Source organism: Janthinobacterium sp. 344, from assembly GCF_900112025.1.
GTDB lineage: Bacteria > Pseudomonadota > Gammaproteobacteria > Burkholderiales > Burkholderiaceae_D > Janthinobacterium.
Genome location: NZ_FOKL01000012.1, coordinates 57,672 through 114,553, shown reverse-complemented (window position 1 = coordinate 114,553; position 56,882 = coordinate 57,672). Strand labels below are relative to the sequence as shown.

Annotated in this window: 52 protein-coding genes (2 of these 52 cut by a window edge); 24 read left to right on the top strand and 28 right to left on the bottom strand. The window is 63.0% G+C overall.

Translation table 11 applies throughout. The features are described from left to right. On the bottom strand, nt 1–587 hold the start of the coding sequence (locus BM193_RS25250; protein WP_092832550.1) for a CoA-acylating methylmalonate-semialdehyde dehydrogenase. The gene continues 922 nt to the left of window position 1, outside the view; 587 of the gene's 1,509 nt are visible here — the first part of the coding sequence; it begins with the start codon at nt 585–587; its stop codon lies off the left edge, out of view. Nucleotides 588–745: 158 nt separating this feature from the next. On the opposite strand from BM193_RS25250, the gene BM193_RS25245 reads away from it, so the two are divergent. Next, complete coding sequence (locus BM193_RS25245; RefSeq protein ID WP_092802835.1) at nt 746–2,131, top strand: short-chain fatty acyl-CoA regulator family protein; 1,386 nt, start codon at nt 746–748, stop codon at nt 2,129–2,131. Here BM193_RS25245 and BM193_RS25240 read toward each other — a convergent pair. The 7 genes from BM193_RS25240 to BM193_RS25210 are packed head-to-tail and all read right to left on the bottom strand — an operon-like array spanning nt 2,128 to nt 9,044. Then, the gene (locus BM193_RS25240) at nt 2,128–3,189 is read right to left on the bottom strand and encodes an adenosine deaminase family protein (protein ID WP_092802838.1); all 1,062 of its coding nucleotides are present in this window, start codon (nt 3,187–3,189) and stop codon (nt 2,128–2,130) included. The genes BM193_RS25245 and BM193_RS25240 overlap by 4 nt on opposite strands. 25 nt (nt 3,190–3,214) lie before the next feature. Further along, the gene (locus BM193_RS25235) at nt 3,215–4,159 is read right to left on the bottom strand and encodes a nucleoside hydrolase (RefSeq protein ID WP_254786414.1); all 945 of its coding nucleotides are present in this window, start codon (nt 4,157–4,159) and stop codon (nt 3,215–3,217) included. 18 nt (nt 4,160–4,177) lie between these two features. After that, complete coding sequence (locus BM193_RS25230) at nt 4,178–5,209, bottom strand: ABC transporter ATP-binding protein (protein WP_092802842.1); 1,032 nt, start codon at nt 5,207–5,209, stop codon at nt 4,178–4,180. Nucleotides 5,210–5,222: 13 nt separating this feature from the next. Beyond that, nucleotides 5,223–6,002, bottom strand: coding sequence for an ABC transporter permease (locus tag BM193_RS25225; protein WP_092802845.1), 780 nt, complete (start codon nt 6,000–6,002; stop codon nt 5,223–5,225). Next, on the bottom strand, nt 5,999–6,838 hold the full coding sequence (locus BM193_RS25220) for an ABC transporter permease (RefSeq protein ID WP_092802848.1): 840 nt from the start codon (nt 6,836–6,838) through the stop codon (nt 5,999–6,001). The genes BM193_RS25225 and BM193_RS25220 overlap by 4 nt, the downstream gene beginning before the upstream one ends. Before the next feature lie 21 nt (nt 6,839–6,859). Then, nucleotides 6,860–7,882: an ABC transporter substrate-binding protein gene (locus tag BM193_RS25215; RefSeq protein WP_254786413.1), complete on the bottom strand. Its 1,023-nt coding sequence runs from the start codon at nt 7,880–7,882 to the stop codon at nt 6,860–6,862. A 58-nt stretch (nt 7,883–7,940) separates the two neighbouring features. Then, complete coding sequence (locus BM193_RS25210; protein ID WP_092802851.1) at nt 7,941–9,044, bottom strand: porin; 1,104 nt, start codon at nt 9,042–9,044, stop codon at nt 7,941–7,943. 240 nt (nt 9,045–9,284) lie between these two features. Between BM193_RS25210 and BM193_RS25205 the strand changes: the two genes are divergently transcribed. Continuing rightward, entirely contained in the window at nt 9,285–10,202 is a 918-nt protein-coding gene (locus BM193_RS25205; RefSeq protein ID WP_092802855.1) for a LysR family transcriptional regulator, read from the top strand. 86 nt (nt 10,203–10,288) lie between these two features. Here the strand turns inward: BM193_RS25205 and rsmA are convergent, their stop codons facing one another. From rsmA to BM193_RS25185, 4 genes are all read right to left on the bottom strand, one after another. Beyond that, nucleotides 10,289–11,068: a 16S rRNA (adenine(1518)-N(6)/adenine(1519)-N(6))-dimethyltransferase RsmA gene (gene rsmA, locus BM193_RS25200; RefSeq protein ID WP_092802858.1), complete on the bottom strand. Its 780-nt coding sequence runs from the start codon at nt 11,066–11,068 to the stop codon at nt 10,289–10,291. Between the two features lie 51 nt (nt 11,069–11,119). Continuing rightward, nucleotides 11,120–12,169, bottom strand: a complete 1,050-nt coding sequence (pdxA, locus tag BM193_RS25195) for a 4-hydroxythreonine-4-phosphate dehydrogenase PdxA (RefSeq protein ID WP_092802861.1) — start codon at nt 12,167–12,169, stop codon at nt 11,120–11,122. A gap of 19 nt (nt 12,170–12,188) precedes the next feature. Continuing rightward, complete coding sequence (locus BM193_RS25190) at nt 12,189–13,607, bottom strand: peptidylprolyl isomerase (RefSeq protein ID WP_254786412.1); 1,419 nt, start codon at nt 13,605–13,607, stop codon at nt 12,189–12,191. A gap of 103 nt (nt 13,608–13,710) precedes the next feature. Further along, nucleotides 13,711–15,960 (bottom strand): LPS-assembly protein LptD, encoded by a 2,250-nt coding sequence (locus BM193_RS25185; RefSeq protein ID WP_092802867.1) that lies wholly within the window; start codon nt 15,958–15,960, stop codon nt 13,711–13,713. Between the two features lie 99 nt (nt 15,961–16,059). On the opposite strand from BM193_RS25185, the gene BM193_RS25180 reads away from it, so the two are divergent. From BM193_RS25180 to BM193_RS25160, 5 genes are all read left to right on the top strand, one after another. Beyond that, nucleotides 16,060–17,127 (top strand): aminoglycoside phosphotransferase family protein, encoded by a 1,068-nt coding sequence (locus tag BM193_RS25180; protein WP_092802870.1) that lies wholly within the window; start codon nt 16,060–16,062, stop codon nt 17,125–17,127. 197 nt (nt 17,128–17,324) lie between these two features. Then, nucleotides 17,325–18,044, top strand: coding sequence for an N-acetylmuramate alpha-1-phosphate uridylyltransferase MurU (gene murU, locus BM193_RS25175; RefSeq protein ID WP_092802873.1), 720 nt, complete (start codon nt 17,325–17,327; stop codon nt 18,042–18,044). Continuing rightward, complete coding sequence (locus tag BM193_RS25170; protein WP_175533422.1) at nt 18,044–19,366, top strand: aminopeptidase P N-terminal domain-containing protein; 1,323 nt, start codon at nt 18,044–18,046, stop codon at nt 19,364–19,366. The genes murU and BM193_RS25170 overlap by 1 nt, the downstream gene beginning before the upstream one ends. Before the next feature lie 9 nt (nt 19,367–19,375). Further along, entirely contained in the window at nt 19,376–20,518 is a 1,143-nt protein-coding gene (locus tag BM193_RS25165; protein ID WP_092802879.1) for an FAD-dependent monooxygenase, read from the top strand. 110 nt (nt 20,519–20,628) lie between these two features. Continuing rightward, nucleotides 20,629–21,573, top strand: a complete 945-nt coding sequence (locus tag BM193_RS25160; RefSeq protein ID WP_092802882.1) for a GGDEF domain-containing protein — start codon at nt 20,629–20,631, stop codon at nt 21,571–21,573. A gap of 51 nt (nt 21,574–21,624) precedes the next feature. Here BM193_RS25160 and BM193_RS25155 read toward each other — a convergent pair whose 3' ends face one another. Genes BM193_RS25155 through BM193_RS25145 form a run of 3 tightly spaced genes read right to left on the bottom strand, consistent with a single transcriptional unit; the run spans nt 21,625 to nt 24,539 of the window. Then, complete coding sequence (locus BM193_RS25155) at nt 21,625–23,079, bottom strand: NAD(P)(+) transhydrogenase (Re/Si-specific) subunit beta (protein WP_092803094.1); 1,455 nt, start codon at nt 23,077–23,079, stop codon at nt 21,625–21,627. A gap of 8 nt (nt 23,080–23,087) precedes the next feature. Beyond that, nucleotides 23,088–23,402, bottom strand: coding sequence for an NAD(P) transhydrogenase subunit alpha part 2 (locus BM193_RS25150; RefSeq protein ID WP_034745644.1), 315 nt, complete (start codon nt 23,400–23,402; stop codon nt 23,088–23,090). 24 nt (nt 23,403–23,426) lie between these two features. Continuing rightward, the gene (locus BM193_RS25145) at nt 23,427–24,539 is read right to left on the bottom strand and encodes a Re/Si-specific NAD(P)(+) transhydrogenase subunit alpha (RefSeq protein ID WP_092802885.1); all 1,113 of its coding nucleotides are present in this window, start codon (nt 24,537–24,539) and stop codon (nt 23,427–23,429) included. Nucleotides 24,540–24,951: 412 nt separating this feature from the next. On the opposite strand from BM193_RS25145, the gene BM193_RS25140 reads away from it, so the two are divergent. Together BM193_RS25140 and mnmA are read left to right on the top strand one after the other, a co-directional pair. Continuing rightward, nucleotides 24,952–25,431 (top strand): NUDIX hydrolase, encoded by a 480-nt coding sequence (locus BM193_RS25140; protein ID WP_034745637.1) that lies wholly within the window; start codon nt 24,952–24,954, stop codon nt 25,429–25,431. A gap of 28 nt (nt 25,432–25,459) precedes the next feature. After that, nucleotides 25,460–26,581, top strand: a complete 1,122-nt coding sequence (gene mnmA, locus BM193_RS25135; RefSeq protein WP_092802888.1) for a tRNA 2-thiouridine(34) synthase MnmA — start codon at nt 25,460–25,462, stop codon at nt 26,579–26,581. On the opposite strand, the gene BM193_RS25130 is transcribed toward mnmA, so the two are convergent. The 3 genes from BM193_RS25130 to BM193_RS25120 form a co-directional block, all read right to left on the bottom strand. Further along, a complete protein-coding gene (locus BM193_RS25130; protein WP_092803097.1) occupies nt 26,578–26,985 on the bottom strand; it encodes a response regulator in 408 nt (135 codons plus the stop codon). The two genes, mnmA and BM193_RS25130, sit on opposite strands and share 4 nt — an antisense overlap. A 46-nt stretch (nt 26,986–27,031) precedes the next feature. Continuing rightward, nucleotides 27,032–27,805 (bottom strand): 5'-3' exonuclease, encoded by a 774-nt coding sequence (locus BM193_RS25125; protein WP_070220600.1) that lies wholly within the window; start codon nt 27,803–27,805, stop codon nt 27,032–27,034. 71 nt (nt 27,806–27,876) lie between these two features. Beyond that, nucleotides 27,877–28,548 carry a glutathione S-transferase gene (locus BM193_RS25120; protein WP_092802891.1) on the bottom strand — a complete coding sequence of 224 codons (672 nt, stop codon included), beginning with the start codon at nt 28,546–28,548 and terminating at the stop codon, nt 27,877–27,879. A gap of 163 nt (nt 28,549–28,711) precedes the next feature. Between BM193_RS25120 and BM193_RS25115 the strand changes: the two genes are divergently transcribed. From BM193_RS25115 to nagZ, 4 genes are all read left to right on the top strand, one after another. Further along, nucleotides 28,712–29,764 (top strand): YjgN family protein, encoded by a 1,053-nt coding sequence (locus tag BM193_RS25115; protein ID WP_254786411.1) that lies wholly within the window; start codon nt 28,712–28,714, stop codon nt 29,762–29,764. Between the two features lies 1 nt (nt 29,765). Beyond that, nucleotides 29,766–30,776, top strand: a complete 1,011-nt coding sequence (locus BM193_RS25110; RefSeq protein ID WP_092802894.1) for a M48 family metallopeptidase — start codon at nt 29,766–29,768, stop codon at nt 30,774–30,776. Nucleotides 30,777–30,999: 223 nt separating this feature from the next. Beyond that, nucleotides 31,000–32,610 carry an FMN-binding glutamate synthase family protein gene (locus BM193_RS25105; RefSeq protein ID WP_092802897.1) on the top strand — a complete coding sequence of 537 codons (1,611 nt, stop codon included), beginning with the start codon at nt 31,000–31,002 and terminating at the stop codon, nt 32,608–32,610. A 189-nt stretch (nt 32,611–32,799) separates the two neighbouring features. Continuing rightward, nucleotides 32,800–34,341, top strand: coding sequence for a beta-N-acetylhexosaminidase (nagZ, locus tag BM193_RS25100; RefSeq protein WP_092802900.1), 1,542 nt, complete (start codon nt 32,800–32,802; stop codon nt 34,339–34,341). A gap of 47 nt (nt 34,342–34,388) precedes the next feature. Here nagZ and BM193_RS28905 read toward each other — a convergent pair whose 3' ends face one another. The 4 genes from BM193_RS28905 to BM193_RS25085 form a co-directional block, all read right to left on the bottom strand. Further along, nucleotides 34,389–34,550 (bottom strand): hypothetical protein, encoded by a 162-nt coding sequence (locus BM193_RS28905; RefSeq protein WP_175533414.1) that lies wholly within the window; start codon nt 34,548–34,550, stop codon nt 34,389–34,391. Nucleotides 34,551–34,614: 64 nt separating this feature from the next. Further along, nucleotides 34,615–34,896 carry a hypothetical protein gene (locus BM193_RS25095; protein WP_092802903.1) on the bottom strand — a complete coding sequence of 94 codons (282 nt, stop codon included), beginning with the start codon at nt 34,894–34,896 and terminating at the stop codon, nt 34,615–34,617. Between the two features lie 9 nt (nt 34,897–34,905). Further along, nucleotides 34,906–36,807 carry a ferrous iron transporter B gene (locus BM193_RS25090; protein WP_092803103.1) on the bottom strand — a complete coding sequence of 634 codons (1,902 nt, stop codon included), beginning with the start codon at nt 36,805–36,807 and terminating at the stop codon, nt 34,906–34,908. 2 nt (nt 36,808–36,809) lie between these two features. Next, nucleotides 36,810–37,094 (bottom strand): FeoA family protein, encoded by a 285-nt coding sequence (locus BM193_RS25085; RefSeq protein ID WP_092802906.1) that lies wholly within the window; start codon nt 37,092–37,094, stop codon nt 36,810–36,812. 424 nt (nt 37,095–37,518) lie between these two features. On the opposite strand from BM193_RS25085, the gene BM193_RS25080 reads away from it, so the two are divergent. Then, complete coding sequence (locus tag BM193_RS25080; protein ID WP_092802909.1) at nt 37,519–37,734, top strand: (2Fe-2S)-binding protein; 216 nt, start codon at nt 37,519–37,521, stop codon at nt 37,732–37,734. 17 nt (nt 37,735–37,751) lie between these two features. After that, a complete protein-coding gene (locus BM193_RS25075) occupies nt 37,752–38,453 on the top strand; it encodes an energy transducer TonB (protein WP_092803106.1) in 702 nt (233 codons plus the stop codon). A gap of 249 nt (nt 38,454–38,702) precedes the next feature. On the opposite strand, the gene BM193_RS25070 is transcribed toward BM193_RS25075, so the two are convergent. Further along, nucleotides 38,703–39,383 carry a Fe2+-dependent dioxygenase gene (locus BM193_RS25070; protein WP_092802912.1) on the bottom strand — a complete coding sequence of 227 codons (681 nt, stop codon included), beginning with the start codon at nt 39,381–39,383 and terminating at the stop codon, nt 38,703–38,705. 415 nt (nt 39,384–39,798) lie between these two features. Between BM193_RS25070 and bfr the strand changes: the two genes are divergently transcribed. Further along, nucleotides 39,799–40,275: a bacterioferritin gene (gene bfr, locus BM193_RS25065; protein ID WP_092802915.1), complete on the top strand. Its 477-nt coding sequence runs from the start codon at nt 39,799–39,801 to the stop codon at nt 40,273–40,275. A 180-nt stretch (nt 40,276–40,455) separates the two neighbouring features. Here bfr and BM193_RS25060 read toward each other — a convergent pair whose 3' ends face one another. Next, a complete protein-coding gene (locus BM193_RS25060) occupies nt 40,456–41,070 on the bottom strand; it encodes a glutathione S-transferase N-terminal domain-containing protein (RefSeq protein ID WP_092802918.1) in 615 nt (204 codons plus the stop codon). Between the two features lie 267 nt (nt 41,071–41,337). Here BM193_RS25060 and purB point away from each other — a divergent pair, with 267 nt between their 5' ends. The 6 genes from purB (at nt 41,338) to BM193_RS25030 (ending at nt 47,798) form a co-directional block, all read left to right on the top strand. After that, nucleotides 41,338–42,717: an adenylosuccinate lyase gene (gene purB, locus BM193_RS25055; protein WP_092802921.1), complete on the top strand. Its 1,380-nt coding sequence runs from the start codon at nt 41,338–41,340 to the stop codon at nt 42,715–42,717. 192 nt (nt 42,718–42,909) lie between these two features. Beyond that, nucleotides 42,910–43,434, top strand: a complete 525-nt coding sequence (locus BM193_RS25050; protein ID WP_092802924.1) for a cytochrome b — start codon at nt 42,910–42,912, stop codon at nt 43,432–43,434. 197 nt (nt 43,435–43,631) lie between these two features. Beyond that, the gene (locus BM193_RS25045) at nt 43,632–44,186 is read left to right on the top strand and encodes a YceI family protein (RefSeq protein WP_092802927.1); all 555 of its coding nucleotides are present in this window, start codon (nt 43,632–43,634) and stop codon (nt 44,184–44,186) included. Nucleotides 44,187–44,325: 139 nt separating this feature from the next. Then, nucleotides 44,326–44,901, top strand: a complete 576-nt coding sequence (locus tag BM193_RS25040; RefSeq protein WP_092802930.1) for a YceI family protein — start codon at nt 44,326–44,328, stop codon at nt 44,899–44,901. 166 nt (nt 44,902–45,067) lie between these two features. Beyond that, entirely contained in the window at nt 45,068–45,337 is a 270-nt protein-coding gene (locus BM193_RS25035) for a GlsB/YeaQ/YmgE family stress response membrane protein (RefSeq protein WP_092802933.1), read from the top strand. A gap of 307 nt (nt 45,338–45,644) precedes the next feature. Continuing rightward, the gene (locus tag BM193_RS25030; protein WP_092802936.1) at nt 45,645–47,798 is read left to right on the top strand and encodes a S46 family peptidase; all 2,154 of its coding nucleotides are present in this window, start codon (nt 45,645–45,647) and stop codon (nt 47,796–47,798) included. 92 nt (nt 47,799–47,890) lie between these two features. Here BM193_RS25030 and BM193_RS25025 read toward each other — a convergent pair whose 3' ends face one another. After that, on the bottom strand, nt 47,891–48,460 hold the full coding sequence (locus BM193_RS25025; protein ID WP_092802939.1) for a hypothetical protein: 570 nt from the start codon (nt 48,458–48,460) through the stop codon (nt 47,891–47,893). 149 nt (nt 48,461–48,609) lie between these two features. On the opposite strand from BM193_RS25025, the gene BM193_RS25020 reads away from it, so the two are divergent. Continuing rightward, nucleotides 48,610–50,298 (top strand): M14 family zinc carboxypeptidase, encoded by a 1,689-nt coding sequence (locus BM193_RS25020; protein WP_092802943.1) that lies wholly within the window; start codon nt 48,610–48,612, stop codon nt 50,296–50,298. Nucleotides 50,299–50,388: 90 nt separating this feature from the next. Further along, on the top strand, nt 50,389–52,539 hold the full coding sequence (locus BM193_RS25015; protein ID WP_092802947.1) for an FUSC family protein: 2,151 nt from the start codon (nt 50,389–50,391) through the stop codon (nt 52,537–52,539). A gap of 10 nt (nt 52,540–52,549) precedes the next feature. On the opposite strand, the gene BM193_RS25010 is transcribed toward BM193_RS25015, so the two are convergent. The 3 genes from BM193_RS25010 to BM193_RS25000 form a co-directional block, all read right to left on the bottom strand. Next, nucleotides 52,550–54,499, bottom strand: a complete 1,950-nt coding sequence (locus BM193_RS25010) for a S9 family peptidase (protein WP_254786410.1) — start codon at nt 54,497–54,499, stop codon at nt 52,550–52,552. A gap of 67 nt (nt 54,500–54,566) precedes the next feature. After that, complete coding sequence (locus BM193_RS25005) at nt 54,567–56,039, bottom strand: amino acid permease (RefSeq protein WP_092802950.1); 1,473 nt, start codon at nt 56,037–56,039, stop codon at nt 54,567–54,569. 295 nt (nt 56,040–56,334) lie between these two features. Continuing rightward, nucleotides 56,335–56,882, bottom strand: partial view of an amino acid permease gene (locus tag BM193_RS25000; RefSeq protein ID WP_092802953.1) — the 3' portion only. It continues 883 nt past the right edge of the window; the window shows 548 of its 1,431 coding nt (coding positions 884–1,431); its start codon lies off the right edge, out of view — the gene reads right to left on this strand; the stop codon is at nt 56,335–56,337.

The following is a 56,882-nucleotide window of genomic DNA, read 5'->3' as shown; positions in this document are numbered from 1 at the left end:
AAGGCCAGACGCACGAGTTTTTCCGTCACCAGCGGATCCTGCTCCGAGGGTTTCAGCACGAAGGTATTGCCGCAGGCAATCGCCATCGGGAACATCCACAGGGGGATCATGGCGGGGAAGTTGAACGGGGTAATGCCGGCGCACACGCCCAGCGGCTGCATCACGCTGTAGGTATCGACGCCGCCGGCCACGTTTTGCGCGTATTCGCCCATTTGCAGGGTACCGATATTGGCGGCGTGCTCCACCACTTCCAGGCCACGGAAGACGTCGCCTTCCGCGTCGAGCAGGGTCTTGCCCTGTTCCATGGTGAGGGTGGCGGCCAGGTCGGCCATGTTTTCACGGATCAGCTGCTGCAGCTTGAGGAAGATGCGCGCGCGCGCGCCGATCGGTGTCTTGCGCCAGGTTTTGAAGGCGCGCTGGGCCGAGGCGATGGCCGCGTTGACTTCGTCCGGCGTGGCGAACGGCACCTTGGCCAGGACTTCCTGCGTGGCGGGGTTGACGACATCGCGCCAGACGGTGGTCCGGGATTCGACCCACTCGCCGTTGATCAACAGTGGAACGGTAGGGATGGCAGTTTGCGTGGTCACTCGGTGTCTCCTGGTTTGAGGTATAGGTCTGTTTGCATTATTCGCACAATACGGGCCGCGAACAAGGCGTGAAAATGCGAGATAATGCAAAGACGAATCTGTTAATCTGCAAAGATTGTAAATTTGCAGACTCCACAAACCAGGGAAGAATAAACGCGATGGCTAAGGTTTTCATGGGCGTGCGCCTGCAGCGCCTGCGCGAGGAACGGCGCATGACGCAAGTGGCGCTGGCCAAGTCCCTGGGCATTTCGCCCAGCTATTTGAACCAGATGGAGCGCAATCAGCGCCCGCTGACGGTGCCGATCCTGCTGCGCATCGGCACGGTGCTGGGCGTCGATCCGCAAATCTTTTCCGAACACGACAGCGCCAGCCTGGTGGCCGACGTGCGCGACGTGTTCGGCGAATTGCCCGACGCGCCGCCCACCTCGATGGCGGAATTGAAAATGCTGGTGGAAAACATGCCGGAACTGGCGCGCTCGATTTTGCTGCTGCAGCGGCGCTACCGCGTGATGGCGGAACGGGCTGACACTTTGGCCGCGCGCCTCGACGACGGCAGCCGCGGCGCCAGCTCGGCGGCCCCGTCCACGGACGAGGAAGTGCGCGAATACCTGAACCGGCGGCAAAATTACATCGATGAGCTGGACCGGGCGGCGGAAAGCGTGGCGGGCGAATTCGATCCCTCCCTGCGCACGCTCGATGCGCTGCAAGGCCGGCTGCTGGAGCGCCACGGCATCCAGGTGGCGCTGTCCGACGGCGACGCGGGCATGGTGCGCAAGCACCGCTACGACGCGCAACAGCACATCCTGTGGCTGCCCGACACCCTGACGGGCGGCCAGCGCGCCTTCCAGATGGCGGCGCAAATCAGCCTGCTCGAACACAGCGACTTGATCGACGCGCTGGTGCTGGCGGCGGGCTTGTCCGGCGCGGCTGCGCAAACCAGCGCGCGCCTGGCATTCTCGAACTACTTTGCCGGCGCCCTCTTGATGCCCTACCAGCGCTTTTTGCAGGCGGCGGAAACGCGCGCCTACGATATCGAGCGCCTGGCGCACCAGTTTGGCGTGGGCTTCGAGGCCGTATGCCACCGCCTGAGCACCATGCAGCGCCCCGATGCGGCGGGCTTGCCATTCTTCTTCGTGCGCGTCGACCGCGCGGGCAATGTCTCGAAGCGCCAGTCGGCCACGGATTTTCACTTTTCCCGGGTGGGCGGCACCTGCCCGCTGTGGATCGTCTACGACGCCTTCAGCCATCCGGGCCAGGTGCTCACGCAAGTGGCCAGCATGCCCGATGGCTGTACCTATCTATGGATCGCGCGCCAGGTCAGCACGGCGTCGCCGGGATTCCGCGCGCCCGGCAAGACCTTTGCCGTGGCGCTGGGCTGCGACATCTCGCAGGCGCACCGGCTGATCTATTCGAAGGGACTCGATCTGCACGACCCGTCCAGCGCCACGCCGATCGGCACGGGCTGCAAGGTGTGCGAGCGCCAAAGCTGCCCGCAGCGGGCGTTTCCCTCGCTGCTGCTGACAGTGCCGCCAGTTTCGGCTTAGGAGGCGTCGACGACGCGGGCGCGCAACGCGTCGAATTCGCGCGTAAATTCGGCGCGCCAGTCGCGCCGCGTGGATTCATCGATCCAGGCCGCATCGAGGCCATTCAACATGAAGCCGCGCATGTCGTCCAGGCCGAAACCGAACTCGCGCATCATCATCCAGGCGCCTGTCGGCGTCACGTGGTGCAGGGTCGGATCATCCGTGTTCGGATGCAGTTTCAGGCCCAGCTTGGCCATGGCGCGGATCGGGTGATCGAGGGCCCAGCGCTCGGGCGCCAGCGTGCGCAGGTAATACGAATTGGTGGGCACCACGGTAAATACCAGGCCCCGCTCCACGCAGCGCTGCGCCAATTGCGGATTGTCGACGATCGTGTAGCCATGGTCGACCCGGTCCACCTGCAATTGCTCGATGGCCGTCTCGACGTTCATCCACGGCATGCCGAATTCGCCCGCATGCGCCGTGCACTTGAAACCGGCTTCGCGCGCGGCGCGGTAGGCGTCGATGAACAGCTCGGGCGGACGGTCGTTTTCGCGGTAGTCGATGCCGATGCCGATGACTTCCGGCGCGCGGTGCGCCTTCATCCATTCCACCATCTGCACGGCTTCGGCGGGACTCGCTTCGCGGTCGATGCTGGGAATCAGGCGGCCGATCACGCCGAAATCGCGCTGCGCATCGCGAATGGCGGCGACGATGGCATCCTGCGCCGAGTCATAGCGGATGCCCGAGACGCGCACCGTGCCGGTCGGATTCCAGAAGAATTCCGCATAGCGCACGCCGTGGCCATGCGCGTCTTCCAGGTATTCATACGCCAGGCAATACAGGTCCGTGGGCGAGACGATCAGGTGCGCGTCGAGCGCGCGCAGCACGCGTAGCACGCCGACGGGCTTGTCGCCGCGCGTATAGAACGCGTCGATTTCTTCCGCGGTGACGACGTTGCCCGTCTTCGCGGCCAGGCTGCGGAAGGTTTGCTGGCGCACCGTGCCAAACAGGTGGCAATGCAGCTCCACCTTCGGCATGGCGCGTAAAAACTGTTCGATGCTCAGGGGTGACATAGACATGAAGCTCGTTTCGTGTAGGAGTGGATCAGGCGAGAATGCCGGTCAGGCGGCGCATCAGCAGCGCGATGGCGGCAGGGCCATCGGCCAGCATCGCCACCTGGGTATTGACGGGCGCGCGGCGCGACACGCGGAATTCGCACACCGTCATGCCGCGCGTCAGTTCGCCCTTCAATTCGACGGCCACGTGGGCGCTCTGGAACTGGAACAGCTGCGGCGCTTCCAGGTACAGGGCCACCACCGGGTCGTACATGGGCATGGGCACGGAGCCGTCGGCGCTGCGGATGCGCACATACGCTTCCAGGTAGCCGGCCAGACGCTGCGCGCGCGGCGTGCCGATGGCGCGCAGCTGCCGCACTTCCGCGTTTGTCACCAGCAGCTGGCGGCACAGGTTCAAGCCGAACATGCGCAGCGGGATGCCGGCCTGGAAGACCTGGGCGGCCGCTTCCGGGTCGGCGTAGATATTGAATTCCGCCGCCGCCGTATGGTTACCCTGGTCGGTCGAGCCGCCCATCAAAATAATTTCGACGATTTTCTCGGCGATGTCGGGCGCGCGGGCCAAGGCGGTCGCCAGGTTGGTCATCGGCGCAATCGCCATGATGGTGATCTGGCCGGGATGCGCCCGCACGGCGGCGATCAGCGCATCGACGGCGTGGCCGGCGGCGTCACTGGCCGCACCCGGTGGCAGGATGTCGCCTGTCGTCGGCATGCCGCTGTCGCCGAGGATGCACTGCGCCGTTTCGATGACGCCGGCCAGCGGTTCTTCGCAGCCGCGGTAGATGGGTACCGTCAAGCCGTCATGGGCCTTGATGCGCAAGGCATTGTCGTAGGTGATGTCGACGGGCGCATTGCCCGCCACCACGCTCACGCCCAGCCACTCGATATCGGGATTGCTGCCCAACAGCAGCATCGTCAGCCAGTCATCGAAACCGGGATCGGTATCGAGCCAGATTTTTTTCAGGGCTTGGTCCATGATGGTTTCCAGTCGAGGTTAGGCGGCCAGGCACAGGGCGCTGTCGGCCGGCAGCACGAACGAGACGGCCGTGCCTTCGCGCCAGGTGGCGCCGCCGGCCGCGCAGATGCCCTTGACCTGGCCCAGCGGCGTTTGCAGCAGGTATTCGACGGTGTCGCCCAGGAAGCCGCGCGCCAGCACGGTGCCCGGGTACTGGCCCGCCGCGTCGTCGGCGGCGCAGACGCGCACCTTGTCGGGGCGCCAGCCCAGCACCGTGGTGCCGGCGCTCACCGGCGCCGTGTACGGCAGGTTGGCGCCCGCGTGCCGCAGCGCACCGTCGCGGTAGTCGAACAGGTTCTCGAAGCCCATGAAGTTGGCGACGAAGCGCGTCGACGGCGTGTTGAAGACGGCTTCCGGCGCGGCCAGTTGCTCGATGCGCCCGCCGTTCATGACGACGATGCGGTCGGACAGGGCCAGCGCTTCTTCCTGGTCGTGCGTCACGTACAGCATGGTGATGCCCAGTTCGCGCTGGATGCGGCGCAGTTCGGCGCGCATCTGCACGCGCAGCTTGGCGTCCAGGTTCGACAGCGGCTCGTCGAGCAGCAGCAGGGCCGGTTCGACGACGATGGCGCGCGCCAGCGCCACGCGCTGCTGCTGGCCACCGGACATCTGCGCCGGCAAACGGGTTTCAAAACCCGTCAGGCCCACGGCGGCGATCACGGCTTCCACTTTCGTTTTCAGCAGGGCCGGCGCGACCTTGCGCAGGCGCAGGCCGAAGGCGATGTTGTCGTACACGTTCAGGTGCGGGAACAGCGCGTACGACTGGAAGACCATGCCGATATTGCGTTTATTCGGCGCCAGCTTGCCGATTTCGCGGCCATCCAGAACGATGCGGCCCGACTGCAGCGGCATCAGGCCGGCGATCGCGCGCATGGTGGTGGTCTTGCCGCAGCCGCTGGGGCCCAGCAGGGAAATCAGTTCGCCCTGCTCGACGTGCAGGTCCAGGTCCTTCACGGATGTCGTGTTCTTGGCGTAGCCGAGGTTCAGCTTGTGCAGTTCCAGATAACTCATGGTGTGTTGCCTCTTACATGTATTTAGAAATGCCCAGCACCTTCTCGGTCACCATCACGAATGCCATGGTGAACAAGACCAGCAAGGTCGACAGGGCAGCGATCGACGGGTCGAAGCTGTTTTCCATATGCCCCAGCATCTCGATCGGCAAGGTGCTGATGCCGGGCCCCGTCAGGAACAGCGAGACGGGCACCTGGTTGAACGAGGTGACGAAGGCCAGGAAGAAGGCGGCGATCACGGCGTTGCGGATATTCGGCAGCACGATCATGAAGAAGGCGCGCAGGCGCGACGCGCCCAGGGTGATGGCCGCATCCTCGATATCGACGCGCAGGTTCACCAGGCTGGCATACACCACGCGCACCGAGTACGGAATCAGCAGCGCGATGTGGCCGATCAAGAGGCCCACGTAGACGGGCGCGTTGATGGTCAGCACCAGGTGGTGCAGCAAACCCAGGCCCACGAGGATGGCGGGAATGATCAGCGGCGACGTGAGCACCTGGCGGATGGCGCCGATGCCGGGCGGCGGCATGCGCGAAAACGCATACGCGACGGGGATGCCCAGGGCCAGCGCGATGACGGTGGCGATCAGGCCGATTTCCAGGCTGGTCTGGAAGGCGCGGCGGAACTCGGGCGCCGACCACACTTCGATGATCCAGCGCAGCGAGTACGACTCGGGCGGGAAGGCCAGCGTTTCGCCGCCGGAAAAACCGGCCAGCACGACGATGGCAAATGGTCCCAGCAGGAACAGGAACACCAGCCATAAAACGGCACGTGAAAACAGGCTTTCTTTCATACGGAGCTCCGGCTCGAGGAAATACGTTTAAGGCCGGCATTCACCAGCAGGGTCATGCAGACGAGGATGACGGCGATCACATTCGCGGCGCCGAAATCGCTCTCCACGCTGACCTTCTGGTACAGCAGGGTTTCCAGCATCAGCACCTTGGTGCCGCCCAAGAGGGCCGGCGTCACGTAGGCCGTCACGCAGCCCGTAAACACCAGCGTGCCGCCGACCACCAGGCCTTCCTGCGTCAGCGGCAGGGTGACCTTGCAGAATACTTGCCATGGATTCGCGCCCAAGGTGGCGGCGGCCGGTTCCACGTCGCGCGGCAGGTTTTCCAGCGCGCCAGCCAGCGACATCAGCATCAGCGGCAGCAGCAATTGCAGCAGGCCGACAAAGACGGCGAATTCGCTGAACAGCAGGCGCAGCGGCTCTTCCGTGAAACCCATGTTGACGAGCGCCGCGTTGACGGCGCCGTTGCGGCCCAGCAAGACGATCCACGCGTAGGTCCGCGCGATCGGCGAGACCATCAGCGGCAGGATCATCATGCCCACCACCAGCCCGCGCCACTTCGGCGACACGCGCGCCACGGCTTGCGCGGCCGGATAGCCGAGCAGGATGGAAGCGAGCGTCACCAGCGCGGCGATGCGCAGGGTGCGCCAGAAAATGGTGCGGTTGAATTCCTGCGAGAAGAATTCGACGAAGCGGTCGACGCCCCACTGCATGCCGTCGCCGACGCGAAAGGCGTCGACCAGCAAGGCCAGCACGGGCAGCAGGAAGCAGACGACGATAAAGATCAGCGCCGGCAGGACCAAGAGCAGGCCCAGGCGCTTTTTTGGATCAGCAAACATGGTGTTCTCTCCTCGTCACCACTATTTGCTCATGGCCTTGTTCCACTGCGTCATCCAGTTGCTGCGTTGCTTGAGGATGGTTTCCGGCTTGACGAATTTCAGCGAATTGATCTGGTCGGCGCCATAGGTATTGAATTGCGCGGCCGCCACGGACAGGCGTACTTCCTTGTTGACGGGCGAATCGACCAGGTTGGTCGCCAGCTGCGTCTGCACTTCCTTGGACAGCCAGAAATCCATCAGCTGATAGGCCAGGTCCGCATTTTTCGAACCGGCGACGATACCCATCACGTTCATGCCGGCCGCCTGGCCTTCGGCCGGGATGCTCCATTTCAGGGGCAGGCCCGTCTTGAGCATCTGCGACCAGGTGAAACGCGCCACGGGCGCGGCCCAGATTTCATCCTGCGCGAACAGGGCCGCCAGCTGGGCGCTGTTTTTCGAGAACGTGACGACGTTGCCCTTCATGCCGACGATCTTGGCAAAACCCGTGGCGTAGTCATCCGTCTTGCCGCCCCAGGCCGCATCGGCCATGCGCAGCATCAGCGGGCCCTGCGTGGTGCTCACGTCGGGGAAGGCCACGCGGCCTTTCAGTTCCGGGCGCCACAGGTCTTTCCACGACGTCAGCGGGGCGATCTTGTCGCTGCGGTACACCAGGCCCACGGAATACAGCGTGTAGCCGACGGCGTAGTTGCCGCCGACGGGGTTTTTCGCCACGTCGTACAGCTGCTTGTAATTGCTCAGTTTGGAGTAATCCATGGGCTGGATCACGCCCTTCTGCGCCGCTTCCAGCATGCCGGAATCGGACAGCAGCACCAGGTCGATGACGGGATTCTTCGCGTGCACCACCAGCTTGGCGATGCGGTCCGCGTTATTGCCCGTTTCCACCTTGATATCGCAACCGCATTTGGCCTTGAACGGCTCGTACACATACTTCATGAACAAGGGCTGGGCAATCGGGTAGGCCGAAATGACCAGCTCGCGTTTTTCCGCGTGGGCGGCGTTGGCCAGCAAGCCTAGGCTCAACGCCAACATGAGGTGCTTTTTCAAGATGCTTCCTTTCAGGGGGCGGCGCTGCGGGACAGCGCCTGTAAAGATGAATCAGTCGTCAGAAATAATGTCGCATGCCGACAATCAAGACGCTTTGCGTCTTGCCGCCGGAAGCGCCAAAGCCGAACACGCGGGCAAACGTCGCATCGCCGGCCGCCTTCTGGTAGCTCCAGGTGATGGCGACATCGGTGCGCTTGGACAGGAAGTAATCGGCCTGGAAGTTGACCTGATGCCATTTTGGCGTCTTGTTGATCACATCATATTTACCAGTGGTATAGAAATACGATGCGCCCAGGTTCAGCGCTTCCGTCAGCTTGTGGTTCATGTTCAGATCCACGTTTTGCAGGGTCAGATTGCTTTGATCCATGTAGTGGTAGCGCACGTTGGTGTACAGCGCGCCGAACTTGGTCCTGCCCACATTATAAAAGCCTCCCGTGCCAGCGATGGCCTGGTCGTTCACGCCGGCGCCGCTGACGGCGCTCTTGTTGAAGATCAACAGGGAGCTGCCATAGTCATTGCCAATGGCGCCATTCGGCGCGTCCGGGGCATTCGGGTGATCCATCTTGGTGTAGGCAACGGCCCAGCTGAAGGCATCGACTTTGTAGCCGGCGCCCATGCTGTAGACGCGGTTGCGGTTGGAATCCTGCGGATTTTCGCTGAAACCATACAAGCCCGTGAACGACAGGTTGCTGATGTTCGGGCTGACGTACTTGACGGCGTTTTGCACGCGCAAGTTGTTGTAGCCATTGTCATTGTCGCCGATGTGCACGCCGTTACTGGCGATGACGACCGGGCCCAGCAGGTCCTTGACGGCTTCGTACTGGCGGCCCAGGGTCAACGTCCCCTTGTCGTTGCTGGACAGGCCCACGTACGACTGGCGGCCAAACAGGCGGCCGCTTTGCGCCGCCGTGCCCGTCATGACATTGAAGCCGTTTTCCAGCACGAAGATCGCCTTGGTACCGTTGCCCAGGTCTTCCTGGCCGCGGAAACCGATGCGCGGATTCTGATTCGTGCCGCTCAGCGCATGCGTGCGGCTGCCGTTACCTTCATCCGAGACATAGCCGATACCGGCCGACAGCAAGCCATACACTTGCACGCTGCTTTGCGCCTGCGCCGCCCCCTGCGACGCCAGCAAGCCACCCACTACCATCGTTCCAGTCATCCATTTGTTCATCGCCGCCGCCCTAAAAAGAATAAACCCTGAGTTTTTTTGGAATTATTTTTGATCGCTTGTGTCGCTTGCATGCTGGCCGCCGCGTGTGCCGGCGCCGCCCGGCAAGCACTTCTCTGAAAATTGTTGCTTTCAAGACAAGTTAAGACCAGTCCAGAATATGGTAAATTGCGGGATAAGAAAATTTGTTTATTTTTATAAATCCATTACTTTTTCTAATAAGCAACCCCCATGCATGAGTTGAGCAAGAAAATTTCCTTACGACATTTACAAGCGTTTTCCACCCTAGCCCGGGTAAACAGCTTCAGCAAGGCTGCACAGGAATTGTGCGTGACCCAGCCGGCCCTCAGCGCCTCGATCAAGCTGCTGGAAAATCAACTGGGGAAAAAGTTGTTTAACCGCACAACCCACCAGCTGGAACTGACACGCGAAGGCAAGCTGGCGCTCGAATATGCGACGCATTTGCTCAATACCGCGAGCAATACCTTTGCCGATATCCAGCGCGCCATCGGCAGCGGACGGCACCGCATCCGCATCGGTGCGATCCCGTCGGCCATGGCCATGACGGCGGCCGTGGTGGCGCGCTACGGCGAGCAACATGGCGACGAAGTGGAAATCGTCCTGTCGGACATGCCCAACGACGGCTTGCTGCACGCCCTGCATTCGGGCCAGCTGGACTTTTGCGTGGGCATCGAAGTACCCGGTTCCGTCTCGCTGGAAAGCGTCGGCCTGTTCGAAGATGAACTGGTGCTGGTGACGGCGCGACGCCATGCGCTGGCGCCGCTGAAGGAAGTGCGCTGGGAACAGCTGGCGGGCCAGGAAATCGTCGTGTTTACCAAGGGCAGCATCTGGGAGTTCGCCTCCAGCGCGCTGCGCCAGCATGGCTTGAGCCCGTCGAGCCTGTACCAGATGATCCACAGCGAGTCGCTGTATGGCGTGGTGCGCGCCGGCATCGCCGTGGGCATCATGCCCAGCCTGTACACGACCTTCCTCAACGACGAGGAACTGCATGTGGCGCCGCTGCGCCAGCCCACCTGCAAACGCAAGATCGCCTTGATGCGGCGCAATGAAATCAGCCGCAACCACCATGTGGACGACTGCTTTTCGGCCCTGCGGCAGGATCTGCAGCAGGTCGACCAGTGGTTTTGATTGCCACTGCCGGGGTCAGACCCCCGTTCGCGTCGACGCCTGCTCAGGCGCTGCAGGTGGAGAGGGTCTGACCCCAGCCCTTGCGATTATTGCGGTGCTTTGAGCAAATTCGCCAAGGCCACATACTGCTCCAGCCCCACCGTTTCCGGACGCAGGGTCGGGTCGATGCCGGCCGCCTTGATCTGCTCTTCCGTAAACATGCCGGCCAGGCAGTTGCGGATCACCTTGCGGCGCTGCGAGAAGGCCTTCATGACCACCGCTTCCAGCGTGGCCTGGTCGCACGCCAGGCGCTCGGCCACGGGAATCATGCGCACGATGGCCGATTCCACTTTGGGCGGCGGATCGAAGGCCGTCGGCGGCACGATGAACAGCAGCGACATGTCATAGCGCCATTGCAGCATCACGGACAAACGGCCATACGCCTTGCTGCCCGGCTCGGCCACCATGCGCTCGACGACTTCCTTTTGCAGCATGAAATGCTGGTCCTGCACCAGCGGCGCGAAGTCCGCCAGGTGGAACAGCAGGGGGCTGGAAATGTTGTACGGCAAATTGCCCACGATGCGCAGCTTCTGGCCGGCCGGCACGGGGATTTGCGCGAAATCAAACTTCAGCGCATCGCCCGAGTGGATCGTCAGCTTGGCCGGATTGAAGGTCTTTTCCAGGCGCACGATCAGGTCGCGGTCCAGCTCGACCACGTGCATCTGCTTCAGGTGGCGCAGCAGCTGCTCCGTCATGGCGCCCAGGCCGGGGCCGATCTCGACCATGGCATCGTCCGGCTGCGGTCCGATGGCGGCCGTGATGTCGTCGAGGACGAAGCGGTCATGCAGGAAGTTCTGGCCAAAGCGTTTGCGGGCAACGTGTTTCATATTCTGTTTTTCTATTCTAGAGGCGGTGTAGCGGGGTAAGACCGGTGGATATCAGGCGCGGGTGCTGGCGCGCAGCATGCCGAGCGCCGTTTGCAGCGCCTGCTCCATGCTGTGGCAATCGGCCAGGCCGAGGCCCTGCGCGGCCAGGTCCAGCGCCGTGCCGTGGTCGACCGAGGTGCGGATCAGCGGCAAACCCAGGGTGATATTGATGCCGCGCCCGAAGGTGGCGTATTTCAACACGGGCAAGCCCTGGTCGTGGTACATGGCCAGCACGCAGTCGGCGTCCGCCAGGTACTTGTGCTGGAACAAGGTGTCGGCCGGGTATGGCCCGCGCGCATCGATGCCGCGCGCTTGCGCCGCGGCGATCGCCGGCGCGATGACGTCGATTTCCTCGCGCCCCAGATACCCGCCCTCGCCCGCATGCGGGTTCAGGCCGGTAACGAGGATGCGCGGCGCGGCGATGCCGAATTTCTGTTGCAAATCGAGCTGAATGATATCCAGCGTGACGGCCAGGCTGTCCAGGGTGATGGCGGCGGACACGTCCTTCAAGGGCAGATGCGTGGTGGCCAGCGCCACGCGCAGGGTCGGTTCGCCATGGCCGGGCTCGCCGGCCAGCATCATCACCACCTGCGGCGTGCCGGTTTTTTCCGCCAGGTATTCCGTGTGGCCGGAAAAGGCCACGCCGGCGTCGTTGATCGTGCTCTTTTGCAAGGGCGCCGTGACCATGGCGCCGAACCAGCCGGCTTGAACACCTTCCACGGCCGCGTCCAGGGTGGCAAGCACGGCCCGCCCGTTTTCCTTGTCGAGCACGCCAGGGATGACGTTGTTCACGGTGGGAATATCGATCACGGCCAGGCGGCCGGGGCCGAACTGCGGCAAGCCGCTGTTGCGCACGGCTTGCAGCGACAGCGCCGCCAGGCGGATGTCCGGGTCGATCAGGCTGGCCGTCAGCGCCAGGAAGGCGGCGTCGCCCAGCAGGATACAGTTGACCTCGTCGCGCATGGCCCAGGCGGCGCGGATGGAGATTTCCGGGCCGACACCGGCCGGCTCGCCACAGGTGATGGCGATGGCGGGACGGCGTGGTGCGGGCAAATGACTCATGCGCAAACAGTCATCGGCATTACTGGTCGTCCGGGCGGAATTCGACGTAGGCGCGGTCGCGTACTTCGCGGGCCCAGTTTTCCGTCGCTTCTTCCAGCTTGCGCTCGCGCAAGGCATTGCGTGCGGCGGCGCGCTGCTTCTCTTTCGAGACGTCGTCGCTCTTGCGCTCCAGCACTTCAATCAGGTGGAAACCAAAGCTCGATTCGATCGGCTCGCTGATTTCGCCAGGTTTCAATGCATTCATCGCCGTTTCGAATTCCGGCACGGTGTCGCCCGGATACAGCCAGCCCAGGTCGCCGCCCTTGGCCGCCGAGCCGTCGTTCGAGAACAGGCGAGCCAGGTCTTCGAACTTGGCCGCCTTGTTGTCGAGGCGCTCTTTCAATTCCAGCAATTTACGCTTGGCTTCGGCAGCCGACAGGGTCGGCGTCACTTTCAGCAGGATATGGCGCGCATGCGTCTGCTGCACGGCGGCCACGGCCTGCGCCTCGGCGGCACTGCGGCGGTCCACCAGCTTGAGGATATGGAAACCCGTATTGCTCTTGATGATAGGCGTGATCTGGCCCGGCTTCAGCTTCAGCAGCTGTTCCGTGAACAGGGGCGGCAGGCGGTCGCTATTGCGCCAGCCGATATCGCCGCCGCTCAGCGCATCGCTGGCATCGGAATAGGTGGCGGCCATCTTGCCGAAATCGGCGCCCGTGCGCAACTGGCGGCTGACTTCTTCGGCGCGCGCGCGGCGCGCGGCGATCTGTTCCGGGCTGGAGTTTTCCGGGATGCGCACGAGAATCTGCGCCAGGTTCAGCTCGACCTGCTCGCTGGCGGCCGCTTTTTCCGCTTCCAGGAAGTTGTCCACTTCCGAATCGGAGATCTGGATCTTGGCATCGACTTCATGCTCGCGCAGGCGCTGCATGATGATTTCATCGCGGATCTCTTCGCGGAAGGTTGCAAACGGCGTGCCTTCCTTTTCCATCTGGTTGCGCAAGTCCTGTACCGTCATCTTTTGCTGTTCTGCAATACGGCCGATCGCGCGGTCCAGGGTCAGGTCATCGACGCGCACGCCCATTTCCTTGGCCAGCTGCATCTGCGCGCGCTCGACAATCATACGTTCCAGCAACTGGCGACGCAGGTCGGCAGGGTCGGGCATCGGGATGTTCTGCGCCTTCATGCGCTGCTCCACGCTCTTGATGCGGGCCGCGACTTCATTGCGCGTGATGACATCGTCATTGACGACGACGGCGATGGCATCGATGGTCTGGCCGCTGCTCGACGCGGGCGGCGTGAAACCCTTGACTGGCGCAGCGGCAGGTTTGGCTGCGACGGCCGGCGTGGCAGCCGCTGGCGTGGCGGCAGGCGCTGGCGCAGCCTGTTGCGCCCAGACACTACTGGCCGTGGCGCCGGAGATGGCGCACAACAAGACCGTGGCAATTTTGAGTTGGTGCATACTGGCATTACGCATAATGTGTAGAGCGCTCATGAGTTCAAGTGAATAAAAAAACCGGTTTGTGCCAGCGCCGGGGAGTCCGGCGGCGGCAACGGTGACCATCTTAACGGAGTGGCTGGCTCAGTGCCTGATAACCAGGGATGGTTTTGGTAAATGTTTCCAGGCCATTCGCCCCCAGGCCCAGGCCATTCGACAAGCCCGTCAATTCCAGCTGGAAGAAGATCGGCGTCGAGGCATTCCTCGCCGAGGTCACGAAACGCTGCGCCCCCATGCGAAATACCCAGCAATCGCCCTTGTATTCCAGGCCGATCAGGCTTTCCAGCATGCGCCGGTCCAGCAACGAGTAACTGATGCGGCCCACGCCATACAGGCGGTCCGTCAACGGCCATTGGGTCGACACTTCCGCATTGCGCAAGCTGCCACGTTGGAAACGATTACTGAAATTCAATACTTTTTTCGGACCGGGCTGATACTGCAAGCTGTAGTTGTAACTCATCAGCTGGCGATCGCTGGGATTGTACTGCACCAGGCTGTCGACGGTCCAAGTCTCCGACACGCGGCCCGTTGCCGCCAGCAGGATATCCGAGCGCGACTGGTTGACGGGCGTGCTCGAATCGAGCTGCACGCGCTGGTCGGCGAAGTAGAAACGCTGGCCGAAGGTCAGGCGCATGCGCTCGGCGCCGTCCGGCTGCAGGAAGCGCGAGACAACGGCGGCCGTGACCTGGTTCGCATCGCCGATACGGTCGCTGCCAACGAAGCGGTTTTCCGTGAAGATCTGCGTCAGGTTGAAGGTGCCATTGGCCGTATCGAAATTCGGGAACTGCGACTGGTCGCGGTACGGCGTGTAGACGTAGAACAGGCGCGGCTCCAGCGTCTGCGTGCCGCCCTTGGAACCAAACAGGTTCGTGTCGCGTTCAAACACCAGGCCGCTGTCGACCGAGAACGTCGGCACGGCGCGCGTCAACGAGGTATTCGGGAACTGCGCCTTGGTCGTGGCATTGTTGTCGAGCTGGTAGGCGCTGGCGTTCAGCATCAGCTTGGGCGTGACGAAATAGCCAGGCCGGACGATGGGGAAACTCACTTGCGGCACGGCCACCACGCGCGACCCCTGCACCAGGGTCGGGTGCGAGAAACGCGTCGCTTCCGCATCGAAGCTCCAGTCAAAACCGCCCCAGACGTCATATTTACCGGCGTGGAAATTCACCGATGGCAAACGGTCATACGGGCGGGTCACGAAAAGGCTGGGATCGGTGATCGCGTCCGGATCCTGCAGTACCTGGTAATTCTGCACGCGCGCCGTCAGGCTCCAGTCTTCCGTACGATAATCGGTACGCAGTTCGCGCAGCAGCTGGCGCTCGGTGGCGCTGGCCACGTTTTTCGAAAAATCGTTCGGGTAATTGTTGTCGGACGCTTCGCGCAGATCCCAGGCATAGGTCCAGCCTTTGGCCAGCGCCTGTTCATGCTTGGACTTGATCATGTAGCGGTCGGTCTTGGTCTGCTTGTCGTTCGGCAGGTATTCGATCGAGGTCTCGCCGCTGTACAAACCGGCATCCGTCTCGCCCATGTAGCGCCCGACGGCACCGAGCTGAATGCCGCGCCGCTGGATATATTTCGGGTACAGGGTCAGGTCGCGGTTCGGCGCGATGTTCACGTAATACGGTACCGTCAGCTCAAAACCGTTCTTCGATGCAAAGCCTGGCGTGGGCGCCAGCCAGCCCGAGCGGCGCGCGCCCGACAGCGAGAACGAGATGCCCGGCGTGCCCAGGATCGGCACGTCCTTGAAATAAATGATGGTCTTGCTGCCGGTGCCCACGTCGCGGCCCGTATCGAGGTTCAGGGTGCTCGACTTCAGGTACCAGTCCGGATTCGGTCCTTCGCAGGTACTGTAGGTCCCGTCGATGACATTGGCCTCGTCGGGATTGATGAAGTCGACGCGCTCGGCCTTGCCCTGGCCGCCGCCCACTTCGAAGCGGTAAGTGGGATTGAGCAGGAAACCCTTGCCCGTCTCCATGTTCAGCTTCAGCACGTCGCCCGTGTAGTAATTGCCGAAACGCCACATCTTGATATGGCCTTCCGCCTCGAACTGATCTTCAACTTGTTTGTAACAAGCTGTATCGGCCGTCATTTTTGTGGTTTTTCCGCGTTCAATCACGACATTATTGTCAAGATTGATCTCCCGTTCCGGTCGCCCGTTCATGCTTTCCGCCGTCATGACGGTAGGCGCGTCCGGGTCTTCCACATGCACGGGACGCGGTGCCTTCTGGGCGTGAACAGGCACCGTCGTGGCGGCGACGAGCGCGCTGATGGCGAAAGCCCAGCGCTGCGAAGGGGGGGAGGCCGAAAACCAGCTCATGAATTGGAAGGGGCAAGCACCATTGACAGGCGATTTTTTAATTTGAATCCCTTATTATATGGGAATACGCACCATCAACCCGATTCCACAGGCCGCTTAATGTCATTCTCTTCCAATTCCTCCACCGCGCCAGCCCAAGCCGACGCTCGCCTGACCCTGTTGAAAGCCTGGTTGACCTCGCTGAACCTCGTCGCGCCCGAATCTGCCCGCCCCGCTTCCAGCGATGCCAGCTTCCGCCGCTACTACCGTCTCGACGTGCTGCCAGGCAACACAACATTGCCAGGAAGCACACTGATCGCCATGGATGCGCCGCCCGAGCGCGAAAACGTGCCCGCCTTTGTCAAGGTGGCCGGCTTGCTGAAAGCGGCCGGCGTGTCCGTGCCCGAGATCATCGCGCAAGACCTGGACAACGGCTTCCTGCTGCTGTCCGACCTGGGCACGACCACCTACCTCGATGCCCTGAACCATGACAACGCCAGCGTGCTGTACGCCGAAGCGCTGGAATCCTTGATGAAAATCCAGCTGGCCAGCCAGCCCGACGTGCTGCCCGAATTCGACCGTGCCTTCATCCTGCGCGAAATGCATCTGTTCCCGGAATGGTTCATCGGCAAGCACCTGGGCGCCACCTTGACGGATGTACAACAGACCCAGCTGGACAAGGTCTTCGAAGCCATCACGGCGAATATCTTGTCGCAACAGCAAGTATTCATGCACCGCGACTACCACTCGCGCAATTTGATGCACATCAACGATGGTTCGATCCCGAATCCCGGCATCCTCGATTTCCAGGACGCCGTCTTCGGTCCCGTCACCTACGACATCGCCTCGCTGCTGCGCGACGCGTATATCCAGTGGGACGAGGAGCTGGTGCTGGACTGGGTGATCCGCTACTGGCAGCGCGCCAAGCAGCTGGGCTTGCCAGTGAATCCCGACATCGATGCCTTTTACCGCGATTTCGAATTCACGGCCCTGCAGCGCCACCTGAAAATCCTCGGCCTGTTCGCGCGCCTGAATTACCGCGACGGCAAGGACCTGTACATGGGCGACCTGCCAACCGTGCTCGACTACGTGCGCAAGACGGCCAACCGCTACACGGAACTCAAGCCGCTGGTGCGCTTATTGGACGCGCTGGAAAATAAGACCCCACAAGTGGGCTACACATTCTGATGACACCGGCCAAAACCTACTGCGCGTCGCGCTTTGCGGCCGGCGATGCTCACCGTACTCCAGTACGGTTGCGCTTCTCGGCCACAAATCACTGCCGCTCGCTACGGTTTTGTCCGGTGTCGTAACTGCAGAATTAACTTATTGTGCGGCTCGTGCCACGCAACCTTTACCGAACGACACAGAAAACGAGTTCCACCATGAAAGCCATGATCTTCGCCGCAGGCCGCGGTGAACGGATGCGTCCGCTCACCGATACCTGCCCCAAACCGCTGCTGAAAGTGCGCGGCCGTCCGCTGATCGTCTGGCACGTGCTGAACCTGGTGCGCGCCGGCATCACGGACATCGTCATCAACCATGCGCACCTGGGCCACCTGATCGAGGAAACCCTGGGCGACGGCAGCGCGTATGGCGCGCGCATCGCCTACTCGCCCGAGACCACCCCGCTGGAAACGGCGGGCGGCATCGCCCAGGCGCGCCACCTGCTGGGCGAGGAACCGTTCCTCGCCATTTCCGGCGACATCTATTGCCCCTATTTTGATTTCAAGCAAGTGCTCGACGTGCTGGCCGACAAGGATGTGCTGGGCACGCCGTACCCGGCCGACCAGCGCGACATCGCCTGGACCTACCTGGTGCCCAATCCCGACTTTCACCCGAAAGGCGACTTCGGCCTGACCTTGTTCTCGATCAACAATACGGACGAGCCCAAATGGACCTTCGCCAACATCGGCGTCTACCGTCCCGAGATGTTCGACGGCATCGCGCCGGGCAGCCACGCCAGGCTGGGCGACCTGCTGCGCCAGTATGCGGACCAGGGCCGCGTGGGCGGCGAAGTGTATACGGGCGAGTGGACCAATGTCGGCACCCCAAAGCAGCTCGACGCGCTCAACGGCGCGACAGCCAGGGCGCCGGCGGCATGATGGCCAACTACGCGGCGCGGCGCGCGGCGCTGCTGGCGCAGATGCTGCCCGGCGGCGTGGCCATCCTCGCCACGGCGCCCGAAGTGCCGCGCAACAGCGATTGCGATTATCCGTACCGCCACGACAGCTATTTTTATTACCTCAGCGGTTTTACGGAGCCCGACAGCGCCGTGGCCCTGGTGGCCGCCAGCGCCACGGCGCCCGCGCGCGCCATCCTGTTTTGCCGCGCCAAGAACACGGAACGCGAAATCTGGGATGGTTTCCGCCATGGTCCCGAGGCGGCGCGCGCCACCTTCGGCTTTGACGCGGCCTTCCCCATCGAGGAACTCGATGCGGAAATGACGCGCCTGCTGGCTGACGCCCCCGCCATTTACTATGCGCTGGGCGGCAGCCTCGATGCGCAGGTCAAGGTGTGGCGAAACAATGTGCGCCAGAAGGCGCGCAGCGGCGTCACGGCGCCGGCCATCGCGCATGACATCCATGGCATGCTCGACGCCATGCGCCTGCTGAAAGACCCGGAAGAACAGCAGCTGATGCGCCGCGCCGCCGCCATCTCCAGCGCGGCGCACGCGCGCGCCATGCGCGCCACGCGGCCCGGCCTGCACGAATACGCGCTGGAAGCGGAGCTGCTGTACGAATTTCGCCGCAGCGGCGCGCAATTTCCCGCCTACTCCTCGATCGTGGCCGGCGGCGACAACGCCTGCATCCTGCATTACAGCGCCAACAACGCGGTATTGAAAGACGGCGAGCTGGTCTTGATCGACGCCGGCTGCGAACTCGACGGCTACGCCTCCGACATCACGCGCACGTATCCCGTCAACGGCCGCTTCAGCGGCCCGCAGCGGGCCCTGTATGAACTGGTGCTGGCGGCGCAGCAGGCGGCGCTGGACATGGTGCGCCCCGGCCTGCCGCACAGCGCCATCCACGAAGCGGCCGTGCAGGTGCTGGCGCAGGGCATGCTGGACCTGGGCTTGCTGGACCGGCAAAAAAGCGGCAGCGCGCAGGACGTCATCGCCGACAAGAGCTACCTGCCCTTCTATATGCACGGCACCAGCCACTGGCTGGGCATGGACGTGCACGACGTGGGCGCCTACCGCGACACGGGCGCGCCCGGCAAGCCATGGCGCCCCCTCGAAGCGGGCATGGTGCTGACGGTGGAACCGGGCATCTACGTGCGTCCCGGCGCGGGCGTGCCGGAACAGTTCTGGCATACGGGCATCCGCATCGAGGACGACGTGCTGGTCACGCCGCAAGGCCATGAAGTTTTCAGCACGGCGCCCAAGAGCGTGGCTGAAATCGAACAACTGATGTCACAGGATTAACGCCGCCGCATGCATACACCGTCCACTTTCGATCTCGCCATCTGCGGCGCCGGCCCCGTCGGCATGGCGCTGGCCGCCCTGCTGGTGCAGCGTGGCGCGCGCGCCGCCGGCATCGCCCTGCTTGACGCCAAGTCCATCGAGCAGGCCAGGCGCGATCCGCGCACCATCGCCCTGTCGCACGGCAGCCGCCAGATTCTCGAGGAAGCGGGCGCCTGGCCCGTGGAGGCGACGCCGATCCACGACATTCACGTGTCGCGCCGCGGCCGGTTTGGGCGCAGCCTGATGGACCGCGCGGAACATGGCGTCGAGGCGCTCGGCTACGTGGCGCGCTATGGCGCCGTGGTCGGCGTGCTGGCCGACGTCTGCGCGCGCCTGGGCGTGGCCAGCTTGCGCCCGGCCCTCGTCACGGGCAGCGCGGAAGACGCCGACGGCGTGTCGGTGCAATTCGAGCAGGATGGCGCCGCCGCCAGCCTGCGCGCCAGCCTGCTGGTGCAGGCCGAAGGCGGCCTGTTCGGCCAGCAGCCGGAGCGCGCCGTCAGCCGCGACTATGGCCAGAGCGCCATCATTGCCCATGTGCGCACGAGCAGCCCCATCGCGCACCGCGCGTATGAGCGCTTTACGGACGAAGGGCCGCTGGCCCTGCTGCCGCAGGACGATGGCTACGCGCTGGTCTGGTGCGTGCCGCCCACGCGCGCCGAGCAGCTGCTGGCGCTCGACGATGCCGCCTTTTTGGCACGCCTGGGCGCGGCCTTCGGCAGCCGCCTGGGACGTTTTACCCACACCACGCCGCGCCTGGCGTATCCACTGGGCCTGAACGCGCAGGCGGGCGGCACGGCGCGCACGGTCGCCATCGGCAATGCGGCGCAAACCCTGCATCCGGTGGCGGGACAAGGCCTGAACCTGGGCTTGCGCGACGCCGCCGTGCTGTCCCGCGTCCTGACGCAGGACAGCAGCCCGGCCGGCCTGGAACGCTATGCGGCCCTGCGCCAGGCGGACCGGGGGCTGACCGTGCGCGTGACCGACACCATGGCGCGCATCTTCACGGGCAGCGCGCCCACGCAGGGCTTGCTGGGCCTGTCGCTGGGCTTGCTGGATGCCTGTCCCCCTGCGCGCAAGACGCTGGCGGAACTGATGATGTACGGCCGCCGCTGAGTCCCGCTCCCGCGGCGACGGGCGAAAAAGAAACAGCGGGATTATCCGGCATGGAATAAACGGCCCGCGGATGCGACAATGGGCCTCACCTGGTTTTTGGCGACCGTTCCATGACAGATGCAATCCCCGCAGCCCCTCCTGCCGCTCTTCCGGAAGTCCTTTTTTCCCGCCTGCTGGAAGACGCCCTCGACGCCGTCATCATCATTGACGAGCAGTGCCGCATCCGTTACATCAATGGCGCCATGCAGGCGCTGTCGGGCTATGCCAGCGGTGAATTGCTGGGCCAGACCTTGAACGGCCTGCTGCCCGACGCCGTCGCCGCGCAGCACGACAACCACGTGATCAATTACATCCGCAGCTCGCGCACCTCCAGCGTGCTGGGAAAAATCCGCGAATTCGCCATCCGCCACCGCAATGCGCAGATGATCCCCATCGAGATGAAGGCGCTGGACCTGGGCGTGGTGGACGGCATGCGCTATTTCGGCGCCTTTCTGCTCGACGTGCGCGAACGGCGCGAACTGGCGGCCAAGAACGCCAGCCTGCTGGCGCAGCTGGAGCAGCAGGCGCTGTACGATGCCCTGACGGCGCTGCCGAACCGGCGCGCCTATGAAGCCCAGGCCGAGCAGGCGATGGCGCGCGCGGCGCGCAGCGGCACCGCCCTGACGGTGGGCGTGGCCGACCTCGACCACTTCAAGAAAATCAACGACCGCCATGGCCATGCCGTGGGCGACGCCGTGCTGCGCAACGTGGCGCAGGTGCTGCGCGACACGGGCCGCGTGACCGACGTGGCGGCGCGCCTGGGCGGCGAGGAATTCGGCCTGCTGTTCCCCGACGCGACCCTGAAGCAGGCGTACAAGGTGGCCGAACGCATCCGCGCGGCGGTGGCCGCCGCCGTCACCGTGCTGCCCGACGGCACGCCGCTGCACGTCACCATCAGCATCGGCCTGGCGCCGCTGATGAAAGGCGCCAGCCTGGACGCGGCCATGTCGGAAGCGGACAAGGCCCTGTATGCGGCCAAGCACCAGGGACGCAACAAGGTGGTGGCGGCAGCATGAACAAAACGGCCCGCGCAAGGCGGGCCGTCTTCTGTTGACCAAGGCATGGCCTTACTCGACGGCCTTGAGCATATCCTCGATCACCTTTTTCGCATCGCCAAACACCATCATCGTGTTCGGCTGGTAGAACAGTTCATTGTCCAGACCCGCATAGCCGGACGCCATCGAACGCTTGTTGACGATGATGCTCTTGGCTTTATACGCTTCCAGGATGGGCATGCCGGCGATCGGCGATTTCGGGTCCTTCGCCGCCGGGTTGACCACGTCATTCGCGCCCAGCACCAGCACCACGTCCGTCTGGCCGAATTCGCCGTTGATGTCCTCCATCTCGAAGACCTGGTCGTACGGCACTTCCGCTTCGGCCAGCAGCACGTTCATGTGGCCCGGCATGCGCCCCGCCACCGGGTGGATCGCATACTTGACGGTGACGCCCTTGTGCGTGAGCTTTTCCACCAGTTCCTTGAGCGAATGCTGCGCGCGCGCCACGGCCAGGCCGTAGCCGGGCACGATGATGACGGTTTCCGCATTGCCCATGATGAAGGCGGCATCGTCGGCCGAACCCGATTTCACGGGGCGCTGTTCCTGCGTGCCCGCGCTGCCTGCGGCCGGCGCATCGCCGCCGAAGCCGCCCAGGATGACGTTGAAGAACGAGCGGTTCATGGCCTTGCACATGATGTACGAGAGGATGGCGCCCGAGGACCCCACGAGCGAACCGGCGATGATCAGCATCGAGTTATTCAGCGAAAAACCGATGCCGGCCGCGGCCCAGCCCGAATAACTGTTGAGCATCGACACCACCACCGGCATGTCGGCGCCGCCGATGGGGATGATGATCAGCACGCCCAGCGCAAAGGCGATCAGGGCCATGATGATGAACGGCGTCCACGCGGGTTCGACGCCATCGGCGAAGCAGAACGCCAGGCCCAGGGCCACCATCACCAGCGCCAGCACCAGGTTGAGCATGTGCTGGCCCTTGAAGCTGACGGGCGCGCCCTGGAACAGGCGGAACTTGTATTTGCCCGACAGCTTGCCGAAGGCGATCACCGAACCGGAAAACGTGATGGCGCCGACAAAGGTGCCGATGAACAGCTCGAAGCGGTTGCCGATGGGCAGCGCCTGGCCTTGCTGGGCGATATTGAAGGCCCACGGTTCCGACACGGCCGCCACGGCGATGCACACGGCCGCCAGGCCGATCAGCGAGTGCATGGCCGCCACCAGCTCCGGCATCTTCGTCATTTCCACGGTCTTCGCCAGGTAGGCGCCGATGGCGCCGCCAGTGACGATGCCGATGATGACGAGGGTCAGGCCCATGCCGCCCGTCTGCTGCTCCTTCAGCTTCAGGATCAGCGCCACGGTGGTGACGGCGGCAATCGCCATGCCGCTCATGCCGAAGGCATTGCCGCGGCGCGCCGTCGACGGCGACGACAAGCCTTTCAAGGCCTGGATGAAGCATACGGAAGCGATCAGGTACATCATCGTCACCAGGTTCATGGTGACGAAACTCATGGCATGGCTCATTCTTTCGCTCCTTGCTTGGCCTTCGGTTCTTTTTTACGGAACATTTCGAGCATGCGCTGCGTGACGAGGAAGCCGCCAAACACGTTGACGGCGGCCAGGGCCACGGCCAGGGTGCCGGCCACTTGCGCCAGCGGGCCATCCGTCAGGCCGGCCGCCAGCATGGCGCCGACGATGATGATGGCGGAAATGGCGTTGGTGACGGCCATCAGCGGCGTGTGCAGCGCCGGCGTGACGGTCCAGACGACGTGGTAGCCGACATAAATGGCCAGCACGAAGATGATCAGGTTAGTGATGGTGTGACTGATTTCCATGATGTTGTTCTCTCCGGCGCCGGGTTATTTTCTGAGGATGTCATTGCCCGCGCAAACCAGGCTGGCCTTGATGATTTCATCCTCGCGGTCGATCAGCAATTGATCGTCCTTGTCGATGATGAGCTTTAAAAAGTCCAGCACGTTGCGCGCATACAGGGCCGAGGCATCGGCCGCCACCAGGGTAGCCAGGTTCGGCTCGCCCACGATGTAGACGCCATGTTTCACCACGGTCTTGCCCAGCTCGGACAAGGGGCAGTTGCCGCCCTGCTCCACGGCCAGGTCGACGATGACGGAACCGGGCTTCATGGCTTTCACCGTCTCTTCGGAGATCAGCACGGGCGCGGCGCGGCCGGGGATCAGCGCGGTGGTGATGATGATGTCGGCCAGTTTCGCCCGCTCGTGCACCAGCTCCGCCTGGCGGCGCATCCAGTCGGCCGGCATGGCGCGCGCATAGCCGCCCGAGCCCTTGGCGATGTCTTTTTCCTCATCGGTCAGGAACGGCACGTCGAGGAACTTGGCGCCCAAGGACTCCACCTGCTCCTTGACGGGCGGGCGCACGTCGGACGCCTCGATCACGGCGCCCAGGCGCTTGGCCGTGGCGATCGCCTGCAAGCCGGCCACGCCCACGCCCATGATCAGCACGCGGGCCGCCTTGACGGTGCCGGCCGCCGTCATCAGCATCGGCATGAAGCGCTGATAGGTGTTGGCCGCCACCAGCACGGCCTTGTAGCCGGCGATGTTCGCCTGCGACGACAGCACGTCCATCGACTGCGCGCGCGTGATGCGCGGCACGGCTTCCAGGGCGAAGGCGGACAGGCCCGCGCCAGCCATGGCGGCGATATTGTCCGCGTCGAACGGGTTCAGCATGCCGATCAGCACAGTACCGCTGGCCATCAGGGCGCGCTCGCCGGCGTCCGGCGCGCGCACCTTGAGCACGATGGCGCAGCCATAGGCTTCCTCGGCTGTGCCGATCTGCGCGCCGGCGGCCGCATAGGCCTCGTCGGTGATCGACGCTTGCACGCCGGCCCCCGCCTGTACGACGACCTGATGCTTGGCCGCCAGTTTCTTGACTGTCTCGGGCGTCGCTGCCACCCGGGTCTCACCGGGCCGCGATTCGGCCGGTATGCCTATCCTCATGATGCCTCCGCTAATTGATAAACTGACTAGAATCTAACACGGAAAGCAGCGCGTTAAACGTTTGTGAACCAGCAACTTTTAGTCGTACGACACTAATTTCCCCGCTACAACAACATTCGTTTCACCATGCGGCGCGGCGACCATATTGTGGGAAAGGTGTGTCAATCTCACCACAGTCCAGTGAACGTGCGCGCTTGTTTTGACCACGGGGAAAGCCTATATTAGCGGGCGCTTCCTGCCATCTTGCCGCCCGAGTCCCCATGCTAGTGCGCGCCCAGGGAAAGACGTAAGTACCTCCCACCGCTATTTGCTAAAACGTTGTCATTTATCAATATGTCCGCGCAACAAAAGGCCGGCTTCAAACCGCGCGCGCAGAACAAGATAAAATGTCGGCTCTTTCAAGGATGGAATCATGCCGAGAATCTGGAAACCCTCTGTCACCGTTGCCGCCATCGTCGAGCGCGATGGCCTGTTTTTACTGATTGAAGAAGAGACCAGCGAAGGCATCAAGATCAATCAACCAGCCGGCCACCTCGACCCGTTCGAGTCGCTGGAGCAGGCGGTGATCCGCGAAACGCTGGAAGAAGCGGCCTACGATTTCATCCCCACGGCACTGGTCGGCATGTACATGTCGCGCTATCAGTCGCTGCGCACGGGCGAGGACGTGACGTATTTGCGCTTCACCTTTTGCGGCACGGCCGGGGCCGAACATGACCGCCCGCTGGACGAAGGCATCATCCGCACCCTGTGGATGACACGCGACGAACTGGCGGCGTGCCAGGAGCGCCACCGCAGCCCGCTGGTGCTGCAGTGCGTGGACGAATACCTGGCCGGCCGGCGCGCGCCGCTGGCCCTGCTGCACACGCATGCGTCCGTTTTTAACAGCGCATAGCACTCTCTACAAGTAACTGGAAAGCAAGATGAGCAAGAAGAAAGTCGTGATCGGCATGTCGGGCGGGGTCGATTCCTCGGTCGCGGCATGGATGCTGAAGGAACAAGGCTATGAAGTCATCGGCCTGTTCATGAAAAACTGGGAAGATGACGACGATTCGGAATACTGCTCCACGCGCCAGGACTGGATCGACGCGGCCAGCGTGGCCGACGTCATCGGCGTCGATATCGAAGCCGTCAATTTCGCTTCCGAATACAAGGACCGCGTCTTCGCCGACTTCCTGCGCGAATACCAGGCCGGCCGCACGCCGAACCCGGACGTGCTGTGCAACGCCGAAATCAAGTTCAAGGCTTTCCTCGACCACGCCATGACCCTGGGCGCCGACCTGATCGCCACGGGCCACTATGCGCGCGTGCGCCAGGCGCCGACGGACGCGGGCCGCTACGAGCTGCTGAAGGCCGTCGACGCCAGCAAGGATCAAAGCTACTTCCTGCACCGCCTGAACCAGGCGCAGCTGTCCAAGACTTTGTTCCCGCTCGGTGAAATCCCGAAGACGCAAGTGCGCCAGATCGCCGAGAAACTGGCCCTGCCGAATGCGCAGAAAAAGGATTCGACGGGCATCTGCTTCATCGGCGAGCGCCCGTTCCGCGAATTCCTGAACCGCTACCTGTCGTACAAGCCGGGCCCGATGAAAACGGCGGACGGCAAGACCGTGGGCGAGCACGTGGGCCTGAGTTTTTATACGCTGGGCCAGCGCAAGGGCATCGGCATCGGCGGCGTGAAGTCGTACCAGAACGCGGACGGCAGCAGCGACGCCTGGTACGTGGCGCGCAAGGATATCGCCAACAACACCCTGTACGTGGTGCAGGGCCACGACCATCCGTGGCTGCTGTCGCCATCCTTGACGGCCGATCAGGCCAGCTGGATCGCAGGCAGCGCGCCGCAGGCGGGCCCCTTGAGCGCCAAGACGCGCTACCGCCAGGCCGACGTGGCCTGCCAGCTGCTACCAAGCGGGAATGAGCACTTCAGCCTGGCCTTCGACCAGGCGCAATGGGCCGTCACGCCGGGCCAGTCGGCCGTGCTGTATGACGGCGACGTGTGCCTGGGCGGCGGCATCATCGCCAGCGCCACAGGCTTGGCCGGCAGCTAGGAGTTGCCCTGCGCGGCGGCGGCCAGGGCCTGCTGCTTGCGCACCATGGCGATCACCGTATTGCGCACGGTTTTCAGGACCGTGTCGGCCATGAAGGGCTTCACGATGAAGCCCGACACGCCCATGGCGTGCGCCGCCTGCAGCGAGGCGGCGTCGATGCCGCCCGAGATCATGAAGATCAGCGTCTTCGGATACTGTTCGCGGATGGTCTGCACCACATTCGTTCCATCTTCCACCTGTTCGCGCGCGATGCACACGAAATGCGGCCGGTGCTTGACCAGCAGCGCCAGTCCCAGCGCGCTGGTATGCGTCTGGCCGCAGACATCGTAGCCGCCATCGGTCAGGACCGTGTTCAGCAGGCCGCGCGCCACGGCGCTGCTATCGATCAGGACTGCCTTTAACATCATGATTTACTTCCCTTGCTTGATTGTTCTTGTCTTGCGTTGCGCGTTACTTTTCCCAGGCCAGCTTGTTCCAGGTGACACCCAGCGTGACATCCGTCTTGAGTTCGACCAACTTTCTTGAAAGATACAGTATTTCCCGCTCTTTTCGCAGGCTTTCACCGAGCGCACCGGGCAAAATCCCCGCGCCGGCCATCACGGCGTCGATATTGCCGTAAGCACGCAACAGTTTCGCCCCGGTTTTCAGGCCGATCTTCGACACGCCGGGGATGCTGTCCGTGACGTCGCCCATCAGCGCCAGCAGGTCGGGCAGCAGTTCCGGCGGCACGCCAAACTTTTTCTCGACCCAGGCGTGGTCGTGCCAGACGCCCTTGAAGTGGTCCCACACCAGCGCGCCGTGGGCGATCAGGCCGTGCAGATCCTTGTCGGTGGTGGCGATGACGGCCGCGCCGCGCCCCTCGTGCAGCCAGCGCATGACGGCCGTGCCGATCACGTCGTCGGCCTCGACCTCGGGAATGCTGACCACGTGCATGCCGAAGCTGGCCAGGGTGGCGTAAAAACCGGGCAAGGCGTCGCGCAGCACTTGCGGCATGGGCTGGCGGCCCTCGCGGTAGCCCGCATACAGGGCGTGGCGCCAGGTGGGACCGCCAAAGTCGAAGGCCGGCAGGATGTGCGTCGGCTCGTGGTCGTTGATGAGGGTGCGGAACGACGACAGCGCATGGCGCAGCGCGATCTCCGCCTTCAGGTCGGAATCGGGTTCAGGACTGGCTTCGTAGACGCGGCGTACGATATTCAAGCCGTCGATAGCGAGGAGTCTGGCCATGCGGTAAGTGGATACTGGTTGAATCGATCATTTTACCGTATGGCGCCCCGCGCATCGCCCGTCAACGCCGCTTACTTTGCAAAATCATAAGGTCCGCCCTTTTCCAGCGCGCGCTGGTAGGCCGGGCGCGCGTGGATGCGCTGCAAAAAGGCCGTCAGCTTCGGCAGGCGCGCATCGAGGCCGCCGCGCATGGCGGCCGCCTCCAGCGGAAAGCTCATCTGGATGTCGGCCGCCGAGAACTCATTGCCGGCAAACCATTTTTCTTTTTCCAGCTCCGCTTCCATGTAGGCCAGCTGGCTGTTGATGTTCGGCAGGATGAAGCTGTTCTTGACCTTGCTGGCGATGCCGCGCGCGATCGGTTTCACAAAAAATGGCATGGGCGACGCTTCGATCTTGTCGAACACCAGCTTCATCAGCAGCGGCGGCATGGCCGAGCCTTCCGCGAAATGCAGCCAGTAGGTCCAGCGCAGCTTGTCCGGCGTACCCGCCGCCGGCACCAGGCGGCCATTGCCGTAGCGCTCGACCAGGTAGTCGATGATGGCGCCCGACTCGGCGATCGTGTTGGCGCCGTCCGTGATCACGGGCGACTTGCCCAGCGGATGCACGGCCTTCAGCGAGGCGGGGGCCAGCATGGTTTTCGGGTCGCGCTGGTAGCGCTTGACCTCGTACTCGAGGCCCAGTTCTTCAAGCAGCCAGAGCACGCGCTGCGAGCGCGAATTGTTCAGATGGTGGACGACGATCATGGTTTTCCCGTTAGCGATGGTTGAGTTCCAGTATAGCCGGGCCGGCATTATTGCGGCGGCGCAAGCGAATCGGTAAAAAAGTTGCGAAAAACAGTAGTTTCAATTGATAACTTTTGAGGAATCCCTTATCTTGTTTTGTTTCCAATAAGTAAGGATTTCCCCCGTGGATGTCGACGTCAACAACAACATCGCCCAGCGCGAAGCCATCACCTTCAGCGCCACCGGCAGCGAATACTTCCGCATCTGGATCGTCAACCTGCTGCTGAGCATCGTTACCCTGGGCATTTACTCGGCCTGGGCCAAGGTGCGCCGCAACCGCTATTTCTATTCCAGCACCCACCTCGCTGGCAGCAGCTTCGAATATCACGGCAATGCCATCGCCATCCTGAAGGGCCGCATCGCGGCCGTGGTGCTGATCGGCGGCTACAACATCGCCTTCCAGGTCTCGCCCATCATTGGCCTGATCATGCTCGTGCTGATGATGGCCGTGCTGCCATGGCTGGTGTGGAAAAGCCTGCAATTCAAGCTCTATAACACCAGTTACCGCGGCATCCGCTTCGGCTTTAACGGCAACGCCAAGGAAGCCTACCTGTATTTCCTCTGGCTGCCCATCCTAAATACCTTCACGGGCGGCCTGATGACGCCGTTCCTGCACCAGCGCCTGAAGCGCTTCCAGCATACGCACAGCCGCTTCGGCACGAGTAACTTCAGCTTCAACGCCACGGTCGGCAGCTTCTACAAGACGTATCTGCTGTTCTTCGCCCTGCTGCTGGCCGGCTTCCTGGTGCTGATCTTCGTCGTCTTCGCCAGCGTCTTCGCCACGTTTGCCACGCATGCCAACGACGTCACCAAGGCCGGCAGCATCTTCGGCGCCGTGGCCGCCCTGTACGCCTGGCTCTTCCTCGTGCTGCCGCTGTTCCTCACCATGATCCAGAACCTGATCTGGAACCACACGCGCTTGCAGCAGCACCAGTTCGCCTCGCAGCTGACGTGGGGCCGCACCACCTTCATCATGCTGACCAACCTGCTGGGCATCGTCCTCACCCTGGGCCTGTTTTCGCCATTCGCCCACGTGCGCTGGCTGAAATACCGCCTGGAAGCGACGTCCATGCTGGTGCACGGCAATCTCGATGCCTTTGTCGCCGCCACCGGCGAGCAAGTATCGGCCACGGGAGAAGGCGTGGTCGACCTGCTGGACTTCGACCTGTCGCTGTAGCATGCCGAGCGACAGCCCCGCCGCAAACGCCGCGCTGGCCGCGCGCTATTTCGACGGCCAGACTTCGCGCCTGTACCACGTCACGCTCGGCGTGCGCGATGGCATGGCCGTGCTGGCCGGCGATATCGAACGCAGCTGCCCGCTGGGCGAGCTGCACGTCTCCGAACGCAGCAGCCACGCCGCGCGCAAGGTCAGCTTTCCCGATGGCGCCTACCTGGAAATCGCCGACCAGGCCGCCTTCAGCGAGCTGCTGCACGCCACGGGCCACCGCGACGGCTGGGTGGTGCGGCTGCAGCAAAGCTGGCGCGGCGCCGTGCTGGCCACCGTCGCCACCGTGCTGGCCCTGTGGCTCAGCTATCAGTATCTGCTGCCCGTGGTGGCGAAAGGCGTGGCGTATGCGGTTCCGCAGTCCGTCGAGCGCCAGCTGGGCCAGGGCGTGCTCGATTTCCTCGACCAGCACGTGTTCGCCGCCAGCCAGCTCGATGGCGCGCGCCAGCAAGCCTTGCGCGCGCAGTTCGCGCGCCTGGCCACGCCCGGCGACAGCACGCCCGCGCACCGCATCGTTTTCCGCAAGAGCAGGATCGGTCCGAACGCCTTCGCCCTGCCGTCCGGCGACATCGTGCTGACCGATGAAATGGTGGCGCTGATGCCGGACGACCTGGCCATCATGGGGGTGCTGGCGCATGAGCTGGGCCACTTGCAGCAGCGCCACCTGACGCGCCGCCTGATCCAGACCTCGGCCGTGGGTGCCGGCGCGGCGCTGCTGTTCGGCGACGTGTCGACGGTGGTGGCGACCCTGCCGCCGCTGCTGCTGGACCTGAAGTATTCGCGCGACGTCGAGCGCGAGGCGGACGACTATGCGATCGCCATGCTGCGCCGGAACGGCATTCCCCTGGAACACCTGGCGCAGGTGTTTGTCGCGCTGGGCAAGCTGGACGAAGGCACGCCCTACCTGTCGAGCCATCCGGCCAGCGCGGAACGCGTCGCGCGCATCCGCGCCGCACAACGGTGAACACCTGACCAGACCTACTGCGCGTCGCGCTTTGCGGCCGGCGATGCTCACCGTACTAAAGTACGGTTGCGCTTCTCGGCCACAAATCACTGCCGCTCGCTACGGTTTTGTCAGGTGTCGCATGCGTGGATAGCGTCGCTCCAACCGCACACTTTCCCATTCAGCAAGATCCACAAATCACCGGTACACTCAGCAGTATCAGTCTGACTTCCCCGGAGTGCCCATGCACCTAGTACCCTTTCGCTACCTGACCTTCATTGCGACGGCCGCCATCTTTGTCCTGTCCCTGTTTTACCATGACCATTACTGGCTGCCCGTGCTGGCCGGTGCGCTGACCCTGCTGGGCATCAGCGACCTGCTGCAAACCAAGCGCGCCCTGCGCCGCAACTATCCCATCCTCGCCCACTTCCGCTTTTTCTTCGAGAGCATCCGCCCCGAGATCCGCCAGTATTTCCTGGAAAGCGACACGGAGGCGACGCCGTTCTCGCGCAGCCAGCGCAGCATCGTCTACCAGCGCGCCAAGGAGCAGACCGACAAGCGCCCGTTCGGCACCCAGCTCGACGTGTATGAAGCGGGCTATGAATGGATCAACCATTCCATCGCCCCCGCCAAGGTGACGGGCCACGACTTCCGCATCGAGATCGGCAACCATCCGGACTGCCCGCGCGAAAAACCGTATTCGGCCAGCGTCTTCAATATCTCGGCGATGAGCTTTGGCGCCCTGTCGGCCAACGCCATCCTGGCCCTGAACGGCGGCGCGCGCAGCGGCGGCTTCATGCACGATACGGGCGAAGGCAGCATCAGCCCCTACCACCGCGAAAACGGCGGCGACCTGGTATGGGAAATCGGCTCCGGCTATTTCGGCTGCCGCAACCAGGACGGCACGTTTTCCGAGGAACGCTTCATCGCCAACGCCAGTTCCGAGCAGGTCAAAATGATCGAGCTGAAGATGTCGCAGGGCGCCAAGCCGGGCCACGGCGGCGTGCTGCCCGGGCCGAAAGTCACCATCGAGATCGCCACCACGCGCGGCGTGATGGTGGGCGAGGATTGCGTCTCGCCAGCCGCGCACAGCGCCTTTTCCACGCCGCTGGAAATGCTGCATTTCATCGAGCGCCTGCGCACGCTATCGGGCGGCAAGCCGACCGGCTTCAAGCTGGCCATCGGCCACCCGTGGGAATTCTTCGGCATCGTCAAGGCCATGCTGGAAACCGGCATCACGCCCGACTTCATCGTCGTCGACGGCAGCGAAGGGGGCACGGGCGCCGCGCCCGTGGAATTCACGGACCACGTGGGCACGCCGCTGCAGGAAGCGCTGGTGCTGGTGCATAACACCCTGGTGGGCGCCAACCTGCGCGACAAGATCAAGATCGGCTGCTCGGGCAAGATCATCACGGCCTTCGACATCGCCCGCCTGCTGGCGCTGGGCGCCGACTGGTGCAATTCGGCGCGCGGCTTCATGTTCGCGCTGGGCTGCATCCAGTCGCAAAGCTGCCACACGGACCGCTGCCCGACGGGCGTGGCCACGCAGGACCCGCAGCGCCAGCGCGCGCTGGTGGTGGACGACAAGATCGCCCGCGTGGCGCACTTCCACCAGAACACCATGAAGGCGCTGGCCGAACTGATCGCCGCCGCCGGCCTCGAACACCCGCAGGAACTGCGCCCGCATCACCTGGTGCGGCGCATTTCACCGAACCAGGTGAAGCTGGCCTCGGCCCTGCTGCCCTTCCTGGAAGCGGGCCAGCTGCTCGACCCGAGCCAGCTGCCGCAGTTGCCGCCCGTATTCGGCCTGTACTGGCCGAAGGCGCAGGCGGCGTCGTTCAAGCGCCTCGATTGATGGCGGCATGGCGCAAGTGGCGGCAAGCGGAGCAATACCACTTAATAACCACTTGCGCAAAAAACTGAATCCAATACAATACCAAAACAAGTACAACACAAGGCAGCCTTGCCGCTGACGGCCGCGATGCGTCGCCACGGGCCAGAATACGTCTGCCATCATCACAATGAACACCGGAGGAGTTGCAGCATGGAGCAGGGTTTGCGCGAAAAAGTAGGACAGTTGTTCATGGTGGGCTTCGACGCCCTGCAGGCGGACGAGCATATCAAGACCTTGATACGCCAAAAGAAAGTGGGCGGCGTGATCCTGTTCCGCCGCAATGTGCACACGCCGGCGCAGGTATCGGCCCTGTGCCGCGAACTGCAGGAGATCAACGCGGAAGTGTCCGACATCCCGCTGTTGATCTCCATCGACCAGGAAGGCGGCATGGTCATGCGCATCGAGCAGGGCATCACGCCGATTCCCGCCGCCATGGCCTTCCAGGCCGCCGGTTCGCCTGACGACTGCGAACGCATGCACCAGATCAGCGGCGACGAGATGCGCCAGGTGGGCATCAACATGCTGCTCGCGCCCGTGCTGGACGTAAACAACAACCGCAACAACCCCGTCATCGGCGTGCGCGCGTATGGCGAGGATGCCGACACCGTCATCGAATACGGCATGGCCGCCATGCGCGGCCAGCGCGCCAGCGGCCTGGCCGTCACGGCCAAGCATTTCCCCGGCCACGGCGACACGGCCATCGACACGCACTACGCCATGGCCCTGGTCCCGCACGACAAGGAACGCCTGCGCGCCGTGGAACTGGCGCCGTTCCGCGCGGCCATTGCCGGCGGCGTCGACGCCATCATGACGGCGCACGTGGTCTTCCCCGCCTTCGAGGCCGACACCAGCGTGCCCGCCACCCTGTCGAAGGGCGTGCTGACGGACCTGCTGCGCGGTGAAATGCAGTACAAGGGCGTGGTCATCACCGACTGCCTGGAAATGGCGGCGATCGCCGACGGCATCGGCATCCCCCAGGGCGCCATCGCCACCTTGCAGGCGGGCGCCGACATCGTCCTCATCTCGCACCGCGAGGCGCAGCAGACGGCCGCCATCGACGCCGTCATCGCCGCAGTCGAAAGCGGCGAGATCGCCATGGCGCGCATCGACGCGGCGCTGGCCCGCGTGGCTGAGCTCAAGCGCAAGCGCGCCGTGCGCGACTGGCGCGAGCGTCCCGTCGCCCCGCCGGCGCTGATGCAGCCGGCCGCCATGGCCCTGTCGCAGCTGCTGCAAAAAGCCGCATTGCGCGTGCAGGGCGATTATCGCGCGCTGGACACACGCCTGCCCGTGACGCTGCTGACGGTGGAAGTGCGCTCGCGCAGCGAGATCGATGAAGTGGCGCTGGGCCGCAACAAGGAAGCGCGCAGCTCCATGCTGCCGGCGCTGCTGGAAGCGGGCCTGAACGTGCGCGAGTACGCCTTGTCGGCCGAGGCGCTGGACGACGAGGTCAATGCCGCCATCGCCTTTGCGCAAGGCGCGCAGCAGATCGTGCTGCAAACGTATAACGCCATGTTCGTCGACGGCCAGCGCCGCCTGGTCGAGGCCCTGCCGCAGGATAAACTGTGGCTGGTGGCGGGCCGCCTGCCGTACGACCTGGACCTGGCGCCCCACGCGCAAGGGCGCCTGGCCGCCTTCGGCTGCCGTCCCGCCGCGCTGGCGCCGGTGGTGGAAAAGCTGGCGGGCAAGGCCTAAGCGCAGTACCGGCGTAAAAAAACCCGCCGCAGCGGGTTTTTTTTCGTTCAGGGCCGCGCAACGGGCGGCAAGGCCGCCACCGCCAGCAAGGCGAATGGTCCGAGGAACAGGCCGATGCCGAACCAGACGCCGCCATGGCGGCCGCGCCGGCTGGCCAGCAGCCAGGTGGCGACCGCAAACAAAAACATGAAGATCAACAGTATCGCCATTGCCACTCCTTGCCATACGGAAAGCCCAGTGTAGCCGACGGGCGCGCCCGTGGCCAGACGTACATCAATCCTGGCGCTGCACCTGCATCAGGATCACGCGCTTGCTGCTGCCGTCGGCGGGCGGCGTGGCCGACGGCGGCGGCGGGCTGTCGCAGGAGCCGCAGGAACCGCAGCCGCTACCGCAGCCGGGCGCCACCTTGAAGAAGGCCGACAGCTTCGCTTCATCCAGGCCGCAGCGCACGAGGCCGCGCACGATGGCGCGGCGCACGCCCGCCGGCAGGTACTTGGTCGAAAAATGCAGCAGCGCGGCTGCGACGATCAGGGCGACGATGAGGGTTTGCCACATGCTTCTCTCCTAGGCGCCAGCCAGCAGGGCGACGCGGTACGTGATGAACGAGGCGGCGTACGCCAGCGCGAACATGTAGCCGGCCATCAGCAGCGGGTAGCGCCAGCCGCCCGTCTCGCGCTTCACCACGGAGAGGGTCGACAGGCACTGCGGCGCGAAGACGTACCAGGCCAGCAAGGACAGCGCGGTGGCCATCGACCACGAATGGGCGATCAGCGGTTCCAGCGTGGAAGCGAGCGCGTCGCCCGTTTGCGACAGCGCGTACACGGTGCCCAGGGCGCCGACGGCCACTTCGCGCGCCGCCATGCCCGGCACCAGCGCGATGCAGATCTGCCAGTTGAAGCCGATGGGCGCGAAGATCACTTCCAGGCCGCGGCCCAGGATGCCGGCCAGGCTGTAGTAGATCGGCGGATGGATGGCGTTGTCCGGCGGGCCGGGGAAGGTGCTGAGGAACCACAGGATGATCATCAGGCTCAGGATGATGGTACCGACGCGCGTGAGGAAAATCTTCGCCCGTTCCCACAGGCTGACGGCCAGGTTGCGCAGGTGCGGCCAGTGGTAGGCGGGCAATTCCAGCATCAGCGGCTGGTTGCCGCGCACGCCCATGCTGCGCTTCATGACCCAGGCCACGGCCATGGCCGAGATGATGCCGGCGAAGTACAGCACGAACAGCACCAGGCCTTGCAGGCTCAGGTAGCCCCACACTTCGCGCTCGGGGATGAAGGCGGCGATGATCAGCGCATACACGGGCAGGCGCGCCGAGCATGTCATCAGCGGCGCGATCATGATGGTGACCAGGCGGTCGCGCGGGTTCTGGATGGTGCGCGCCGCCATCACGCCGGGAATGGCGCAGGCAAAGCTCGACAGCAGCGGGATGAAGGCGCGGCCCGACAGGCCCACGCCGCCCATCAGGCGGTCCAGCAGGAACGCCGCGCGCGGCAGGTAGCCGCAGTCTTCCAGCGCCAGGATGAAGAAGAACAGGATCAGGATCTGCGGCAGGAACACCAGCACGCTGCCGACGCCGCCGATGATGCCCTCGACTAACAAGCTCTTCAGGTGACCGTCGGGCATGTTCGCCGTCAGCACGGCGCCCAGGTGGCCCACGCCATCGGTGATCATTTCCATCGGCGTGGCGGCCCAGGCAAACACGGCCTGGAAAATCAGGAACATCAGCACCGTCAGGATGAGGGGGCCGAACACGGGGTGCAGCACCACGTCGTCGATCTTTTCCGTCAGGTTGCCGCGGTCGCTGGCGTCATTGCTGACGGCGGCCAGGATGCGGCGCACTTCGCGCTGGGTTTCTTCGACGGAAACGGCGTCGATGGCCGCCAGCGGCTTGGCATCGACTGCCGGCAGCGGCAGCATGGCGTCGATGGCGTCCAGCAGGGCTTTTTCGCCATCGTGCTGCACCGCCACGGTTTCCACCACGGGCATGCCCAGTTCCTGCGACAGTTTCGCCGTGTCGATCAGCATGCCGCGCTTGCGCGCCACGTCCGTCATGTTCAGGGCCAGCAGCATGGGCAGGCCCAGGCGCTTGACTTCCAGCACCAGGCGCAAATTCAGGCGCAGATTGGTGGCGTCGACGACGCAGACGATGGCGTCCGGGCGCGGGTCGCCGCGGCGCAGGCCACCCACCACGTCGCGCGTGATGGCTTCATCGGGCGTGGTGGCCGACAGGCTGTAGGCGCCCGGCAAGTCGAGCACGCGCACCGGTTTACCGGCCGGCGAAGTGAAATGGCCTTCCTTGCGTTCGATGGTCACGCCGGCGTAGTTCGCCACTTTCTGGCGCGCGCCCGTCAAACGGTTGAACAGGGCCGTCTTGCCGCAGTTCGGATTGCCCAGCAAGGCAATTTGTGGCGGATGCGGCGGCTTGTGCACGCCCGCATCGGTGATGGTTTCTACGGCGCCCATGGTCATTCCGGTTGAGTCAACGGTTGAATCGTGATCAGCGCCGCTTCGAAGCGGCGCAGTGCGAACGTGGCATTGCCGACCTTGATGGCGAGCGGGTCGCCGCCGGGAATGCCGCGCTTGAGCATGCGGATGCGTTCGCCAGGAACGAAGCCCAGCTCCATCAGGCGGCGGGCCAGGTCGACACCGTCCTCCGTCTGTCCTGCCGCGTGGGGCGTGATATGCAACACCGTGCCGCTCTGGCCGACTGCCAGCGCGTCGAGCGTCATCAAGGGTGGAACTAGAGTCATGAGCAAAATCCGTTCAAATTAAGAACACCGGAGGCAGGTTGCCGCGCCAGGCGCATGGCAATTGCCGTCAGTGTTGTGAGGTAAAACGCAACTGTTGCGCATTACCGACAAGCGGCCTTTCATTATGTCCAGACGGCGACCGTCCGAGACAATACCAGCATTATAAACATGAATGCGAATAGTTTTTATTTAGCCCGGAGAGCCAAGGCCGTCAAGGCCTCGCTCATTCGCGCGGCAGGCATTTCAGCCCACTGCCAGCCCACCGCGCCAGCCCGCCTGCAGCCACACGCTTGATCAAAATCGCTTGCATTGTCCTGCACTTTGCGCGACAATGAAACGTAATGATAATGATTCTCATTAAAACACTAGCAATAATGCTTCGCAGCACTAGTGTATTTTCATCATCCAGCCAGAAGGTGTATCAATGATTGTATGTGTCTGCAACAACATATCTGATCGTGAAATCCGTCAAGCCGTCGATCTTGGCCTGTCCAGCATGGCCGAACTGCGCCGCGACCTGGGCGTGGCCACGTGCTGCGGCAAATGCCATACCTGTGCACGCGAAGTGCTGAACGATCACCTGAGCGCCAGCGTCGTGCTGCAAGAAACCGTATTGATGCGAGCTGTACTGACCAACTAAGGAAAGTGATGAATGCCATGACGATGATGCCCCCGCCCATAACGGTGCAGGCCGTGGAACAATTTGCCGGTTTCGAAAAGAAACGCCGCAAGTTCGCACCACTGGTGGCCATCGTCGTCCTGCATCTGGCCGGCTTCTATGCGATCCAGAGCGGCTTGCTGAGCAAGGTCGTCACGGCGGCCATGCCGACCATCACCACCATCAGCATCATCGCCCCGCCGGCGCCGCCGAAACCGCCGGCACCAGCCGTACCGAAAACCGTGGAACTGAGCGCGCCCGTGCCGCGCGCCGTCATCCCGCCACTGCCGCTGATCGCCGTGGCGCCGAGCGAACCGACAATCACGCCGCCGCAGCCAACGCGCACCGAGGCGGCACCGGTCGCCACTGCCGCGCCGGCGGCGCCTGCCGCACCGGCGCCTTCGCCACCGGCCCCGGCGACGCCGCGCACCGTCAGCAGCGTGGAATACATCAAGGCGCCGCAACTGATCTACCCGAACCTGTCGCGCCGCCTTGGCGAGAGCGGTACCGTGGTGCTGCGCATCCTGATCAATGAAAAGGGCTTGCCCGAGCAAATCCTGATCCATAAATCGACGGGCTACAGCAACCTCGACGAGGCGGGCCGCCAGGCCGCGCAACGCGCCCTGTTCAAGCCGATGGTGGAAAACGGCAAAGCCGTGCCGGTCTACGTCTTAGTACCGCTGACCTTCCAACTGAGCTAGCCCACGGCGGCCGCGCGCCGCTGCCAGCCCGCAAGCATCGCACGCCGTGCCCTGCTTGCTTTTTTGCGCCCTGTTTTTTCGCCCTGTTTTTAGTCAAGCGATTTGCTTGTTTCAGTCTGCCAGCCTACATCCCCGGGCCCGGCAGACTTTTTTTTGGGGGGTCAGACCCTTTGGGTACTAGGGGGTCAGACCCTCAACACCGCCAACGCCAAGCTCGGCGCCAACTCCATCGGGGGTCTGACCCCGGCCTTACATCTCCGCCCACATGCGCAACAAATTATGATAATGCCCCGTCAATCCCACGGTCGCCGGCGAATCGCCATGCTCGCCGCGCACGCTCTGGATGTTCTGGTCGAGCTCGAACAGCATGCTGCGCTTCCAGTCCTCGCGCACCATGCTTTGCGTCCACAGGAATGAGCAGATGCGCTCGCCGCTGGTGACGGGCAGCACTTGGTGCACGCTGCTCGACGGATACACGATCACGTCGCCGGCAGGCAGTTTCACTTCATGCGTGCCGTAGGAATCGACCACCACCAGTTCGCCGCCCTCGTATTCGTCCGGCTCGCTCAGGAAGACCGTGGACGAGACGTCGGCGCGCATCGACTGCATGCCGTTTTTCGGCGTGCGGATGGCGCCGTCGATATGCAGGCCATAGTGCTCGCCGCCCGCGTAGCTGTTGAAGAACGGCGGCAGGATGCGCAGCGGCAGCACGGCGGAGAAGAACAGCGGATTGGCCATCAGCGCGCGGCTGACGATATCGCCCAGTTCCAGCGCCAGCGGCGAGCCTTCGGCCAGCTGGCGGTTGCGCTTGACTTGCGCGCCCTGCGCGCCCACGCTGGCGCGCCCGTCGACCCAGTCCGTTTGCGCCAGGCGCTGGCGAAAGTGGGTGACTTGTTCCGGCGTCAGCACGCCGGGGATGTGCAGCATCATCTTGCGATCCTTTGTAGTGAGTTCCCTGTCGATTATCGCATCGCCGCCAGCGACCAAGAAGGCATAAAGGCAAGAACCGCGCAAACATGTTGCGCCGTTTCCAGCTGGCCGCCAGGGCGCGCCAACCATGCACAAAAGACAGCAGGAACGCGAATGAGAATACCCTCCATTTGCCTTGACAAATAAAAAACGGAGAAGTGTGGCGATTTACTTGAGAATGGGTTTTATTCGCACGATATTTACGTTAAAAAGACGGAAAAACGCCGTTTCTCAGCAAAAATCGCCCACATTTTGCGCTATCATGCGGGCATAGCGAGACCGGCAACCAGCGCGCCACCAGGCAGCCCTTCGCCACCCGGCCGTGGCCGCCAGCAGCCTCCGGTTTCATCATCGAACGCAGAACAAAGGAAATCCCATGAAGGGCGATAAAGAAGTCATCCGCTTGCTCAACGCACAGCTCACCAACGAACTGTCCGCCATCAACCAGTACTTCCTGCATGCGCGCATGTACAAGCACTGGGGCCTGGAAAAGCTGGGCAAGAAGGAATACGAAGAATCGATCGGCGAAATGAAACACGCCGACAAGCTGATCGACCGCATCCTGATGCTCGACGGCCTGCCTAACCTGCAAGCGCTGCACAAGCTGCTGATCGGCGAGAACACGCCGGAAATGCTGGAATGCGATTTGAAACTGGAACGCGCCGCGCACGCCACCGTCAAGGAAGGCATCGCCACCTGCGAAAAAGCCGGCGACTACGTCTCGCGCGACCTGTTCCTGATGATCCTGGAAGACACGGAAGAGCATATCGACTGGCTGGAAACGCAGATCGACCTGATCGCCAAGGTCGGCATCCAGAACTACCTGCAAAGCCAGATGGCCGTTGAGGAGTGATGACACCGGATAAAACCTGCTGCGCGTCGGCATAGGCGGCCTGCGATGCTCACCGTACTCCAGTACGGTTGCGCTTCCCGGCCACCTCTTCCTTCCGCTCGCGACGGTTTTATCAGGCGTCGTAACCTTGGTGGTGAAATAAAAAAACCGGCAATGGCCGGTTTTTTTACGTCCATGCCCTTACTGCGGCACGGTGTCCTTGAACGACTGGCGCTCGGACAGCTTGTCGAACAGGCGCACCAGCGCGGGATGGTCGGCGCGCCAGTCGATTTCCGGGAAACGGAAGCTGAGCCAGCCCAAAGTACATCCCACGGCCACGTCGGCCAGCGTGTAGTTCTTGCCGGCGCAATACGCGCTTTCGCCCAGGCGCGCTTCCAGCGCCGCCAGGCCCAGGGTGACTTTCTCCAGCTGGCGCGCGATCCAGGCCGCGCTTTGCTGTTCCGGCGGGCGCTGCGTGCGCTCCAGGCGCACCAGCACGCCCGCGTCGAGGATGCCGTCGGCCAGCGCTTCCCAGTTCTTGATGTCGGCCCGTTCGCGGCCATTGCCGCCGGCCGGCAGCAGCTTGCATACGGGCGTGAGCGTATCGAGGTATTCGACGATGACTCTCGAGTCGATGAGCGCGCTGCCATCTTCCATCACCAGGCAGGGCACCTTGCCCAGCGGATTGGCCTGGGCGATGCGCGTTTCCGGCACCCACACGTTTTCCAGCTCAAAGACATAGTCGAGCTTTTTTTCCGCCAGCACGATGCGGGCTTTGCGGACATATGGGCTGGCGAGGGAACCGATCAGTTTCATGGATACTTTAAGGTGAAGGAGCAACACCCAGTATAGCATCGGCGGCAGGCGCGTTTGGCAGCGCGCGGATGACCTGGCGCAGGCTGTGGCAAGCAGGCCGCATCGCGCGCCGATTCGCCGCCAAAACGCCCCTTTCGCGGGCCGGCACGTCCGCGCAGTGGTAAAATCGCCCTTTATCGTGGTGCGCCACCATGATCGCGCTCACGCCAGCGCCACCCTCCCCGCGCGCCACACGCCAACCGTTTCTTTTAACTTGCGTCCGCTCTCATGACTTCTACTACTCCGTATTCCACGCTGTCGGCCCTGTCTCCGCTCGATGGCCGCTACGCCAGCAAGACCGATCTGCTGCGCCCGATCCTGTCCGAAGCCGGTTTCATGCACCACCGCGTGAAAGTGGAAATCTCCTGGCTGCAAGCGCTGTCGCAAGCCGGTTTCGCCGAAATCAAGCCGTTCTCGGCCGAAGCGAACGCCCTGCTCGACAAGATGGCGTCCGACTTCTCGGAAGCCGACGCGGCCCGCATCAAGGCGATCGAAGCGGTCACCAACCATGACGTCAAGGCCGTCGAATACTGGCTGAAGGAACAAGTCGCGGACGTGCCGGAACTGGTGGCGGCGTCGGAATTCATCCATTTCGCCTGCACCTCGGAAGACATCAACAACACCTCGCACGGCATGATGCTCAAGGCGGCGCGCGATGGCGTGATGCTGCCGGCATTGAACGGCCTGGTGGCCAAGCTGACGCAGATCGCGCACGACAATGCGGACGTGCCGATGCTGTCGCGCACGCACGGCCAGACGGCCAGCCCGACCACCCTGGGCAAGGAATTTGCCAACGTCGTGGCGCGCCTGCAGCGCGCCGTGAAACGCATCGCGCAAGTGGAAATCCTCGGCAAGATGAATGGCGCCGTCGGCAACTACAACGCCCACCTGTCGGCCTACCCGGGCTTCGACTGGCCGGCGTTCTCGCAAGCCGTCATCGAACAGCGCCTGGGCCTGGTCTTCAATCCGTACACCATCCAGATCGAACCGCACGACTACATGGCCGAGCTGTTCGACGCCTTCGCGCGCGCCAACACCATTTTGCTGGACCTGAACCGCGACATCTGGACGTATGTCTCGCTGGGCTACTTCAAGCAGAAACTGAAAGCGGGCGAAATCGGTTCGTCGACCATGCCGCACAAGGTCAACCCGATCGATTTCGAAAACTCGGAAGGCAACCTGGGCCTGGCCAACGCCGTGCTGAAACACCTGTCGGAAAAGCTGCCCGTCTCGCGCATGCAGCGCGACTTGACCGACTCGACCGTGCTGCGCAACATCGGCGTGGGCCTGGGCTACACCCTGCTGGCCTATGACAGCTGCCTGCGCGGCCTGAACAAGCTGGAAGTGAACCATGCGCGCCTGGCGCAAGACCTGGACGCGACCTGGGAAGTGCTGGCCGAGCCCGTGCAAACCGTGATGCGCCGCTACGGCATCGAAAACCCGTACGAGCAGCTGAAAGAATTGACGCGCGGCAAAGGCATCTCGAAAGAGGCGCTGCAAACCTTCGTCAACGGCCTGGCCATCCCGCAAGATGCCAAGGACGTGCTGCTGACCATGACGCCGGCGAACTACATCGGCATCGCGGCCCAGCTGGCCAAGGCCATTTAAGTATTGAAGTAGTTTCCACATCGGGATCATCCGATCCCTTCCCGCGGGGCGGCCAGCACACAAATGCTGCCCGCCCCGCGGTTTTTCCGCCGCGCTTTCTTGTAGAATCTCCAGCACGCAGCGCAATTTGCTTTTCTTTGGTATATTAGGTCGAATTAGTCCTAATACGTACTACTTTCAAGAAAGCCGCCGATGCAACGCTACACCACTACCGCCATCATCCTGCACTGGCTGACGGCCCTGCTGATCATCAGCGCCTTCATCATGGGCCTGGTCATGACGGATATCCCCGGCCTGACGCCCACCAAGCTCAAATATTTCTCGTGGCATAAATGGCTGGGCGTGACCGTGCTGGCCATCGCTGCCATCCGCCTGCTGTGGCGCAAGGCGAACGTGCCGCCGCCGCATCCGGCCAGCATGGTTGCCTGGCAAAAGAAGGCGGCCGACGCCATGCACGTGCTGCTGTACATCCTGATCTTCGCCGTGCCCATCTCCGGCTACCTGTACACGCTGGCCGCCGGCGTGCCGGTGGTGTACCTGGGCCTGTTCCAGCTGCCCGTCATCATGGCGCCGAACCCGGAACTTAAGCCACTTTTAAAAGAGATTCATTATGTTCTGAACATGACGATGGCCGCCGCCGTGGCCGCCCACGTACTGGCGGCGCTGAAGCACCAGTTCATCGACCGCGACGGCGTGCTTAAGCGCATGCTGCCCTAAGAACGTCGAACCAAACCTGCTGCGCGTCGCGATTTGCGGCCTGCGATGCTCACTGCCTCGGCGGCCCCGTGCCAAGCACAGTGCCGCTTCTCGGACCAACGGGGGCGCCGAGCCGCACTTCCGCTCGCTACGGTTTTGTCCGGCGTTCCAAGTCCGTCTCAATCTGCTTTGCTCACTGAAACACAGGAAAAAACAAGATGAAAACCACCCAACGCATCGTCCTCGCTTCCCTGCTGGGCCTGTCCGTGGCCGCCACCGCCGCCACCCTGCTGAAAGTCGATCCCGCCAAGACCAGCGTCTCGGCCGTCTTCAAGCAAATGAACGTGCCCGTGGAAGCGAAGTTCAAGAAATTCAATATCGCCATCGACTACAACCCGGCCACGCCGGACGCCTCGAAGGCATCGGTGGACATCGACACGGCCAGCATCGATATCGGCGACCCGGAGTACAACAAGGAAGTGGCCAAGAAAGAATGGTTCAACTCGGCCCAGTTCCCGAAAGCCACCTTTGTTTCGAGCAGCATCAAGGCCGCTGGCGCGGGCAAGCTGACGGTGACCGGCAAGCTGAGCATCAAAGGCAAGACCAGCGACGTGACCTTCCCCTTGACGGTGAAAGCCGATGGCGGCAAATACACGTTTGATGGCGCCCTGCCGATCAAGCGCCTGACCTACAACATCGGCGAAGGCGAGTGGAAGGACACGAGCATGGTCGCCGATGAAGTCACGATCAAGTTCCACGTCGCCGCGCAATAACACCCGAGAAAACGTCCATGACTGGGTTGCCCTTGCCTCGTCGTACTATGCGTACTGCCGTCGGCAAGGCGCCTGGCCCTGAACGTTTTTCAGGCGTTCCCCACAACAACCTCACAAGCTGTTCAACTTTAGGATCTGCATGAAATTTTCGCACTTGATGATCGCCGTGCTGGCAGCCGCCGGCGCGGGTTCGGCCTTGGCCGCCGCCGAGACCTACAACCTCGACCCGACGCATACCTTCCCCAGCTTCGAAGCCGATCACATGGGCATGTCCGTGTGGCGCGGCAAGTTCAACAAGACCAAGGGTACCGTGACCCTGGACCGGGCCGCCAAGACGGGCAGCCTGGACCTGGTCATCGATGCCGATTCGATCGATTTCGGCCTGGACGCCATGAATACGCACGCGAAAAAAGCGGACATGTTCAACGTGGAAAAATTCCCCGAAATCACCTACAAAAGTAAATCGTTCAAGTTCAACGGCGACCAGCTGGTGGAAGTCGACGGCGAGCTGACCCTGCTGGGCGTGACCAAGCCCGTCAAGCTGAACGTGAGCAAATTCAAGTGCATCATGCACCCGCGCTACAAGCGTGAAGTGTGCGGCGCGGACGCCACGGCCGAATTCAAGCGCAGCGACTTTGGCCTGAACTACGGCCTGCCGGCGTTCTCGCCGGAAGTCAAGCTGGCGATCCAGGTGGAAGCCATCAAGGCCGACTAAACACGATCTTGCCGCATGAAAAGCCCGCCTCGCTGTCCGCAGCCAGGCGGGCTTTTGCATGCGCCATGCGAATCCGCTGGACTTTTCTATCGTGCGGCATCAGTATCAATTTGCCATGATGTTTTTCTAACATGGCATACCCACTTACCATCGCGCGGAGGATTACATGAATTTCATTATCTGGATCGTTATTGGCGGCGTCATCGGCTGGCTGGCCAGCATGGTCATGAAAACCGATGCGCAACAAGGCATCTTCCTCAATATCATTGTCGGTATCGTGGGCGCCTTCCTGGGCGGCTGGCTGCTGGCGCCCCTGTTTGGCACGGGCACCATCAATAGCGACAACTTCAGCCTGTCCTCGCTGCTGGTCTCGTTCCTGGGTGCCGTCATTCTGCTGGGTATCGTGAATCTCTTGCGACGCGGCAAAATACGCTGACATGTGCACCAGCGTGCCATCCACACTGGCCGGGCCGCGCAAGCGCCCGGCCATTTTCATTGCCATCAAAACAATTGTCTGGACAATACCACAGTCGCCACCACGAAATAATGCGCCCTGCAGCCTGATGCCTCCTATGCTCACATCAAAAATATTTCCTTAAAAGCATCATTTTCTAGCATACCCTGAGGAAAATGTCATTGACTAGTCACACTTCGAAACGGATACTCTAGGTCGCCCGCTGAGAAAACCACTGGGTACGCACGCTGATTCCGACTTCCCACCATGTAAAAAGACAAGAAATCGAATGAAAAAATCTTTAATCGCGCTCGCCATCCTGAGCAACTTCGCACATGCCGATGAAGGCATGTGGATGCCCCAACAGCTGCCACAAGTAGCCAAGGAACTGAAAGCGGCCGGCCTGAAACTGGACCCGACCACCCTGACCAAACTGACCGAGTTCCCGATGGGCGCCATCGTCAGCCTGGGCGGCTGCTCGGCGTCGTTCGTCTCGCCGCAAGGCCTGGTTGCCACCAACCACCACTGCGTCTACAACAGCGTGGCGGTCAACTCGACCAAAGAGCGCGATTTGCTGGCCAACGGTTTCCTGGCCAAGACCTTCGCTGAAGAATTGCCGGCCGCCCCAGGCAGCCGCATCTTCGTCACCTCGGCCGTGACGAATGTCAGCGACAAGATCATCACGCCGGAAGTGGCCAAGCTGCAAGGCAAGGCACGCATCGACGCGATCGAGAAAAACCAGAAGCAACTGGTGGCGGCCTGCGAAAAAGAAGCGGGCTTCCGCTGCACCGTGTCGAGCTACTACGGCGGCCTGGAGTTCTACCTGATCAAGCAACTGGAAATCCGCGACGTGCGTCTGGTGCATGCACCGCCAGCCGGCGTGGGCAAGTTCGGCGGCGACACCGACAACTGGATGTGGCCGCGCCACACGGGCGACTACGGTTTCTACCGCGCCTATGTCAGCAAGGACGGCAAGGCTGCCGACTTCAGCAAGGATAACGTGCCGTACCAGCCGAAACACGTGCTGAAACTGGCCAAGGATGGCTTGAAGGAAGGCGATTTCGTCATGGCACTGGGCTACCCTGGCCGCACCAACCGTCACCGCCTGCCATCGGAAGTGGCGTTCACGTTCGACTGGAACTACCCGGCCTTCGTGAAAGCGTCGGGCGAAACCCTGGCCATCATCGCGCGCGAAACCAAGGACAACAAGGATGTTGCCCTGAAATACGCGGGCCAGGTGGCTGGCGTGAACAATTACTACAAGAACCGCCAGGGCATGCTGGACTCGTACGCGGGCAGCGACTTCCTGGCCCGCAAGACGGCGGAACATGAAGCCCTGAAAACCTGGGTCAACGCCAATCCTGCCCGCAAGGCGGAATTTGCCGGCGACATCGAGCAAGTGGAAAAGCTGATCGCCGAGCGCGATGCCGACATCAAGCGCGATTTCTTCCTGGGCTACGCACAGCCACGCCTGCTGAACACGGCACGCAGCCTGTACCGCCTGGCCAACGAAAGCACCAAGGCCGACACGGAGCGCAAGTCCGGCTACCAGTCGCGCGACTTGCCTCGCCTGGAAGCGGGCATCACCTCGGTCGAGCGCACCTACGATGAAAAAGTCGACAAGGCCTTGGTACTGAACAGCCTGACCAAGTACGCCGCGCAACCGGCGGCGCAGCGCCGCGCCAGCTTCGACGCCGCCATCGGCATCAAGGATGGCATGTCGCCAGCCGACCTGGCTGCCGCCCTGGACAAACTGTATGCCGGCAGCAAGCTGGGCGACAAGGCCGAGCGCGCAGCCTGGCTGAAACGCACGCCAGCCGAATTCCAGGCCAGCCAGGACAGCTTCATCCAGGCCGCCGTCGCCATGTATCCGGATTCGCTGAAAAACGAAGCGGAAGACGAGGAATTGGCAGGCAAGATCCAGCAAAGCTACGCCAACTACATGAAAGCGAAAATCGCCTTCATGAAGAGCAAGGGCCAAGCCGTCTACCCTGACGCCAACAGCACCCTGCGCGTGACGTTCGGCAAAGTTGCCGGCCGTGACCATGGCGCCGACGGCACCACCTGGACCGCGTTCACCACCGTCAATGGCGTGGTGGCCAAGGCCACGGGCGAAGGCGAGTTCAATGCACCAGCGAAACAACTGGCCGCGATCAAGGCCAAGGACTTCGGCAAATTTGTCGATCCGAAGCTGAAAACCGTGCCCGTCGACTACCTGGCGACCCTGGACATCACCGGCGGCAATTCCGGTTCGGCGGCCTTGAATTCCAAGGGCGAATTCATCGGCCTGGCGTTCGACGGCACGCTGGACTCGATCATTTCCGACTGGGACTACAACAAGGCCAACACCCGTTCGATCCAGGTCGACCTGCGCTACATGCTGTGGAACATGAAACACATCGACCACGCCGACAACTTGCTGAAAGAAATGGGCGCCGAGTAATTCGCGGATAACAACAACTAATAAGCCCGGCAACGGGCGGTTGTCGCCTGAGCCACTCCTGCGGGAGTGGCTTTTTTTCGCCTGGCGTTTTACTAGCGCTTGACCTTGGCAAAGCGAAAAGGCACGGCTTGCTCCGCGCCAAACACCTGCGCTTCCGCACCGCCCAGCGGCAGCATCACGCGCCGGCCGTCCTGCGGCAGCAAGGCCAGGTCGGCGCCGGGAAACCGCTGCGCCAGCGCGCCATAGTCTTGCCGCGCAATCGCGGTGGAAGGAATCACGATGCGGTAATCGCTGGCGCCAAAATCGAGCAGCAGCGCGGGCGCCTCATCCGCGCCCGGCAAGGCCGTGATGCGCAGGCGCGTGCTGCCCTTGACCAGCTCGAAGGACGACCATACAGGCAAGTCGCGCACCCGCTTGCCAACCTGCAGGCGCGGCGCCTGGGACTTGCTCGCCGAACTCAGCAAGACATCGGGCCGCTCCGTGGATGGCGCGCCATCGACGGCCAGCAGCCAGCCCCGGTAGCGTATCAAGGCGCCCCGCGCAACAGGCGTGACGGCGCCGCCATCGGCCACGGGGGCCAGGCCAGCCGGCAAGCGCAACGGCGCCGCCTGCGCCGCCAGGGCCGCCCACCACACCAGCACCGCCATCGCCGTCTTCACCATGCCGCCCCCGTTGCGCGTGAAACGTATTCATACCACAAGTGCGCACCTGGCCCCCTGCGGCGCATCAGGCCGCGGACGCCGGTGCTACAATTGGCCCCTAGCGGGCGTACTTACCCAGCGCGCCTTCCCCCTCCCAGACTCAGACCGCTATGCCACCAGACTTGCGCACGACCTACGAACTCGGTAACCACAACCAGACCACGACCTGGCTGGAATGCATCACCTTCTACAAAGAACTCGCCGCGCGCTACCCGCACGTGCTGCATTTCGAACAGATCGGCCTGTCGGACTCGGGCGTGCCCATCCATGCTGGCGTCGTCAGCGCGGACGGCGTGTTTGACCGCGAACAGATCAAGCGCGCAGGGCGCACCGTGTTCTTCAACAACAACGGCATCCACCCGGGCGAACCGGAAGGCATCGATGCTTGCATGGCCATCGTGCGCGACCTCTGCACGCAGCCGGAGCGCCTGGCGGCGCTGGGCACGACCGTGCTGCTGTTCATTCCGATCTACAACGTCGATGGCAGCCTGAACCGCGCCAATACGTCGCGCGTGAACCAGGATGGCCCGGAGCAGTTCGGCTTCCGCGGCAACAGCCGCCACCTGGACCTGAACCGCGACTTCATCAAGTGCGACAGCCTGAACGCGCAAGTGTTCAACCGCCTGCTGGCCAGCTGGGACCCGGACGTGATGGTCGACACGCACACGTCGAACGGCGCCGACTACCCGTACACGATGACCCTGATCCACACGCAGACGGATAAGCTGGGCAATGGCCTGGGGCCTTTCCTGCAAGACACCATGCTGCCGCACATCTTTGCGGCAATGGAAAGCGCCGGCTGGCCCACCTGCCCATACGTCAATCCCGTCAAGGACAGCCCCGACCACGGCATCGCCGAATTCCTCGAAGTGCCGCGGTTCTCGACCGGTTTTGCGGCCCTGCATCACGTCATCGGCTTCATGCCGGAAACGCACATGTTGAAACCGTTTGCCGACCGCTACGCTTCCATGCGCGCCCTGCTCGACATCACCATGGCGTTCACGGTCCAGCATGGCGAACAGATCAGGCAATTGCGCGCGCAAGCGAAGGCCGCCGGCCGCACGCAAGCCGAATGGCCCATCCACTGGGCCATGAACGAAGCACAACCGTCGACCTTCCCCTTCAAGGGGTATGCGGCGCGATACACGCCGAGTATCCTGGGCGACTACCAGCGCCTGTCGTATGACCGTTCGCAGCCGTGGGAACGCGACATCGCCTATTACAACCGCTTCGATGCGGATGTCACCGTGGCCGCGCCGAAAGCCTATGTGGTGCCGCAGGCGTGGCGCGAAGTCATCGAGCGCCTGCGCTGGAACGGCGTCGACATGCACCGCATCACCGCCGAACAGACGGTAACGGCACGCTACTATCACATCAACAGCGTCGGCACGCGGGCCATGGCCTACGAGGGCCACATGTTCCACGACACGGTGGAACTGGAAGCGCGCACGGGCGAATTCACCCTGCAGGCGGGCGACTACGTGGTCAGCCTGGCCCAGGACAATGCGCGCTACGCCGTGGAAACCCTGGAACCGCAGGCGCACGACAGCTTCTTCCGCTGGGGCTTCTTCAACAGCGTGCTGGAAAAGAAAGAAGCGTTTTCCGATTACGTCTTCGAAGACATGGCATCCGAATTGCTGCGCGACGAGCCGGCACTGGCGGCCAAGTTTGCCGACTGGAAAGCGGCGAACCCGGCCCTGTTGAGCAATCAGGAAGCCGTGCTGGATTTCATTTTTGAACACTGCCAGCGCTTTGCCGAGCCGGAATGGCGGCGCTACCCGGTGATCGCCCTCATGTAACTGGGGACGGTAGCGACTGCAACATCCTGGCGCCGCATCGGAGACCCCGGTGCGGCGCCTCTTTCTGTGCTCTACCCACAAGGTACACCCATGCACTACGCACTGAACCTGCGCACCTTTATTTACAGCCATTATTTTTACCTGGGCTTGCGCGTGGCCATCGGCCTCGTCGGCCTGACCTTGCTGACCCTGGAAATCAGCGACAGCGATACCGCCATGACGGTGTGCATCGGCGCCCTGTGTACGACCCTGATGGACATGCCCAGTCCGCTGCGCCACAAGTTCAACGAAATGCTCGCCTCGGTGCTGCTGTGCAGCGCCGTCACTTTATTGATCAGCCTGTGCGGCCCCGTGCACTGGCTGCTGCTGACGGTGCTCGTGCTCGTCAGTTTTCTCGCCAGCATGATGGTGGTGTACGGCAAGAAATCCATGCCCTTGCAGCTGGCCGCGCTGTTCATCATGACCATGTCGATGGAACACCAGATGACGTGGCAGCAATCGTTTCACCATGCGGGCCTGTTCATGCTGGGGGGATTGATTTATCTGGCCTACGCCATGGCCATCGCCTGGGTCTTGCGCCACCGCATCAAGCAGCAGGTGCTGGCCGAGGCCCTGTTCGAACTGGCCGCCTACATCGACATCAAGGCCGATTTCTACGACACGCGTTTTAACCTGACGGAGCAGTTCAACAAGCTGGTGCGTCATCAGAGCATCCTCGCCGACCGCCAGCAGGCGTCGCGCGATTTGATACTGCGCAGCCACAAGAACAGCAAGGATGCCATCGTGGTGCAGGTGCACGTGTGCATGCTCGATTTATATGAACTGATCCTCTCCACGCACACGGATTACGCGCTGCTGCGCCAGCACCTGGCCGATTCCCACGTGCTCAATTCCCTGCACGACCTGGCCTACAAGGCGGCGCGCGACATCGAATCCGTGGCGTATGCCGTCACGCGCAAGCGCGCCTCGTATGCGCAGATCAGCTATGACAAGGAATGGGCCGACATCGAAGGAGAAATTGCCCGCCTGCAGGCGAAAGGCGACAAGGCGCAGGAAGCGCTGGCCACCCTGCGCGCGCAGCGCAACAAGATCCGCGCCATTCTGAAGATGATCGGTGAACTGCACCTGGCGACGCAAAAAGTCTATGCCGACGTGCCATTCTGGAGCGGCGCGGACATGGCGCCCTTCCTGTCGCAGCAAAAGTATGAATTGAAAACCCTGCTGTCGAATCTGCGCCTGGAGTCGCCCGTGTTCCGCTTCGCCCTGCGCGTGTCGATGGCCATTTCCGTGGGACTGCTGATCGGCCACTGGCTGCCGTATGCGGCGCACAGCTACTGGATCGTGCTCACCATCGTCATCATCCTGCGCCCCACCTTCAGCATGACGCGCCAGCGCCGCGCCGACCGCATCATCGGCACCATCATCGGCTGCGTCATCACGGCCATCGTGATCCGCTTCGTGCACAGCAATATCGTGCTGATGGCGATTTTATTTCTCTCCATCGTCGCCACGCCCACCTTCATCTATTTGCGCTACCGCTATACGGCCATCGCCGTCAGCCTGATGATTCTGCTGCAGATGCACCTGGTGGCGCCCAGCAACCCGAACCTCGTCAGCGAGCGCCTGATCGACACCCTGATCGGTGCGGCGGTGGCCACCGTGTTCAGCTTTGTGCTGGCCAACTGGGAATACCAGAGCCTGCCACGGCTGGTGCGCCAGGTGCTGAACGTGAATCTGTCGTATATGCAAGCCAGCTTCGCGCTGCTGCAGGGAAAATGCTTCGATGATTTCGCCTACCGCATCGAGCGCAAGCGCCTGATGGACAGCCTGGCCGCGCTCAGCTCGGCATTGGTGCGCATGCTCGACGAACCGGCCAGCAAGCAGCGGGCCGTGGAAGACATCAACCTGTTCATCGTGCAAAATTACCTGCTGGTGGCCCACGTGGCGGCGCTGCGCTCGATCCTCGGGCGCCACGCCAGCCAGCTGCCCGTCGCGCCCGTCAACGCCTTGCTCAGCCACAGCCATACGCAAGTGTGTTCGACCCTGTCGCGCGCACTGGATCAGCTCGACAACAAGGCCGCCATCAGCGCGCCGCTGGCCCCGCCAGCCGCGCCGCCCGTCAGCGACGTGGCCTGGTCAGGCTGGCCGCTGGTGCAGCGTCGCATTCGCCTGTTGCAGGCGGATGCGGACAAGATCGTGGTACATAGCGCGGCGATCGTGCATATTGTGGCGCCGCGCTAAGGCTGCCAGCTTATTTCAGATAACGCTCAAACCACGCCAGGGTGCGCTGGCGCAAGTCGCGCTGGTGCTCGGGCTTGCGGAAGGAATGGCCTTCGCCGTCGTAGATGAACAGGCTGGACGGCACGCCCATGGCGCGCAAGCCGTGCCAGAATTCCAGCGACTGGGCGGCCGGCGTTTCCACGTCGCGCTCGCCCACGTAGATCAGGGTGGGCGTCTTCGCTGCCTTGATCGATTCGATGGGCGAGGCACGGCGGTAGACTTCGGGCTGGTCATACGCGGAGGCGCCGAAGAAGGGGATCATCCACTGGTTGATGCCGTTCTGGCCATAGTAACTGATCCAGTTCGACACGCCCGCGCCGGCCACGGCCGCCTTGAAGCGGTCGCTGTGCGTGACGCCCCACATGGTCATGAAGCCGCCGTACGAGTGGCCGATCAGGCCCAGGCGCTGACCATCGACGGGCGCCACTTTTTGCACGGCATCGATGCCGGCCAGGATGTCGCGCCAGTCGCCGCCGCCAAAATCGGCCATATTGGCGCGCGTAAATGCCTGGCCCTGGCCAAAGCTGCCGCGCGGGTTGGGCAGGAAGATGAAATAGCCTTTATCCGTGAATTCCTGGATCTGTCCGCCGGCTTCCACGTAGTGCGGCGAGGCCGCTGCTGCGGGACCGCCATGCACGTTGACGATCATCGGATACTGCTTGCCCGCCTCGACCTTCATCGGCCCCAGCAACCAGCCCTGCACCTGGTATTGCTCATTGGTCCAGCCCACGTTTTGCACGCTCAGCTGAGGTGTGAAGTGATCATTGTCATGCGTAATCTTCTTCAACTGGCCCACGGGGCCGGCCACCAAGTGGGCCGCATGCGTAAAGTCCTGCTGTGCTGCGGCGGCGCGCCGGCCGTCGGCGCTGAACGACAGACGCCCATCGCTGCCGCCGCTGCTCAGTTCTCCGAGCAGCACGGGCTGGGCGGGACCCGTTTGCACATCGACAGGCACGAGCGCCAGCTGCGAATCGATCAAGGCCGTTGCCAGCAAGCCGGCGCTGCGCCAGACGACGCCATTGAAGGTGCCACGATAGTCTGGCGTGAGATTGCGCGGCGTGCCGCCGGCCAGCGGCACCGTGTAGAGATCGCCGCCTGTGACGCCGAAGTCGCTCATCAGGCCACCGATGAAGGCCACCGTCTTGCCGTCAGGTGAAACGGAAGGCAGGTTCAGCTGCATGGCAGGGGCGGCCACCACACGCAGGACGCCCGTGGCGGCGTCGATATGGCTGAGCTTGGCCACCCACCAGTTACTGTCGCCATTGCCCTGCGCGCTGGTGGCCACGAAGCCGCGTCCATCCGGGGTCCAGTTATATTCATATACATAGGTGTCGCCTGGCGACAGCAAACGCAGCTCGCCACCGCTGGCAGGCACGACGCCGATGCGCTGGGCATCGTCTTCGCTGCCCACTTCGCCCACCTGGCGCACGCCCGCTTCCACGGCGCCGGCCAGCTTGCGCGCGCCCACTGTGGCGAGCAAGGCCAGCTGCGTGCCGTCGGGCGACCAGCGCGCCGTGCTGGCCACGCCCTTGATACTGGTCAACACGCGCGTCTGCGCCTGTGTCATCGTGGCCAGGTACAGATGCGCCGTGCCCGCCTTGGCGTCGTAGCCGACAAAGGCCAGTTGCCTGCCATCGGGCGACCAGTTGGGCTTGTCGTAGGAACACACGGCGCACGGGTCGAATTGCTGCACGATGGTGCCGTTGGCGGCGTCGCGCACGACGATGGCCGCATGCGGACGCTGCGGCGGCTCGCCCGCCTTGCTCGATTCGATGGCGGCGATGCGCTGGCCATTGGCCGACAGGGCGACGGCGCGATAGTCGCGCAATGCCGGCTCGGCGGCAGGAGCGGCCTGCGCTGCGCTGCCAAGAAGACTGCTTGCCAGCAAGCCGCAAGCGGCCAGATCAGTTATTTTCATCATGTAAATTCCGGTTAGAAATAAAAAAAACCGCCGGCAAGCGCGGCGGTTTTAGATGGAACAGGCTGCATTAGCGGGCCTTCTTGCCCAGATGCGAATGCCGCATGCTGTACAGGAAGTAAATGGCCACCGTCACGGCCATCCAGATGCTGAACACGACAAACGTCGTATGCGGCAAGTCGCGCATGATGTACAGGCAAGCGAGCACGCTCAGGCCGGGAATCACGTACGGGCCGAACGGCACGCTGAAGCCCTCGATGCGGTTCGCGCCCTGCTTGTGGCGCAGCACGGGGACGGCGATCGACACCACCATGAAGGCCGTCAGGGTGCCGATGCTGACCATGTCCCACAGGTAGGTGGCATCCACCGTGCCCGCCACCACGGCCACCACCAGGCAGACCATGATGGTATTGCTGACCGGCACCAGGGTGCGCGGGTGGATTTTCTGGAACGATTTCGGGATCAGGCCATCGCGGCTGACGGCGAAGAGGATGCGCGTCTGGCCGTAGATCGTCACCAGGGTCACGCTGAAGACGGAAATGACGGCGCCGGCCGACAGCACCAGCGCGGGCCAGGTCTTGCCCGTGACGTTTTGCAGGATCACCGCCAGGCCCGCTTCCTGGCCTTCGAACAGTTTCGCCTGTTGCGCGCCCAGCGCCGCCACGGCCACCAGCAAGTAAAACACGGTGACGATCAGCAAGGCGCCCAGGATGCCGCGCGGCACATTGCGCGTGGGGTTTTTCACTTCGTCACCCGCCGTGGCCACCGTGTCGAGGCCGATGAAGGAGAAGAACACGGTGCCGGCGGCGGCCGTCACGCCCGTCATGCCGGCAAAGCCCTTGCTGTTGTCGCTATTAAAGAAGGGGAAGAAATTGTCGGCATTGAAGCCGGAAAACGCGATGACGATGAAAAACACCAGGATCGCCAGCTTGATGATGACCATGATGGCGTTCATCAGCGCCGATTCCTTGGCGCCGCGCAGCAGCAGGAAGCCGCACATGCAGATCAGGAAAATGGGCGGCAGGTTGATGTGGCCGGCCCGGAATTCCATGCCATGCGGGCCGGACACGATCATGGGCGTGCGCAGCATCTCCGGGATGTGCCAGCCAAACGCATTTTCCAGGAAGTTGTTCAGATAGGATGACCAGCCGATGGCCACGGCACTGCCCGCCAGCCCGTATTCCAGCAGCAGACAGGCGGCCATGATGAAGGCAAGAAACTCGCCCACGGTGGCGTAGGCGAACGAATACGAGGAACCGGACGCGGGGATGCGGAACGACAATTCCGCATAGCACAGGGCCGTCAAGCCGGCCGTGATGGCGGCGATCAGGAACGACAGGATGACCGATGGGCCCGCCTTTGGGACGGCTTCGACCATGGTAAAGAAGATACCCGTGCCGACGGTGGCGCCGACGCCGATCATGGTGAGGGAAAACAGGCCGATGGACCGGCTCAAGCCACTGCTGCTGAGGCCTTCACCATATTCGACCGTGGTATCGATCGGCTTGGTGCGGCAAATTTTCTGGACCAGGGTTTGGCTCACTAGACTTCCTTTATGAGGCATGCATTCGTATACATGACGGGTAAAAACACTTAAAAACGGCGCTCCGGCCCTACCTGGCAAAAAACCGGAAAGATCGCGTCCATTTTGAAAACTAAGCGATTATAGGGCTTTCATCGGCTCAGCTAAACAGAAGTTTGATGCAAGGAAACAACGCCGGCCGTGTGCCGCGAAACGCGCATGGGCACTGGCGCTGCATGGAATTGCCAATATGAAAGAAAAAGCGCGCCGCTGCAAGAGCAGGGGCGCGCTTTTGATTCAGCTCAACTACGCTGGATTACTTTTTACCGTGCGGCACGTCGGCCGGCGGCCAGCCCGCTTCGTAGCCTTGCGGTACTTCATCGCGGCGCTCTTTCGGCGCCAGGCCCAGCACGTAGTACAGCACCGTCAGCAGGATCAGCCAGGCTGGTCCGATCATCAGGGCGATGCGCGTATCGGGGAAATACGCCATCAGTCCGATCACCAGCGCCAGGAAGGCCAGCGAAATCCAGGAACCATACGGCGCGAACGGCATGCGGAAGGCCAGGTTCTTGATTTCCTGCGGGCTCAAGGTCTTGCGGAACTGGATCTGCGTCACCAGGATCACGCCCCAGGTCCAGACGGCGCCGAAGGTGGAAATCGACGTGACCCAGATAAACACTTTTTCCGGCACCATGTAGTTCAGCAGCACGCCGATCAGCAGCGCCACGACGGACACCATGATGGCGCGGCGCGGCACGCCGCTGGCCGTGGTTTCCGCAAACGCTTTCGGCGCCTGGCCTTGCAGCGCCAGGTTATACAGCATGCGGCCCGTGCTGAAGATACCGCCATTGCACGACGACAAGG

Bases quoted from the DNA above. Each gene is read 5' to 3' on its own strand.
- BM193_RS25245 (WP_092802835.1), top strand. From the start codon at position 746: ATGGCTAAGGTTTTCATGGGCGTGCGCCTGCAGCGCCTGCGCGAGGAA.
- BM193_RS25240 (WP_092802838.1), bottom strand. From the start codon at position 3,189: ATGTCTATGTCACCCCTGAGCATCGAACAGTTTTTACGCGCCATGCCG.
- BM193_RS25235 (WP_254786414.1), bottom strand. From the start codon at position 4,159: ATGGACCAAGCCCTGAAAAAAATCTGGCTCGATACCGATCCCGGTTTC.
- BM193_RS25230 (WP_092802842.1), bottom strand. From the start codon at position 5,209: ATGAGTTATCTGGAACTGCACAAGCTGAACCTCGGCTACGCCAAGAAC.
- BM193_RS25225 (WP_092802845.1), bottom strand. From the start codon at position 6,002: ATGAAAGAAAGCCTGTTTTCACGTGCCGTTTTATGGCTGGTGTTCCTG.
- BM193_RS25220 (WP_092802848.1), bottom strand. From the start codon at position 6,838: ATGTTTGCTGATCCAAAAAAGCGCCTGGGCCTGCTCTTGGTCCTGCCG.
- BM193_RS25210 (WP_092802851.1), bottom strand. From the start codon at position 9,044: ATGACTGGAACGATGGTAGTGGGTGGCTTGCTGGCGTCGCAGGGGGCG.
- BM193_RS25205 (WP_092802855.1), top strand. From the start codon at position 9,285: ATGCATGAGTTGAGCAAGAAAATTTCCTTACGACATTTACAAGCGTTT.
- rsmA (WP_092802858.1), bottom strand. From the start codon at position 11,068: ATGAAACACGTTGCCCGCAAACGCTTTGGCCAGAACTTCCTGCATGAC.
- pdxA (WP_092802861.1), bottom strand. From the start codon at position 12,169: ATGAGTCATTTGCCCGCACCACGCCGTCCCGCCATCGCCATCACCTGT.
- BM193_RS25190 (WP_254786412.1), bottom strand. From the start codon at position 13,607: ATGCACCAACTCAAAATTGCCACGGTCTTGTTGTGCGCCATCTCCGGC.
- BM193_RS25185 (WP_092802867.1), bottom strand. From the start codon at position 15,960: ATGAGCTGGTTTTCGGCCTCCCCCCCTTCGCAGCGCTGGGCTTTCGCC.
- BM193_RS25180 (WP_092802870.1), top strand. From the start codon at position 16,060: ATGTCATTCTCTTCCAATTCCTCCACCGCGCCAGCCCAAGCCGACGCT.
- murU (WP_092802873.1), top strand. From the start codon at position 17,325: ATGAAAGCCATGATCTTCGCCGCAGGCCGCGGTGAACGGATGCGTCCG.
- BM193_RS25170 (WP_175533422.1), top strand. From the start codon at position 18,044: ATGGCCAACTACGCGGCGCGGCGCGCGGCGCTGCTGGCGCAGATGCTG.
- BM193_RS25165 (WP_092802879.1), top strand. From the start codon at position 19,376: ATGCATACACCGTCCACTTTCGATCTCGCCATCTGCGGCGCCGGCCCC.
- BM193_RS25160 (WP_092802882.1), top strand. From the start codon at position 20,629: ATGACAGATGCAATCCCCGCAGCCCCTCCTGCCGCTCTTCCGGAAGTC.
- BM193_RS25155 (WP_092803094.1), bottom strand. From the start codon at position 23,079: ATGAGTTTCGTCACCATGAACCTGGTGACGATGATGTACCTGATCGCT.
- BM193_RS25150 (WP_034745644.1), bottom strand. From the start codon at position 23,402: ATGGAAATCAGTCACACCATCACTAACCTGATCATCTTCGTGCTGGCC.
- BM193_RS25145 (WP_092802885.1), bottom strand. From the start codon at position 24,539: ATGAGGATAGGCATACCGGCCGAATCGCGGCCCGGTGAGACCCGGGTG.
- BM193_RS25140 (WP_034745637.1), top strand. From the start codon at position 24,952: ATGCCGAGAATCTGGAAACCCTCTGTCACCGTTGCCGCCATCGTCGAG.
- mnmA (WP_092802888.1), top strand. From the start codon at position 25,460: ATGAGCAAGAAGAAAGTCGTGATCGGCATGTCGGGCGGGGTCGATTCC.
- BM193_RS25130 (WP_092803097.1), bottom strand. From the start codon at position 26,985: ATGTTAAAGGCAGTCCTGATCGATAGCAGCGCCGTGGCGCGCGGCCTG.
- BM193_RS25125 (WP_070220600.1), bottom strand. From the start codon at position 27,805: ATGGCCAGACTCCTCGCTATCGACGGCTTGAATATCGTACGCCGCGTC.
- BM193_RS25120 (WP_092802891.1), bottom strand. From the start codon at position 28,548: ATGATCGTCGTCCACCATCTGAACAATTCGCGCTCGCAGCGCGTGCTC.
- BM193_RS25110 (WP_092802894.1), top strand. From the start codon at position 29,766: ATGCCGAGCGACAGCCCCGCCGCAAACGCCGCGCTGGCCGCGCGCTAT.
- BM193_RS25105 (WP_092802897.1), top strand. From the start codon at position 31,000: ATGCACCTAGTACCCTTTCGCTACCTGACCTTCATTGCGACGGCCGCC.
- nagZ (WP_092802900.1), top strand. From the start codon at position 32,800: ATGGAGCAGGGTTTGCGCGAAAAAGTAGGACAGTTGTTCATGGTGGGC.
- BM193_RS28905 (WP_175533414.1), bottom strand. From the start codon at position 34,550: ATGGCGATACTGTTGATCTTCATGTTTTTGTTTGCGGTCGCCACCTGG.
- BM193_RS25095 (WP_092802903.1), bottom strand. From the start codon at position 34,896: ATGTGGCAAACCCTCATCGTCGCCCTGATCGTCGCAGCCGCGCTGCTG.
- BM193_RS25090 (WP_092803103.1), bottom strand. From the start codon at position 36,807: ATGGGCGCCGTAGAAACCATCACCGATGCGGGCGTGCACAAGCCGCCG.
- BM193_RS25085 (WP_092802906.1), bottom strand. From the start codon at position 37,094: ATGACTCTAGTTCCACCCTTGATGACGCTCGACGCGCTGGCAGTCGGC.
- BM193_RS25080 (WP_092802909.1), top strand. From the start codon at position 37,519: ATGATTGTATGTGTCTGCAACAACATATCTGATCGTGAAATCCGTCAA.
- BM193_RS25075 (WP_092803106.1), top strand. From the start codon at position 37,752: ATGACGATGATGCCCCCGCCCATAACGGTGCAGGCCGTGGAACAATTT.
- BM193_RS25070 (WP_092802912.1), bottom strand. From the start codon at position 39,383: ATGATGCTGCACATCCCCGGCGTGCTGACGCCGGAACAAGTCACCCAC.
- bfr (WP_092802915.1), top strand. From the start codon at position 39,799: ATGAAGGGCGATAAAGAAGTCATCCGCTTGCTCAACGCACAGCTCACC.
- BM193_RS25060 (WP_092802918.1), bottom strand. From the start codon at position 41,070: ATGAAACTGATCGGTTCCCTCGCCAGCCCATATGTCCGCAAAGCCCGC.
- purB (WP_092802921.1), top strand. From the start codon at position 41,338: ATGACTTCTACTACTCCGTATTCCACGCTGTCGGCCCTGTCTCCGCTC.
- BM193_RS25050 (WP_092802924.1), top strand. From the start codon at position 42,910: ATGCAACGCTACACCACTACCGCCATCATCCTGCACTGGCTGACGGCC.
- BM193_RS25045 (WP_092802927.1), top strand. From the start codon at position 43,632: ATGAAAACCACCCAACGCATCGTCCTCGCTTCCCTGCTGGGCCTGTCC.
- BM193_RS25040 (WP_092802930.1), top strand. From the start codon at position 44,326: ATGAAATTTTCGCACTTGATGATCGCCGTGCTGGCAGCCGCCGGCGCG.
- BM193_RS25035 (WP_092802933.1), top strand. From the start codon at position 45,068: ATGAATTTCATTATCTGGATCGTTATTGGCGGCGTCATCGGCTGGCTG.
- BM193_RS25030 (WP_092802936.1), top strand. From the start codon at position 45,645: ATGAAAAAATCTTTAATCGCGCTCGCCATCCTGAGCAACTTCGCACAT.
- BM193_RS25025 (WP_092802939.1), bottom strand. From the start codon at position 48,460: ATGGTGAAGACGGCGATGGCGGTGCTGGTGTGGTGGGCGGCCCTGGCG.
- BM193_RS25020 (WP_092802943.1), top strand. From the start codon at position 48,610: ATGCCACCAGACTTGCGCACGACCTACGAACTCGGTAACCACAACCAG.
- BM193_RS25015 (WP_092802947.1), top strand. From the start codon at position 50,389: ATGCACTACGCACTGAACCTGCGCACCTTTATTTACAGCCATTATTTT.
- BM193_RS25010 (WP_254786410.1), bottom strand. From the start codon at position 54,499: ATGATGAAAATAACTGATCTGGCCGCTTGCGGCTTGCTGGCAAGCAGT.